Raw genomic sequence first — 57,671 nt, 5'->3', positions numbered from 1 at the left:
GACAGGTGGCTCGGAATGCCGCTGGCCACCGAAGGCCGGGCCTCCCGCATCCTCTTCCCCCGCATCCGTACGGGCGAGAACCCGGCCGTCCTTGACGACGGCCGGGCTCTGGACGCCGCCGACTTCTTCACCGCAGGAACAGAAGACCGCTACCCGGACATCTTCGGGCTCGTCCCCGCCGGCACCGAAAGCAGCCGGGCACAGCGCGACGACCTCGTCCGGCGACTGTCCAAGCTCCCCCACCACGGGATCGCCCTCGGACACAACGTGGAAGCCAACACCGCGTTCCTCATCGGCCTCACCAGCCAGGAGTACCCCAGCCCGCTGCCCATCTGATGACACTCCGCGCTCATCGATTCGACCTGGGTGAGGGATGTGCATGAACTGTTCGGGATCAGGACGTGGACGAGGGCCAATGCCCGATGGGCGGGATGCAGGAACCGGCCCCCGGCGACGAACTCCCGGCCGGCCCGGGTCAGCGGCTGTCGCCGCCGTGCCACGACTCCCAGAGCGCCGCGTACGCGCCGCCCGCCGCCACCAGTTCGTCGTGGGTGCCCAGCTCCGTCACCCGGCCGTCCTCCATGACCGCGACCCGGTCCGCGTCGTGGGCGGTCTGGAGGCGGTGGGCGACGGCGATGACGGTACGGCCCGTGAGCAGGGCGGCCAGGGCGCGTTCGGTGTGGCGGGCGGTGCGGGGGTCGAGGAGGGCGGTGGCCTCGTCCAGGACGAGGGTGTGGGGGTCGGCGAGGACGACGCGGGCGAGGGCGAGCTGCTGGGAGCGGGCGCCGTCGAGGGTGTGGCCGCCGGGGCCGAGTTCGGTGTCGAGTCCGGCGGGGAGGCCGGCGATCCAGTCGGCGCCCACGGCCGCGAGGGCGGCGGTCAGCTCGGTGTCGCCGGCGTCGGGCGCGGCGATCCGCAGATTGTCGCGGACGGTGCCGAGGAAGATGTGGTGTTCCTGGGTGACGAGGGCGATATGGCGCCGGAGCCGGGCCGGGTCGAGGGCGGCGACCGGGACCCCGCCGACCGTGACCGATCCGGCGCGGGGGGTGTCGAGGCCCGCGAGCAGCCGTCCCAGGGTGGTCTTCCCGGCCCCGGACGGGCCGACGACGGCGAGTTGTTCACCGGGTCGTACGGTCAGGTCGACGCCGCGCACCACGTCGTCGCCGCCGTCGTACGCGAAGTGCGCGCCCCGGATCTCGATCCGGTCCCCGTCGGGTTCGGGCGCGGGCGGTCCCTGGTCCGTGCGCGGCAGGAGCCCGAGCCCTTCGACGCGCGCGAAGGCGGCACCGGCGCTCTGGAGTTGTTCGAGGCGCATGAGGACGGCGTCCAGCGGCTGGGCGAGCTGGCGCAGATAGAGGGCGGCGGCGACGACGGCGCCGAGGGTGACGGTGCCGCGGTCCACGAGGACGGTGCCCAGCAGGACGACGGCGGCCACCGGCAGCAGATACGAGATGTCGACGCCGGGGAAGAGGACGGAGCGCAGGTAGAGGGTGCGCAGCCGGGTGCGGACGCAGCCGCGTACGGCGGTCTCGGCGGCGTCGATCCGCACCTGCTGGAGGCCGAGGGCCTCCACGGTCCGGGAGCCGCCGGCGGTCGCGGCGAGCTCTTCGGCGAGGACCGAGTTGGCGGTGCCCTCGTCGTGGTAGGCGCTCTTGGCCCGGCGCAGATACCAGTGGGTGACCAGCCAGACGCCGATCAGGCTCAGCAGGCCGACGGCGCCCAGCAGGGGGCCGAGCGCGAAGACGGCGCCGATGAGGAAGAGCGCCTGGACGCCGTTGACGAGGACGTCGGGGAGGGCGTCGCGCAGTCCGATGCCGACGGTGGCCACATCGGTGGTGCCGCGGGTGGTGAGATCGCCGGTCCCGGCGCGTTCGACGACGGACGCGGGGGCGGCGAGGGCGCGTTCGGCGTACTCCTCGCGGACCCGGGCGACGGCCCGTTCGCCGAAGCGGTGGCCGATGAGGCGGGCCCATCGGACGAGGAGGAGCTGGGCGGCGGCGAAGCCCACGATGGCGAGGGCGAGCCGGTCGACGGTGCCGGTTCCGGCGCCGTCGCGGACCTCGTCCACGATCCGGCCGACGAGCCAGGGGGCGGCGAGTCCCGCGGCGGCGGCGAGCACGTTGATCATCAGGGTCGCGGTGAAGGCGCGCCGTTCGGCGCGGATCAGCCGGAGGGCGGCCCGCCGGACGGCGCCACCGGACGCGACGGGCAGGGCGGAGGTGGTGCCGGTGCTCATCGGGCTCCTTCCGCCGTGCCGGTGGTACGGGCGGCGGCCGGCTCGTGCGGCTCGGCCGGCTCGGCTGGCTCTTCGTCGGGGTCTTCGCGCGCCACGAGCCGCCGGTAGCCGGGGTGTCCGGCCAGCAGCTCCCGGTGGGTTCCGCGCGCGGCGACCCGTCCTTCGACCAGGTAGTACACGGTGTCGGCGTGGTCCAGTACGAGCGGCGACGTGGTGGTGACGACGGTGGTACGGCCCCGTCTGGCGCCGGCGAGCCGCCGGGCGACGGTGGCCTCGGTGTGGGCGTCGAGCGCGGACGTCGGTTCGACGGCGACGAGGACTTCGGGGTGGGCCAGGAGGGCGCGGGCGAGCCGGATCCGCTGGCGCTGTCCGCCGGAGAGGTTGCGGCCCCCGGCGCGGATCGGGGAGTCGAGCCCGTCGGGGAGGCCGCGGACGACGTCCTGGGCGAGGGCGGTCCGCAGGGCGTCGGCGACGGCCTCTTCGGTGGGCAGGCCCCGTCCGGCGAGGACGTCCCGCAGGGGTCCGCCGAAGAGTTCGGCGTCGTTGTCGGCGACGAGGATCCGCTCGCGTACGGCCGAGGGGTCGACGGCGCCGAGCGGGACGCCGCCCCAGGTGGTGCCGGAGGGGATGAAGCGGCCGATCCGGTCGGCGACGACGGCGGTCTCGGCGGTGCGGTCGGAGACCAGGGCCGTGAGCAGGCCGGGGGTCACGGTGACTCCGGAGCCGGGGTCGTGCAGCGGCGCGGGGGCATCGGGCGGTTCGGCGCGGGCGCCGCGGGTGTGGACGGGGTCGGGTTCGAGGTCGAGGAAGCGGAGGACCCGCCGGGCGGCGACGAGCCCCCGGCTGACGTCGTCCCCGGCTTCGATGCAGTAGGTGACGGGGATGACGAGGACGGCGGTGTAGCCGTAGACGGCGATGAGTTCGCCGATGGTGATCTGCCCCTGGGCGGCCATCCGGGCGGCGAGCCAGGTCACGGCGCCGAGGAAGAGGGTGGGCAGGCCGAAGGAGAGGGCTTCGATCCAGCTGGTGACGGCGCCGACGCGGTAGCCCTCGGTACGCAGTTCGTGTGAGCCGCGCCGGTAGCGGGCCGCGTACTCCTGCTTGCCGCCGACGGCGTTGAGGACGTTCAGGCCGCCCGCGATGTCGCCGAAGCGGGCGGCGAGCGCGCCCTGCCGGGTGCGGTACGCGGTCTCGGCGCCCTGGAGGCGGCCGAGGAGGGGGCCGACGCAGAGGGCGACGAGGGGTACTCCGGCGAGGACGACGGCGGCGAGCACCGGGGAGACGGCGAGCAGCAGCGCGGCGATGACGCCGATCCCGATGAGGGAGCCGATACCGGGGCCGAGGAAGGTGAGGGCGTTGGCCATGGTGGCGGCGTCGCCGAGGCCGACGGTGACGATCTCCCCGGCGGTGACGCGCCGTTGCAGGACGGCGCCGAGCCGGGTGGAGTGCCGGACGACGACGCGTACGGTACGGAACGCGGCGTCGAGCCGGACGCGGGTCATGGTCCGGTGGCGCAGGGTGCCGAGGGCGGCGGTGACCGCGCCGGTGGCGAGGAGCGCGCCGACCCAGGCGGTGGTGGCGCCGCGGTCGCCGTTCTCCAGGCCGTCGTCGACGGCGCGGGCGAGGAGGTAGGGGACGAAGGTCAGTCCGGCGAGCCAGAGGGTGCCGTAACAGCCCCCCGCGACGATCCGGGGCCACTGCCGGCGGGCCGTCCAGACGAGGTATCGGGCGGGTCCCCGGCGGTCGGGAATCCCCGGGTCCATGCCGCCGCCGAGGGTCTCCACCAGGTCGGATCGCCGTATCCCCATGGTCGCCACCCTAAGTGGCGGGCGGGCTCCGACTCGAAGGGTTTAGGGCCGGTCCGGCGGATGGACGGCGCCACGCCCGCCGCCGGGTGCCCGTGCGGGCACCCGGCGGCGGGTGGGAGGCAGGCGGGCACCGGGGTGCCCGCCTCCCGGCCCGGGGCGGGGGACCACGCCCCGGGTCGCGCCTCGTTCGGCGGCTCGACGAACCGGGCCTCAGCCGCTCAGCGGCTCGGCGAACCGGGCTTCGGCGGCTCAGCGGCTCAGCGATTCCCGCAGAGCCACGTTGAGTTCGAGGACGTTGACCCGCGGTTCGCCGATGAAGCCGAGGATCCGGTCGTCGGTGTGGTCCTTCACCAGCTTCTCGACGGACTCCACACCGAGGCCGTTGCGTTCGGCGACCCGGCGGATCTGGAGTTCGGCGTAGGCGGGCGAGATATGCGGGTCGAGTCCGGAGCCGGAGGAGGTGACGGCGTCCGGCGGTACGTCCCCGGGCGCGGGCTTCCACCCCTTGGCGGTGTTGTCGGCGATCACCGCCGCCTTGGCCTCCTTCACCCACTGGATCAGCTCGGTGTTGTTTCCGGCCCGGTTGGTGGCGCCGGAGAGGATGAGGGAGTACTGGGTGTTCACCAGGTTGGTGCCGAGGCCGTTGGAGGGCCGGGGCTGGAACCACCGCAGATCGGGCCGGGCGGCCTCATCGGGGTCGTCGGGATTCTCCTTCGGCAGCAGATAGGACTGGCCGATGAGGGACGAGCCGACGACCTTTCCGTCGGATGTGATCTCCGAGCCGTCGGCCTTGTCGTTGAAGAGGGCCTGGGCGACGCCGGTGACGGCGAGCGGATAGATCACCCCGAGGACGAGGGTCAGGACGAGCAGGGCTCGCAGCCCGGCCGCGATGAGTCGGCCCGTAGTGCGTACAGAGGTGTTCATGGTCGTCACCCGATGCCAGGGATCGCTGAGATGAGCAGGTCGATGATCTTGATGCCGATGAAGGGGGCGATCAGTCCGCCGAGTCCGTAGACCGCGAGATTGCGGCGGAGCATCCGGTCGGCGCTCATGGGCCGGTAGCGCACTCCCCGCAGGGCGAGCGGTACCAGCGCCACAATGATCAGCGCGTTGAAGATCACCGCGGAGAGGATCGCGGACTCCGGCGAGTCCAGCCGCATCACATTGAGCGTGTCGAGGCCGGGATAGGCGGCGGTGAAGATCGCCGGGATGATCGCGAAGTACTTGGCGACGTCGTTGGCGATGGAGAAGGTGGTCAGCGCGCCCCGGGTGATCAGCAGTTGCTTGCCGATCTCGACGATCTCGATGAGCTTCGTCGGGTTGGAGTCGAGATCCACCATGTTCCCGGCCTCCTTGGCGGCCGAGGTACCGGTGTTCATCGCCACGCCGACATCGGCCTGGGCGAGCGCCGGGGCGTCGTTGGTGCCGTCGCCGGTCATGGCGACCAGCTTGCCGCCCGCCTGCTCCCGCTTGATGAGGGCCATCTTGTCCTCGGGGGTGGCCTCGGCGAGGAAGTCGTCGACGCCGGCCTCCTCGGCGATGGCCTTGGCCGTCAGCGGGTTGTCACCCGTGATCATGACGGTCTTGATGCCCATCCGGCGCAGCTCGGCGAACCGGTCGCGCATGCCCTCCTTGACGACGTCCTTGAGGTGGATGACGCCCAGGACCCGGGCGCCTTCGCGGTCCTCGACGGCGACGAGCAGCGGGGTGCCGCCCGCGTTGGAGATCTCGTCGGTGAGCCGGTCGGCGTCGTCGGCGACGGTGCCGCCCTGTTCGCGTACCCACTTCACCACCGAACCCGTGGCGCCCTTGCGGATCTTGCGGCCGTCGACGTCGACGCCGGACATCCGCGTCTGGGCGGTGAAGGCGATCCACTCGGCCCCGGCCAGTTCGCCGCGGTGGCGTTCGCGCAGCCCGTACTTCTCCTTGGCGAGGACGGTGATCGAACGGCCCTCGGGGGTCTCGTCGGCGAGCGACGACAGCTGGGCGGCGTCGGCGAGTTCGGCGGCGGTGCAGCCGCTCACGGGAACGAATTCGGCGGCCTGCCGGTTGCCGAGGGTGATGGTGCCCGTCTTGTCGAGCAGCAGGGTGGAGACGTCGCCCGCGGCCTCGACGGCCCGGCCGGACATGGCGAGCACGTTCCGCTGCACCAGCCGGTCCATGCCCGCGATGCCGATGGCGGAGAGCAGGGCGCCGATGGTGGTGGGGATGAGGCAGACCAGCAGCGCGCCGAGTACCACCATCGAGGTCTGGTCGTCGGCGCCCGCGTAGACCGCGAAGGGCTTGAGGGTGACGACGGCCAGCAGGAAGACGATGGTCAGCGATGCCAGCAGGATGTTGAGGGCGATCTCGTTGGGCGTCTTCTGCCGGGCCGCGCCCTCCACGAGGGCGATCATCCGGTCGATGAACGTCTCGCCCGGCTTGGCGGTGATCTCGACGACGATCCGGTCGGAGAGCACCTTCGTACCGCCGGTGACGGCACTGCGGTCGCCGCCGGACTCCCGGATGACGGGCGCGGACTCGCCGGTGATGGCGGACTCGTCGACGGAGGCGACGCCTTCGACGACGTCGCCGTCGCCGGGGATGATGTCTCCGGCCTCGCAGACGACGCGGTCGCCGACCCGCAGATCGGTCCCGGGCACCCGCTCCTCGGTCGTTCCGGTGAGCCGCCGGGCGACGGTGTCGGTCTTGGCCTTGCGCAGGGTGTCGGCCTGGGCCTTGCCGCGGCCCTCGGCGACGGCCTCCGCCAGATTGGCGAAGACGACGGTCAGCCAGAGCCAGCCGGTGATCGCCCAGCCGAACCAGTCGCCGGGGTCGGTGAAGGCCAGTCCGGTGGTCAGGACCGAGCCGATCAGCACCACGAACATGACGGGTGCCTTGACCATCACCCGCGGGTCGAGCTTGCGCAGGGCGTCGGGGAGGGACTTGAGGAGCAGCCGGGGGTCGAAGAGGCCCCCGCCGACTCGTCCGTCGGGCGGCTTGTGGCCGGAGGGCACATCCGCGTGGGGCGCCCTGGTGGGAGTTATCGTGCTCATGACGCAAGCCCTTCGGCGAGCGGGCCCAGCGCGAGCGCCGGGAAGTAGGTCAGTCCGGTGATGATGAGGATCGTGCCGACCAGCAACCCGGTGAACAGGGGCTTCTCGGTACGGAGGGTTCCGGCGGTGGCCGGTACCGGCTTCTGCTCGGCCAGCGACCCGGCGAGCGCCAGGACGAAGACCATCGGCAGGAAGCGGCCGAGGAGCATCGCGAGCCCGATCGTGGTGTTGTACCACTGGGTGTCGGCGTTCAGCCCGGCGAACGCGGAGCCGTTGTTGTTGGCGCCGGAGGTGTAGGCGTACAGGATCTCGGAGAAACCGTGCGCGCCCGAGCCAGCGACCGCGTTGGCGGCGGTGTTGGTCATCGAGTCCGGCGGGGTGGGCAGGGCGACGGCCAGGGCCGTGAAGGTGAGGACCAGTGCCGGGGTGACGAGGATGTAGCACGCGGCGAGCTTGATCTCCCGGGTGCCGATCTTCTTGCCCAGGTATTCGGGGGTGCGGCCGACCATCAGTCCGGCGATGAACACCGCGATGATCGCCATGATCAGCATGCCGTAGAGGCCGGAGCCGACACCGCCGGGGGCGATCTCGCCGAGCTGCATGCCCAGCATCGCGATCCCGCCGCCGTAGCCGGTGAACGACGACAGGAAGCTGTTGACGGCACCGGTGGAGGTGAGGGTGGTGGCCACCGCGAAGATCGACGAGCCGCCGATGCCGAACCGGACCTCCTTGCCCTCGAAGGCGCCGCCCGCTTCCTGGAAGGCCGGGCCCTGGTGGGCGAACTCGGTCCACATCATCAGCGCCGTGAAGCCGATCCAGATCAGCGCCATCGTGCCGAGGATCGCGTACCCCTGCCGGACGTTGCCGACCATCCGGCCGAAAGTGCGGGTGATCGAGAGCGGGATCAGCAGGATGAGGAAGATCTCCAGCAGGTTGGAGAGGGGGTTGGGGTTCTCGAAGGGGTGGGCGGAGTTGGCGTTGAAGTAGCCGCCGCCGTTGGTGCCCAGCTCCTTGATGACCTCCTGGGACGCGACCGCGCCGCCGTTCCACTGCTGGCTGCCGCCGGTGAACTGGCCGACGTCGTGGATGCCCGCGAAGTTCTGGATGGCTCCCATGGAGACCAGGAGGATCGCGCCGACCACCGAGATCGGCAGCAGGATCCGGACCACCCCGCGCACCAGGTCGGCCCAGAAGTTCCCCAGCTCACCGGTGCGGCCGCGGGCGAAGCCGCGGACCAGCGCGACAGCGACCGATATTCCGACGGCGGCGGAGACGAAGTTCTGTACCGCGAGACCACCGGTCTGGACGACATGGCCCATGGCCTGCTCGCCGTAGTACGACTGCCAGTTGGTGTTGGAGACGAAGGACGCGGCGGTGTTGAACGCCTGGTCCGGGTCGATCGACCGGAAGCCGAGGGACCCCGGCAGCACGCCCTGCAGCCGCTGGAGCAGATAGAGGAACAGGACCGATACGGCGGAGAAGGCCAGCACCCCGCGGAGGTAGGACGGCCAGCGCATCTCCGTGTTCGGATTCGCGCCGATGGCCTTGTAGATCCACTTCTCGACCCGCAGATGCCGGTCGGAGGAGTAGACCCGGGCCATGTAGTCGCCGAGGGGACGGTGCACCAGGGCGAGCGCCACGATCAGCGCCAGGAGCTGGAGCACTCCGGCAAGTACGGAACTCATGTCGGGGCTAGAACCTCTCCGGGTACAGAAGGGCGAGGACGAGATAGCCCAGCAGGGCGACGGCGATGATCAGGCCGACGATGTTCTCGATGGTCATAGCTTCGCCACCCCCTTGGCGATGACGGCCACCAGCGCGAAGACGGCGACCGTGGTGACGACGAAGGCCAGGTCGGCCATCGTGAGCTCCTGTTTGTGATCGGAACTGCTCGGTTTCGGACTGTTCGAGGAAACCCCGTTTCGTCCGGTTCGCGGCCGCCGTTGACACGTCCCATACGGCCCGGTCGGTCCTCTTGACGCTTCCTGTACGGAGCCCGTACGTGCTGCCGGGAACACCGGCAGGGGCGACGATGGCGGAACGGCCCGGAACGAAAGGATCCGGCCGCGGATACCACCGGTCCCGGGAGGACGGATGAGCAGCGGGCAACCGCCGGGCGGTACGGCCGCCGACCGCTGCCGCGCCTGGCTGCTGGAGGGCCTGAGCGAGCAGACGGCCCGCCATCCCGGTCCGCACGGCACAGCGCCGGCCGAGGGCGGGGGCCACCGCTGGTACCGGGTGATGTGTCTGACCGGCGTCGACTACTTCTCCAGCCTCGGCTACGCCCCCGGGATCGCGGTCCTCGCCGCCGGTCTGGTCGCCCCGCTGGCGACCCTGGTCCTGATCGCCCTCACCCTCTTCGGCGCCCTCCCCGTCTACCGCCAGGTGGCCCGCCGCTCCCCGCACGGCGAGGGCTCCATCGCCATGCTGGAGCGGATGCTGCCCTGGTGGACGGGGAAGCTGCTGGTCCTGGTGCTGCTGGGGTTCGCGGCCACCGACTTCATCATCACCATCACCCTTTCGGCCGCCGACGCCTCCGCCCATATCGTGGAGAACCCGTACGCCCCGGCGGCGCTGCACGGCGAGAACCTCTGGATCACCCTCTTCCTGATCGGGCTGCTCGGCGCGGTCTTCCTCAAGGGCTTCCGCGAGGCCATCGGCGTCGCCGTACCGCTCGTCGCGGTCTTCCTGCTGGTCAACCTGGTGGTGCTCGCCGCGTCCGCCTGGCGGGTCCTGCACGAGCCCGTCGTCCTCGGGGACTGGTGGGACGCGATGCTCGGCGAGCACTCCTCGTCCCTCGCCGTGGTCGGCGTGGCCCTGATCGTCTTCCCGAAGCTCGCCCTCGGCATGTCCGGCTTCGAGACCGGGGTCGCGGTGATGCCGCAGATCAAGGGCGGTGCCTCCGATACGTACGAGAATCCGGCGGGCCGGATCCGCGACACCCGCAAGCTGCTCACCACGGCGGCGCTGATCATGAGCTGCTTTCTGCTGCTCTCCAGCCTGGCCACGGTGACGCTGATCCCCCAGGGCGACTTCGCCTCCGGCGGCCCGGCGAACGGCCGCGCCCTCGCCTATCTCGCCCATCAGGAGCTGGGCGAGGTCTTCGGCACGGTGTACGACGTCTCGACGATCTGCATCCTGTGGTTCGCGGGCGCCTCGGCCCTCGCCGGGCTGCTGAACCTGGTCCCCCGCTTCCTCCCCCGCTACGGCATGGCACCCGAATGGACCAGGGCGGTCCGTCCGCTCGTCCTGGTCTTCATGGCGATCGCGGTGGGCATCACCGTCTATTTCGACGCCAATGTCGACAAGCAGAGCGGTGCGTACGCCACCGGGGTCCTGGTCCTGATGCTCTCGGCCGCCCTCGCCGTCACCGTCTTCTCCCACCAGGCGGGACACCGCCCGGCGACGATCGGCTTCGGCGCGATCACGGCCGTTTTCCTCTACACCACGGTCACCAACGTCATCGAACGCCCCGACGGCATCAAGATCGCGGCGCTGTTCATCCTGGCGATCCTGGTGACGTCCTTCGCGTCCCGGATCCACCGGGCGTTCGAGCTGCGGGCGGCGGACGTCGTCTTCGACAGCACGGCCGAGCGGTTCGTCCGGGAGGCGGCGGCTAAGGGGCCGGTCCTGATCATCGCCAGCGACCCGACGGAGCAGACCAAGGCGGAGTACCGGGCCAAGGCGGACCGCAAGCGCGAGGAGACCCATATCCCGGGCAAGCGCCCGGTCCTCTTCCTGGAGGTCACGGTCCGGGACTCGTCGGACTTCACCGAGGACCTCGTCGTCCACGGCTCGGAGCGGCACGGGGTACGACGCCTGCGGGTGGCCGGCCCGACGGTCCCCAACACCATCGCGGCGGTCCTGATGCGCATCCGCGACGACACGGGCGAGGTCCCCCACGCGTACTTCACCTGGACCGAGGGCCACCCGGTCGGCCACCTCCTGCAGTTCCTGGTCTTCGGCGAGGGCGAGACGGCCCCGGTCACCCGCGAGGTCCTCCGCCGCGCCGAACCCGACCCGCCGAGACGCCCCCACATCCACGTCGGCTGACCCCCCGAAGCCGCCCGGGGGAGCGAGATCCACCCGCCCGGCGGCCGAACGCGAAACCGGCGACCCGGCCCCTCCCGGAACTGCGCAGACATGTCACGCGTCCGTTCACGAGAACCCCACCCCGTGACAGGAGAGGCGCATGAGCCGCGACGCCACGCCACAGCAAGCCGCGCCGCGCACCTGGCTGGGAGCGCACCAGTGGCGGCGGGAGCGTGTCCTGCTCACCCTCACCGCCTTCGTCACCCTCCTCTCCCTCCTCCCCCACCTCGTGCCCAACGCCGGCCCCCGCCTCGGCAGCCTGCTGGAGACCTTCCAGCCCTGGCTCCCCCTCGCGGCCGTCCCGCTCGCCGCCGTCGCCGTATGGCGGCGCTCGGCCCTCGCGCTGGGCGCGTGCGCGCTGCCGGGCATGGCCTGGCTGGTCGTCCACAGCGGCACGATGACCGCCGACGGGAGCGGCCGGTACGACCTCACGGCGCTCCAGCACAATGTGAGCGACGTCAACCCGGATCCCGTGGGCACGGCCCGCGACCTCCGCGCGGCGGGGGCCGATCTGATCGCCCTGGAGGAGGTCACCCCGGCGAACCTCCCCGTCTACCGGGAGGAGCTGGCCGCCGAGTATCCGCACCACGCGGCCGACGGCACGGTCGCCCTGTTCTCCCGGCACCGTCTGAGCGATGTCCGCCCGGTCGACATACGGCCGAAGGACGTCCCGCCCGACTGGCGCCGCGGCCTGCGCGCGACGGCCCACACCCCGGTGGGCGAGATCGCCGTGTACGTGGCGCATCTCCCGTCCGTCCGCCTCTCCCCCACCGGCTTCGGCACCGCGCGCCGGGACGAGAGCGCCCGCTATCTGGGCGCGGCGATCGAGGCGGAGGAGAAGGACCGGGTGCTCCTCATGGGCGACCTGAACTCGGTGACCGGGGACCGCGGTCTGTCGCCGCTCACCTCCCAGCTCGACGCCCCCGAGGGCTCCTTCGCCTTCTCGTGGCCCGCGTCCCGTCCGCTGGCGCGGATCGACCAGGTCCTGGCCAGGAAGGCGAAGGTCACCCATGTCAGAGCCCTGGCCAGGACCGGGAGCGACCACCTCCCGATCCTGGCCCGGATCCGGTTCTGAGCCGGGCGCACACACGCACGGCCTCCGGCCAGACCGGCGCGACCCGGCCTCCGGCCCCGGGCCCATACCCGAGACCCGGCCCGCACCCCCGGCCCCGACGTCTCAGAGGCCGTGGTCCGGGTCGGGCCGCCAGACCCGCAGCGCCCGGTGGAGCACGGGTTCCACCCGCATCCTCCCGCCGTCCAGGTCGAAGACCTGGAGCGTCTCCAGACACATCAGGACCCACCGCGCGTCCTCGGCCCCGGCGACGGCGAGTTCGACCGCCGCCTCGGCGTCGGCCTTACGGTTCCAGCCGGTCCCGAGCTGACCGACGATCATGCGGTACCCCTCGTACACCGCCTCGTCCTCCAGGATCCCGGTGGCCTCGGCGAGTTCCCGCGCACCGCCCTCCCGGGCCGTGGCCTCGGCCAGTTCACCGAGGACGGTGTCCTGGTCGTGCCCGCTCTTGCGCAGTTCCAGGGCCCGGTCCAGCAGCAGCGGCCAGCCACCGGTCAGCTCGCCCAGCCGGGCGAGCCGGCCGTCGGCCTCGCAGAAGCTCTGCCGCCGGCTCCAGTCCTTGAGCGCCCTGGCGTCGTAACGGCGCAGCACGACCACCGTCCCGTCGTCCCCGGCGCCCGCCACCGGGTCGCGCTCCCCGCCGACCAGGAGGTCCCGCCAGAAGCCGAGCTGGAGCGTCCCCGACACGAGCACCACCGACCGGGTGACACCGGGCCCGACCGGTGTCGAGTCGCGGGCCTGGGCCAGCGACTCCCGGCACGGCTTCGCCCGCTTCCCGGTCAGATCGCTCACGACCAGCCGCCGCTCGCCCCGGGCGCCTTCCACCAGCGCTCCGCGGTACGCCTTGGCGCTGCCGATCGCGGGCACCGTCCACCCCGCGACCCGGCCCGTGGCCACCCTCAGCGTACGGACGGCGTCGTCGACGCCGGTGGCCCGGCTGCCGAGGACGACACGTACCTGGTTCCCGCCGTCGCCCAGCAGATAGTCGATCTGATCGACGGTCAGGGGGGCCGAGCGGCCGTCGGTGAGGTCGGGACGGCTCTCCTTGACGAGGGTCTCCTCCAGTCGGCAGTCGTCGTCGGCGCCTTCCAGCCTGGCCTCGATCTCCTGGGCGGTCCCGATCATCCGCAGGGCGTTGGGGCCGCGCAGATGCCAGCCCTTGCCGTCGTGGTTCGGGGCGAGGACGCCGAGTCCGACCATTTCGAGGAGGTAGGCGCGGAACCCTTCACTGTCGAGGCGTTCGAACCCCTCCCGCCACCACAGACCGCATTCGTCGCGCAGCTCGCGGTCGCTGAGCCGGGTCTCCAGGCCGCTCTCGCGGGCGTGCTGGGCGAGGACGTTGGCGACGACGAGATAGCGGTGGTCCAGTTCGAGGGTCTCCTTGAAAGCGGCCGTGATGTCGGAGCGCAGGGACGCGTCCTGCTCGACGGCGTCGACGTCGGCGGCGTCGATGGCGTACGGCGGACCCGCCGCGCGCCGGGCCCGCTTGCGCTGCATTCCCTCGACGAGCCGGCTGCCGAAGATCTGGAGCAGGAAGGGCTGGTACGAGCAGAAGCCGAGCACCCGGTTCACCAGATCGGCGTCGGCGAACTCGAATCCGAGGGCCCGCAGCGGATGCACGATGAGATCGGCCGCGAACTGCGGTGACAGCGGGCCGACGACCGTGGGGGTCTGCGCGAGGTGCCCGAAGGGGCCGTTGCGGGCGAGCCGGGTGAAGCGCTGGACGGAGTGGAGCCCGGCGAAGACGACTTTGGCCCGGCCCCGGGAGTCCTCGCCGAGGCCGCGCAGCCGCCGGGTCTCGATGCATTCGGGGACGTCGGCCTCGAAGAAGAGGTCGCATTCGTCGAGGAGGATCAGCAGCCGGCGTTCGGCGTCCCGGGCGAGCCAGCTCTGGACGCCTTCGGTGACCCGTTCCCACACCTCGCGCCGGGGGCCGCGCCGCCGGGGCTCTTCCAGCACCCCGATTCCGGTCAGTTCCTGGTCGAGGGTGGTCCAGATGGCGGCGGCGCCCAGCGCCGTCCCCTTCCCGATGCCGATCTTGTCGAGGTTGAGGTAGAGGGTGCGGTGGCGGTCCGGGAGCTGTCGCTCGAAGCGGTCACCGGCGTCGGCGAGCAGCGCGGACTTCCCCAGGCCGCGCCCGCCGTACAGGATCTGGGTGCCCGCCGGGTCGATGATGCTCTTGCGTTCGCGGTCGCGCCCGTAGAACATCTCCCGCCCGATCTGGCCGCGTTTCTCCTTGATGTAGGGGTTTACGGCGGAGAACGGCAGCAGGGTCTCGGTGGCGGCGTCGACCCGCCGGTTGCCGCGGGCGGCCAGGTAGGCGAGGGCCGCGTCGTCGACGACGATGACGGGTTTGGCGGTGTCCCGCGATCCGGCGGCCAGTTCGGCCCGGGTCCGCCGGTCGAGCGTCCCGAAGTGGACGACGAGCAGGCTGGCGTCGCTCGGGTCCTGGCGGACCCGGCTGAGCAGCAGGTCGGCGGCGGGCCTGCCCCAGATGAGCAGGGCCCGCAGTTTGTTCCCGCGGGCGGCGATCCCGGAGCCGAAGGCCGGTGCCCAGGCCCGTCCCGTGACCTGGACGTCGACGATCTCGAAGAACTTGTAGTCCTTGCCGCGCGGCAGGCCGTCGAGCGGCCGGATGCCTTTGGATTCGTAGCCGAGGAGGGAGAGCGCGGGGCTCAGGTCCTCGCGGGGGTTGATCCGGGCCCGGTCCCTGGTGGTGGAGAGCTTCTGCCAGAGGCCGAGCGCCGCCGCGGCCTGGCCGGCCTCCTCCGGGGAGAGCGGCGCGTAGTCCAGGGCGGCGACGGTACGGTGCCGGCCGCGGGAGCGGACGGTGGTCACGAGGTCCTTGGTGATGCCCCCGGGCAGCCCGTCGGGCACGGCCGGGTAGAACACCTCCAGATGGGATTCCTCGGAGCGGATCTCGGGTACCGGCTCGCCGAGTTCGAGGAAGTAGACGAGTTCGGCGGCGGTGGCGAGGTTGTCGGCGTCGAGGTAGCGCCGGATGTGGTCGCGGTCCTCGTCGCTCACGTCGACCAGGCCGTCGACCCGGGCGCGCAGCCGGTCCCCGGCCTCCTTGCGGTAGCGGGGCAGCAGATCCGTCACACGGTCCAGATTGCGCCGGATCGCCGCCAGTTCGCGGGCTTCCCCGGTGGGGGTCGCGGGACCCGCGTCGGCGAGCAGTTCCTGGAGGCTGACGTCCTGTTCGAGGGTGAGGGCGCCGTCGGCCTGGGCCCGGCGCAGCGCGGCGGCCTGTTCGGCCACCAGCCGGGCGAGCGCGGCGCGGCGCTCGTTCTCCCGGTGCTCGATCCGGACGCGGTCGGCCGTCGTCAGACCGAGCCCGTGGGGCGCGGGCAGGACTCCGGCGTCGGCGAGCCGCAGGACGGTGTGGACGGCGGTGAAGCCGTCCCGGGCGAGTTGCCGCTCCACCGCCTCGTCCCAGGTGGTGTCCACGGCCTGGAGCAGTTCGGCGACGGTACGGGGAGCACCCCGGCCGGCCTCGGGACCGGCCCCGGCCCCGGTCCCGGCCGGGTCCGGGTCGGGTCGCGGCGGGATCTTCAGGAGTTCGGCGTGGAGCGCGGCCTCGGCGACGGCGTCCTTCTCGACCGTCGCGGCCGGCTTGCGCCCGGGTTCGGCGAGTTCGTCGAGTACGCGGGTGAAGACCGCGGCGGCGCGATCCGCGGCGGCCCGGGTGAGGGGCGGCGTACGCCGCCCGTATACGGCGATGTCGTCGGTGATCCGCTCGCGGAGGGCGAGCATCCGCCGCCGTAGCGCCGCGACCGCCTCGAAGGCCCACGCGTTCCCGGCGGACCTGCGGTTGGCGATATCGCGTTCCGCGGCCCGCCAGCGCCGTACGACGTCCCGGACCCGTTCGAGGAACTGGCGGACGTCGGTACGGCCCGCGCCCTGGATGGTCCGGCCGCCCGCCCCGCGCAGTTCGCCGTCCATCTCGTCGATGGCCGCCTCGATCCGGGCGGGCCGCCCGAACTGTTCGAGCAGCGCGTCGGCGAGATGGACGGCGTCGGGGTCGCCGTCCACGACGGCGCCGAGCACCCGGCCGAACTCACCGGTGGGGGCGAGCCAGCGCCGGGCCATCTGGGTGGCGCGCTGGAAGCGCATCCGGGGGATCGCCCGGGCGGTACGGCACGCCTCCACGGCGTCCCTGAGCCGGTGATCCATCTCGGACACATCGGCGCCGACGGCGTCGAGCGGCGCGACGAGCAGGGCGCCGGTGAGCGCCGACTCCGCGAGGTCGGCGGCGAGTTCGGCGGGGGCGCCGGACAGGCGCTGGGCGAGCGTCTTGAGCTGGGCGCCGACGACGGGTTCCCCGGTCACGACGGCGGCGGTGACCAGTGCGGGGAGGATCAGCAGCGGGGGCACGTCCGGCTCGGCCTCGGTACCGGGTTCCGGCTCCGGTTCCGCTTCCGCGTCCGGTTCCGCATCCGGTTCCGGTTCCGACAGGACGTCGCCGTCGCGCAGCAGTTCGGCGATGGCGGCGGCGGCCGAGTCGGACCGGTTCCGCAGGACGGAGCCGAGCCCGGCCAGCCGCAGCGCGGCGGCTTCGGACGGCTGCCGCCCGGCGGCCGTGGACAGATGGGCCGCCAGGCCGTATCGCTCCTCGACGACGAGTCGCGCCAGGACCAGTCCGATGTCCGGTCCTTCGGCGGAGGTGTCGGCGGCGGTGTCGGCGGCGGGGGATTCGACCGGCCCGCCGCCGGTGACCGGAGCGTGGCCGGGACCCCCGGAACCGGCGGGGCCGGACGCGCCCGTGTCCCGCGGACAACCGGCCGTCCTGACAGCGGTTCCCGGCCGGGCCGGGCCGATGGGCCGGGGCGGTGCGGATACGGTCCCGGCCCCGGTCTCCTGGGACCGCGGTCCGGTGTCGTCCCCGGGCGGGGAGTCGGGGACTTCGGGCACCGTGACCTTCACGGTGCCCGTGGTACACCCGCCCGTAGGCGCGGGGGCGGGGGCGGCGGTGCCGTCCGGGTCGACCCCTTCGGCCGCCGTGGGCGGCACTTCCCCGGGCCCGGGCCGGGCCGGGTCCGTCTCGCCCGGGCGCCCCGCGACCTCATCGGCGACCGCGGGTACGGTGCTCCGCCCGGCGGATCGCCTGTCGCCGGACGGAGTCGTACGGACTCGTGGCGCGTCGGGCACCGACTGCCCGGCGTCCCCCTCGGGAACGGACGGCTCGGGAACGGACTCGTCGGGGACGGGCGGCCCCGGAACGGACGGCTCGCCCACCGGCACGATCTGATCGTGGAGGACGGCCACCACCGCGTACGGGGGGTGGGCCCGGGTCAGCCGCTGCTGCAGCTCCCGGATCTCGGCCGGTGTCGCGTCGTCGGCGCCCGCGCGCACCAGAGCCACGATGAGCGCGAGTGCCGTCGCGGCCGTGTCGTCGGCCTCGGTCCACTCGTCCCGGGCGAGCAGGGTCGCGGCCCGGGTCCTGGCCGTTTCGAGGACGTCGGCGACCGGGCCGCCCTGGGGGCAGGTGAAGGTGAGGACCGTGGCCAGTGCGGCGCGGCCCGCCAGCTCGCGCAGTACGGCCGAGCGCCGTTCCTCGGCCGCCCGCGCGATGTCGTCGAGGCGCGCGGGGACATCGGTCGCGCCGAGTGCGGCGAGCGACTCCCCCACCCGGTCGAACGCGGCTGCCGCGTCGGTGAGCAGGGCGAGGTCCGTCCCCGCGGGTGGTCGTCCGTCGGCGATGGCCGTACCGATCCGCCCGTTCGCGGCCGGCGCCGCAGCCATCGTCCCGTTCAGCAGATCCATCCGGGCCGACAGGTCGGCCAGCTCCCGTTCCCGCCCCGATGGCCGTGCCGGAACCGGGCCGCAGAGGGGTTCGGGCGGTGCGATCCCTCCGGGGTCCGGTACGGAGCCGTTCGGCGCGGCCCCCGTGTGCGGACAGGGACCGTCGAGCGGGTCGGGCGACGCGGCGACCCGTTCCGCCGCGGCACGTACGGCGTCCAGCGCCGCCGGCTCGGCCCGGGTGCCGAGCCAGTCGCGTTCCGCCGCCCACAGCACGGCCCGCGCGGTGTGGTGCGAACCGTCGGCCCAGGCGAAGAGCGCGAGCCGGGTGAGCCGTTCCCCCCAGCGCGCGACCGGATCCGCGGGCGGATGTCCCGGGAGGCCCGGGTGGCTCGGATGTCCCGGGGTTACGCCGGTCGCCGCGTCCCCGATCTCGTGCTTGATCCGGTGCGTGAGCCATCGGGCGGCCTCGGCCCGGTCCCCGGCCGGTTCGAGCCGCTGCACCCGCTTGAGCACCTGCTCGCTCAGGGCCCGGCCGAACCGGCGTGGCTCCACCTTCCGGAATCTCAAATTCCGCATGATGATCTGCCGCTCCCGGTGGGCGAGCAGATTGAGGGCGAGTTCCGTCTCCTCGACCGTGATCTCGCGCAGCGTCCCCGGGACCATGTCGCCGAGGTCCCCCAACGCGGCGCACAACTCGGCACGTGGTGGCGCCTCCGCGGGCTCTCCGGACGGTCCCGTCGCCCCGGTCGCCTGCGGTGTCGTACCACCCGGGACGACCCGGGCCCCGTCCCGTCTTGTCGTCCTGCCGGTCGTCCCGTCAGTCGTCCCATCGGTCATCCCGCCGGTCGCCGCGTCGTCCCGGGTCGAGGAGTCGGCCGTCATCCGTCGTCCATCCCTTCCGTCTCTTTTTTCCTGCGTCCCGTCAACGGCCGCGGTAGTGGGGCCCGACGAAGGTCCGGCCCGGCGGCAGTTCGGTCCCGTCGGCCTTCCCGAGGTCGCGGCAGTACGCGCGGTACGCCTCCCGCTGCCGCCGGGAGGGCGCGCTGCCGAGGGGCAGCCGGCGGACGAAACCGTGTACGAGGTGGGGTGTCGCGTCGCCCCGTCCGGCCGCCTCGTCCGTCCCACCGGGCGGCACGGTCGCGGGACGGGGATCGGGGTCGTAGCCGATGAGGGGGATCGGCGGGTCCGAGGGCCGGGCGGGATAGCGGGGCTCGCCGTCCGGGTCCCGGCTGCCGGTGGCCGCGTACAGGACTCCGTCCCGGATCAGCTCGTCCGCCGCCGGGCCGAGTCGGGCCGGCGTGATCCAGAGGCGGTGGCGCTCGCCCCCGGTGACGCGTCGACCGTGTTCCGGTGCGGGGGACGCGTCGTCGAGTTCGAGGACGCGGACCGCGCGCGGCAGGGCCGCCCGGTCGAGCAGCGCGTGTCCGTCCTCCGTCAGCAGCCCGCACAGGCGTACCGCGCGCAGGACGAGTTCGGGTACGGCGCCGGGCCCGTACCACGTGCCGGGGCCGCGTACGCCGTCGCGGGTGACCACCCTCGGGTCGTACCGGTGGCGGATCGTGCGGCCGTCCACGACGACGGGTGCGTCGAGCGGTTCGGTGCGCAGGGTGATCCGGGATCCGCCCCTGACCCACTCGGCGTCGATCAGCAGCCCCGGGGGGACGTCGTCGGACCATGTCACCGGTGTGAGGCCCCACGCACCGTCCCGGCCGGGTGCGAACCACACCTGCCGGACCCGTACGGAAGCCGGCCCCGGGGCTCCTTCGTGACGCAGTTCCAGCCGTACGGATCGCGGTCCGGCGCCGGCGGCCCGCAGCCCGTCGACGACAGAGGTGGGCAACGGAACCCGGGCTCCGTGCCGGGCGGCCGGACGCAGGGCGAAGCTCCAGCGGACCGACCGGGAGTCGTCGCCGGTCACGCGCGGCGCGCCGAGGTCGGGATCCGGGTCCGGCAGCCGGGATGCCGGGCCGGCGGCGGCCGTTCCCCGGTCCCCGGGCGACTGGCCCGCGCCCGGATGGTGGGACCGCCAGACGCCGCCGCTCTCGAACGCGTCGTCCAGGGCCACCTTCACGCCCGTCTCGGGGAAGTGACCGTGGTCGGAGGCGCGGACCACGTCTCCCATCGCCAGATTGGCACGGCAGACGGCGACGGCGTATCCGACACCCGTGAGCTGGTCGCCGGCGCCCGCGACGGTGCGCAGCCAGGGCCCGACGGCCGTGCGGAGGGTCTTCGGGCCGGTCCGGCCGTGGCGCCGGCGGCCGTCCGGGACGGGCCCGCGGACCAGGGTGTTGGCGAGGGTTCCGAGGTCGGCCCGGCCCAGGGGGCCGTCCCTGAGGAGCCCTTCGCCGACCCGCGCCCGGCTGAGGGCGTAGCCCTGCCAGACGCGCAGGGAGTCGCTGGTGGCGAGGGCGTACGCGACGGTGTCGAGGAGGCCGTCCAGCGCCGCGCGCAGCTGCCGCGGGTCGGCTCCGCCCGCCAGCCGGGTCAGCGGTACGGGTACGGACGGGTCGAGGAGGTCGCCGCGCCGGGAGGCCAGGAGATAGGCGGCGAAGTGCGCCGTCTCGTCCGGTCCCGAACGGCGCGCGCCGGGAGTGGGCCGCGTATGGACCAGTACATGCCCGTCCTCGGTGAGCCATTTGGCGTGGGCCCGCAGCCGGTCGGCCTTCCTGGCCTCCACTTCGAGTCCGGTTCCGAACGCGGTGAAGTCCGGTACCAGCAGTTCCCGTCGTACGTCCGGCGCTTCGTCGGCGACCGAGGGCCGGGGCCGGGACTCCCCCGACGGGCCGTCCGGGGGCACGGTGGCCCCGGTGGGCGTCGCGCCGTCGGGGCGGGCCGCGCCCTCCCGGTAGACGATCTCCGCGTACAGGGGTTCGGAGCCGGTCTGGACCCGGACGAAGGCCCCGACCGGCAGGGCGGCGCCCGTGCCGCCGCAGGTGACGGACGGGAAGTCGTCGATGTCGAGGGCGCAGCCGCCGTAGCCTTCGCCCGTCGTGTCGTAGCCGAGGTAGGCGGCGGTGAAGGCGACGTTCGTGTGGACGGGGCCGGGCCGGGAGGCGACGACGCGTTCCAGATACGTCCGCAGCACGGTGATCTCCGCCGGGTCCACCGCGCCGGGGCCGTACGCCATGGCGGGGGTGAGGACGGGCCGTTCGGAAGTGGGTGCGGTCGGCACCGCCGACGCAACCGAGGCGGACGACCCGGTCGGCGTCGTCGACCCGATCGACCCGGCAGACCCGGCCGACCCGGTCGGTGTCATCGGCGTGTTCGGTCGCTCGGTGACGGATCTCGCGGCACCGTAAGGATCCGCGTCGAAGGAGATGGGACAGGTCGAACTGGGGGCATGAGCCGTCGTCATATGCCGTCTCCCCTCACAGGATTTCGCCGGGCAACGAGCCCGGAACGTCGATCGCGTTCGGGTGGGGGCGGACGACGCTACGCGTTTTGGATCGCTCGCGGGCGGCTTCGACGTGATCCGGCCGTACCATCCGCCACCGCTTGTCACGATCAGGCTGATAACCCGTCACCACCGCACATCCGTACGCTTCCGAGCCCCGCCGACCCCACTGCCGGACACCCGAACGTCCGACCATCCCTCCATGGAGTTTCTTGGAACTCTTTGGAAGAGATTGGACTTTGGTCTACACTCGCCGCCATGGCCGCATCTCTCGACGAGTTGGAAGAGCGCCTGTCCGAGCTGCGTACGCGACTGCGCGCGGCGACCCGCACCCGCGACGCCGAGGCGAAGCAGCGGATTCGCGCGGCGTTGCGGGAGACGGAGGAGGCATGGGAAGCAGTACTGGCGGAGGAGGACGAGGGGTCCCGTGCGGACGGAGCGCCCCCCGGCTCTGCCGCGCCCACGGAGCCGGGACCGACTGGTCCCGCCGGACCGGGGCGGACAGCGGTACCGGCCGGGAAGGACCCGCACGCCGGGCCCCCGGCGCGGGCGGAGGGGAACGGCGGACGCGTGAACACCCCGGCGGGGGCGCGAGCGCGTACCGCCACCATCCCCGTCCGCGAACAGGTCCACCAGGCCCTCACCCTGCTCGGCGCCCCCGCGTCCCCCAAGCTGATCTCCTCCGTCTACGAGGCGTTCTTCAGTGAGCCGCTGATCGCGACGAAGCTGGCGTCGCTGCGCCGCGACGAGGAACGGTCCTTCACCGCGCAGGGATACGCCAGGCCGTACTACATCTGCGCCGCCCTCACCCATGACCGGCTGACGCCCGCCCGCGGTCTGCTCGCCGTCTCCACCTGGCCGCTGCCGCGCCGGATCGTCGGACCGCTGAGCCCCCGTACGGACTTCCTCACCCATGCCGTCGGCACCGCCGAGCAGATCCTGCGTCTGGACTCCGCCGGGCATCCGCCGGGCGAGCTGGCGTGGCGGCTGCTGCGCCGGTTCGCGCTGACGATCCCCGGCGCGTACGAGGGCGACCACGGCCGCCCCGATCCGGCGCGGGTCATGGCCGCCGCGCGGGCCGAGGCCGCCGTCCACACCGACGCCGACCGTCGCGAGCGCGAGTCCGCCGCGGCACGGGCCCGCGGCCGACTGCCCGACGCCCAGCAGCTCTTCGGCGCGCCCCCGCTCCGTCAGGTGCGTGCCGAGCCCGGCGACTGACCGGGAGCCGCCGCCGACCGCACGGCCCGACGCGCCGCTCGGTCGCACGACCCGACCGCACCGCCCGACCGCACCGCCCACCCGAAGCGCCCATCCGAGAAGACACGATGCCCTCGCAATCCTCTTCGCACGACCGGCTCGCCCGACTGCGCGGGTCGGCCGACCCGCAGCCGTACACCACCACCAAGATCACCGCCCTGACCGCCAACCCGGCCTGCGGCCGGCGCTCCGTGCTGGACGCGGCCGGGGTCGACAAGGCCGCGCTCGCCCAGCGGGTGGGCCACCAGGCGCGGTTCGGCCGGTCCCCTTTCGCCATAGCCCGCGGTACGGCCTTCGAGGCGCTGGTGAAGTGGGGCGGCCACGCCGAACTGATCCGGCTGCTCCGGGAGGAGTTGGGCGTCCCCGTCGCGGAGGCGGCCGTCGAGGACCTCTCCGAGGTCGGCGGGAACCCGTCACCGATCCTGCGCGAACGGGAGACCCGCCGGGTCCTGGCCCGGCTCGCCCGCGACGGCGACGAGCGGCTGATCCTCGACCGTCCGGTGCTGACGCTGGAAGTCGCGGGCCGGACCGCCTATCTGGAGCCGGACACCGTCACCCACCGGGCGGGCGGCCTGTTCCACCTCGTCTGCGTCAAGTCGTTCGCCGCGATCGACGGACAGGCGAGCCCGTCGCAGGTGGCGGCGGCCGCCAAGCAGGCGGCGGTGTACGTACTCGCCCTGCGCGGCGCCTTCGAACGGGCCGGGATCGATCCGGCGCAGATCGCCGACCGGTTCCTGCTGGTCTGCCCCAAGGACTTCTCCAACCGTCCGTACGGCAGGCTGGTCGATCTGCGCCAGGAGCTGGACGCCCTCCGCTTCCAGCTCGACCGGCTGCCCCGGGCCGCCGAGATCGCCCGCGACCTCCCCGCCGACGCCACCTTCGACACCACCGCCGACCCCGACGTCCTCCACCGGTCCCTCGACGCCCTGGACGCCGCCTACGCCCCGGAGTGCCTCTCCTTCTGCGAGCTGGCGCGCTTCTGCCGGCGCGAGGCGGAGGAGTGCGGCGCCCCGGCCCGGCTCGGCGGCAGTCTGCGGGGCGCCCTGCCGGGCATCGACTCCCTGCACACCGCCGTCGCCCATCTCGACGGCACGGCGCTGACCGACGACAGCACGGCGCGTACGGTCGCGCTGCTCCGCGCGGCGGAGCGCCTGCGCCGACTGCGCGGCCCGCGCCGGACCGTGACCGCGACCGACGAGACCGACGAGACCGGCCTCGGAATCGCGTGAGCCCTCTTCGACAGCTCCGACCACAGCACCACCACCGACACCACCATCAGGAGCGGCACTCCTTATGAGCACCATCGCAACGGTCGCCACCCTCATCGCGACCCGTACCGGCCGCGCCGAGCCGATCGCGACCGTACGCCATCACCATCTGGCCGACCGGCCTCTCGTGCTGGTGCCCCTGACCCTCGCGGGCGAGGCGTGCGCCCCGCTCGCCGCCGTCGTCGGCACCGACCCGGACACCCCGATACTCCTCACGGTCCGTCAGCCCAGGGACCGGGCCGAGCGGTTCGCCTTCGCCGAAGGTCTCGCCGCCCGACTGCTGCCGCTGATCGACACCAGCCTGGACGACACCGAGACCTACCGCGTCGGCCGGGGCAAGGACGCCGACGAGCGCACCCGCGCCCTCGCCCCGCCCCAGCTCCTGGTCCCCAACGGCGAGGGCATCGCCTACATCCGGAGGCTCGGCAGGCTGACCCGGCTGCGGGCCGTCGACGGCCCCTTCGCCGTCGATCCGGCCGTCCCCGCGCTCGGCAAGTGGCTGACGTTCTTCGCCGACCGCGCCGAGTTCCCCGGCAGTTCGTCACTGCTCGCCATGACCCGGCTGCTGACCGCCCACTGGACCACCGGACAGAGTTCGTCCGAGGACTCCCATCTGGCGTCCCTGGTCGCCTGGATCGATCCGCCGGACGGCACGACCGGCGCCGACGCGGCCCGCGCGGCGGAGGACCCCGGCCGGTGGCCCCCGGCCGGTCCCGCCACCGATCCCGGCTTCGACGAGACCCTCCACGAGCTGATGTCCCGCCGTGACGAGGCCGCCGACGACCGGGTGCGCGAGGCCCTGGGCCGCCGGATCGACGCCGAGCTGCGGACCCAGCTCATGCCCACCTGGCGGCTGATGTGGCAGGGGATCCGGCTGCTGCGGGAGCTGCCCGAGGGTGCCAGGGTCGCGGAACGCTGGGCGTACGACCGCCGGATCCTCAGCGACTACGCCGCCTATCTCGCCGAGGACGGCCGCCCCCAGGCCCGCCGCGACCAGGCCGTCGGCGCGGCCCGCAAGCTCGCCCGCATGGAGGACGCCCTCACCCGCTACGAGGCGGAACGCGCGTACGACGACCCTTTGGTGATGGCCGATCACGAGCTGACGGGCCGGGCCTTCACCGGCCGGATCGTCGCCCGCGACCTCGACCGGACGATCCCGGGCGCCCGCAAGGGCCTCCGGCGCCCCACGGTCGTCCTGCGCACCGACGAACGCCCGCGGCTGCCCGTCGGCACGGCCGTCAAGTCACCGGTCCGGGCCGGGCAGAAGGCCGAGATCCTCGATGTCGCCGAGCGGGACGGCGGGTACGAGACCGTGATCCAGCTCAACGGCGGTTTCGGCGCGGGGCAGGGTCCGCCGCCGCCCGGCACCGTCCCCGACGAGGGCGAGGAGCTGACGTACACGAGTCTCGATCCCAGCACCCTGGTCTCCCGGCTGCCCGCCGAGGAGGACACCCCCTGGACCCACGGCGGTCCGCCCCAGCCGTACGAACCCACCCCCGAGGACGCGGAGGAGATCTGGGAATGACCACCCGCCGACCGCCGACAATGCCGACCACGCCGTCACCGGTGGCAGCCGCCCCCGCGCCCCGTCCCCCGGCCGACCCGCCGGGGGCGCGGGCGGACCGCGCCGTCGCCGCGATCCTCGCCGATCTCGACTCCACGACCGGCCGGGGCGTCGTCGTGGACTCCCCGCCGGGCGCCGGGAAGTCGACGCTGGTGGTACGCGCCACCGGCCATCTGACCGCCGCGGGCCGCCAGGTGATGATCGTCGCCCAGACCAATGAACAGGTCGACGACCTCGTCGCCAATCTCGCCCGCGCCCATCCGGGGCTCCCGGTGGGCCGGCTGCACGCCAAGGACTTCGTCCTCCCCGAGCGCGTCACCGGCCACGCCCAGGTCACCGGCTCCAGCGACATCACGGCCCTGCGGGATCTGCCCGTGGTCGTCTCCACGGCGAAGAAGTGGGCGTATGTCGATGTGGCGAAGACCGGCCCCTGGGAGTGGGCGATCATCGACGAGGCGTACCAGATGCGCTCGGACAACCTGCTCGCGACCGCGCCCCTGTTCTCGGCCCCCGGCTCCCGGGTCCTCTTCGTCGGCGACCCCGGCCAGCTCGACCCCTTCGCCACCGTCGACACCGACCGCTGGCACGGTCTGACCTGGGATCCGCTGCGGAACGCCGTCGATGTCACCCTGGCCCACAACCCGGATCTGGTACGCCGCCAGCTCCCGGTCTCCTGGCGGCTCCCCGCCTCCGCGGCGCCCCTGGTCGAGCGGGCGTTCTACCCCTTCTACCCCTTCACGTCGGGCACCACGGCCGCCGACCGCGTGCTGTCGTACGCGACGGAATCGCACGCCGACACCCCCGTCGACGCGCTGCTGTCCCGCGCCGCCGACACCGGCTGGGGCTGTCTCGAACTCTCCGCCCGCCACACCGCCGACGACGACCCGGAGATCGCGGCGGCCCTCGCCCATACCGCGATGCGCTTCCTCCAGCGGGGCGCCCTGGCGAGCGGGGTGCCGGTGACGGAGGACCGGATCTGTGTCGGCACGGCCCGTACGGTCCAGGCGGCGGCGGTACGCGCCGAGCTGGCCGAGGCCGGACTCCACGGGATCACCGTCGACACCGCCAACCGCCTTCAGGGCCGCGAGTTCGACATCACCCTGGTCTGGCATCCGCTGTCGGGACGGCTCGACGCCTCCGCGTTCCATCTGGAGACCGGGCGGCTCTGTGTGCTGATGTCCCGGCACCGCTACGCGTGTGTGGTCGTCACCCGCGCGGGCGTCCGCGATCTGCTCGACCGCCACCCCCGCAACCAGCCCGTCTATCTCGACGTCCCACCGAAGTTCCCCGACGGCTGGCGGGCCCACCAGGAGGTCATGGCCCATCTGGAACGGCCCGAGCACCGGGTGAAGTACTGAGACGGGGCCGGTGGGGGCCGAGCCGGGGCCGCCCGCAAGGGGGTCACGGCACGAGGTCGATCTCGGCCCAGACCGTCTTGCCGCTCGGCGCGTACGGCTCCCACCCCCACCGGTCCGCGAGCACGGCCACCATCAGCAGCCCGCGCCCCGACTCGCCCTGCCCGTCACCGACGTCGCCCAGATGCGGCCTCGGCGCCCGCTCCCCGCGTGGATCGGTGACCTCCACGCGGACGATTCCGGCCAGCCGGTCCAGGCTCAGCCCGAGCTTGAAGCCCCGCCCGGCCACCCGTGCGTGCCCTACCGCGTTCGCCGCGAACTCGGCCACGACCTGCTCCGCCCGATAGGCGGCGGCATGCGCGACCTCCCACCGCCGGAGATGCTCACGCGTCAGTACCCGGGCCCGGTGCGCCCCGCGCGGCGAGGAGATCAACCGCTGGGTGAACACACGTACGGTAACCGGGAGATCAGGTGCTGAAGTGCTCATAGGAGCTACGGTGACGCGCATATGCCTGCGGCGACCAGCACTTACCCACGTACGCGGAATCCCCGTACGGAGCTGATCTATAGACGGTACGGTCATCTCGCGATCACGCTGGGTGAGTTCGGCGCGGCACACTCCGCGCAGTCGCACGCACCACGGAGGTGGCCGCGAGATGACCGACATCCAAGGCGAGGCCGAAGGGACATCGGCACACGACGACTGGGAACGGGAACCCGACCCGTCCGACAGTCTGCGCACTTTCGGCGCCGTGGTCCAGGCCCTGCGGGAACACGCGGGCTACACCCGTGTGGAGTTCGGAGAGCTGGTCCGGTTCTCGAAGCACACGGTGGAATCGGTGGAGCTGGGCCGGAGGATGCCGGATGTGGCGTTCGTGGAACGGGCGGAGGAGTTGCTCGGGAACACGGGGGCGCTGAGGCGGGCTGCGATGTACCTGTCGCGGGGGGAACCGGGCTTGGCTGCGTGGTTTCGTCAGTGGGCCAGACTGGAGAGGCGGGCAACGATCCTGTGCACGTATGAGTGCCGTTTAGTACCTGGGTTGCTCCAGTCACGCTCTTATGCCAAGACCGTGTTCGCCAATCTGCTCCCGCCCCCTTCGGACGAGCAGGTAGACGCCTGGCTCACCGCTCGCATGGACCGGCGCAAACTCATCCACGAGCGCCCCAACACGGAGTTCAGCTTCATCATCGAGGAGCACGTACTCCGCCGCCGCCTCGGGGGTGACGACGTCACCCACGGGCAGCTGGAACTCCTGCTTGAGCTGGCGGAACTCCGCAATGTGCACATTCAGATCATGCCGACGAACATCGAGATCCACGCGGCGCTGGACGGTCCCATCGCAATAATGGAACTCCCCGACGGCAAACGCTTGGCCTACTCCGAGGGCCAGAACAACGGCCGGTTGATCTCCGACCCGAAAGAGGCCGCCACGCTCCATCAACGGTATGCGACACTCCGCTCACAGGCCCTCAACACACTGGACTCGGTGGGCCTGATGAACCGCATCCGAGGAGCGCAATGAGCAACGGCACCGAACTGGCCTGGTTCAAGTCCAGCTACAGCGGCACTCAAGGCGACAACTGCGTCGAGATCGCCTGGTGCAAGTCCAGCTACAGCAGCGCCCAGGGCGACAGTTGCGTCGAGGTCGGCTGGACGAAGTCCAGCCACAGCGGCTCTGAAGGCGACAACTGCGTGGAGGTCTGCGCCTCCACCTCCGCCGTCCACGTGCGCGACTCCAAAGACACCACCCGCCCGCACTTCACCGTGGGGCCCGGCGCGTGGACCAGCTTCATCGGCTACGCGGCACACGGCTGACGCGGCACGTTCGTCCGAACGCCCCCGGTCTCGGCTACGGCCCGGGGGCGTTCGGGATGGTGAACCGTACCCCCGTGAGCCGCTCCGACAGCTCCCACAACCGGCGGCCGCTCTCCGGGTCGGTCGCGGCCCTCGCCAGGCGGACCTTCCGTGCCGCGCCCCGCATTTCGAAGGGGCCGTCCGGGCCGTAGAACTCCCCGCCGGCGGCGTCCCGGGCGGTCGCCGCGCGGAGTTGGGGCAGGGCGCCGCGCACCGGGGGCTGGCCCAGGCGGACCAGCTCCCCCAACCGCCCCAGTACGCGCATCGGCCCTATTTGGTCGTTCGTGAGAAGAGCCGTCGCGGCATAGCCGGGGTGGGCGATCAGGCTGCGGACGGGGCTCGCGGCGGCGGCCAGGCGGCGGTGGAGTTCCGTACCGAAGATCGCGTTGGCCAGCTTCGACTGGTAGTAGAAGCGGGTCGGTGAGTACGAGCGCGCGCCGTCGAGGTCGTCCCAGTGGATCCGGCCCAGCCGGTGGGTGATGGAGCTGACGGTGACGACCCGGGGATCGTCACCGGTGAGCAGATCGAACAGCAGGCCGGTCAGGGCGAAGTGGCCCAGGTGGTTGGTGGCGAACTGGATCTCGTGCCCCCGGGAGTTGAGGGTCCGGGGCGGAGCCATCAGGCCCGCGTTGTTGACGAGGAGGTCGAGCCGGTCGCACTCCGCGCGCAGGGAGTCCGCGAAGGCGCGGACAGAGGCGAGATCGGCGAGATCGACGACGCGTACGCGCAGCCGTCCCGCGGGGCCTCCGGCCGGTAGGCCGACGGCTATCTCCGCACGGGCGCGCTCGCCGCGTTCCTTGTTCCGTACGGCGAGTACGACGTCCGCGCCCTTGCTCGCGAGGGCCTTCGCCGTCGCGAGGCCGAGACCGCTGCCGGCCCCGGTGACAACGGCGACCCGCCCGGCCTGATCGGGTATCAGATCCGCTGTCCACGACTCCTTCGGCATGCTGTCAAAAGTGCCCGAAGCGCGCCCGGCGCACAACGGCCCGTGCGGAGGGGGCTCTTGGAACCGACACTGGTACATTGATCGGGCACTAGAACATTGTTCTAGTGCCCGATCAATGTACGCATCCGGAGGAGGAGCGCGTGAAACTGATCATCTTCGGCGCCAACGGGCCGACCGGCCGGCTGGCGACCCGGCAGGCCCTGGCGGAGGGGCACACGGTCACGGCCGTCACCCGCCGCCCGGACGGCTTCCCGATATCCGCGCCGGGGCTGCGGGTGGCGGGGGCGGACATCCAGGACGCGGCGGCGGTCCATGAGCTGGTGGCCGGGCACGACGCGGTGATCTCGACGGTGGGGATCGCGTATACGAAAGCACCGGTGACGGTCTATTCGCGGGGCACGGCGAATGTGATGGCGGCGATGGAGGGGCACGGCGTCCGACGGCTGGTCTGTGTCAGTTCGATCGGGGCGAACTATGTGGAGGCGCCGGGCGAGACCCTGATGTTCCGCAAGGTGATCGTGCCGATGCTGCTGCGGATGGGGCGGACCCTCTACGACGACACGAGCCGGATGGAGGACCTGGTGGGGGCGAGCGATCTCGACTGGACGGTGGTCCGTCCGGCGGGGCTCTTCGACGCGACGGCGACGACGAAGTACTCCGTCCACACCGATCGCCGGCCGGGGTGGTTCACCTCACGGGCGGATCTGGCGGACGTCCTCGTACGGGAGGCGGTGGAGGGGCGGCACCTCCGGTCCCGTATCGAGGTACTCACCACGGAGGGCGCCCCGCGCTACATCACGGTGTTCATGAAGGAGGCGCTGCACATCGGCAACGGCAGATGACGTCGGGTGCCGGGGCGCCGGGGTGCCGCTCAGGGGCGGTCGGCGGCGAGCCGGGCCTGGAGGCCGTCGAGGACGTAGCCGAGGCCGAGCCGGAAGTTCTCCTCCCAGCCGTCGTCGAGGACGTAGTCACCCGCGACAAGGGTGGGGTATCGCCCCTCGTCCGCGCGCAGCCGCTCGCGGGCGGCCAGGCGTTCGTCCTCGGGCCAGTGGAGGCTCGACTGGCTGGCGGTGGAGCACTGCACATGGTTGTAGAGCACCCAGCAGGCGGCCTGGACGGCCTGGCCCCGGAACCCGGCACGGACCAGTGTCGACTGAAGGTATTCGAGCCAGCCGAGGAAGTTCGGGCCCATGGAAGGGCCCCGGCGCAGCGGGAGGGCGCCGGACCAGGGGTGGCGGAGCAGCATCTCGCGGCAGCCGGTCAGGAGGGCGACGACGTCGTGGCGCCAGCCGTCGTCACCGGGGTGGTGCCCGGGGAGCGGGGCCTCGCCGAAGATCGCGTCGAAGGCGAGGTCGAGGACGTCGTCCTTGGTCTCGACGTGCCAGTAGAGGGTGGTCGCCCCGGCGCCGAGGCGCTCCGCCAGCCGTCGCATGGTCAGCCGGTCCATGCCCTCGTCGTCGAGGAGGGCGACGGCGGCGGTCACGATGCGGTCGCGGCTGAGGGGCGGCTCGGCGCGCGCCGGGCGCGGGGGGCGCAGCCAGACGCTTCCGGACTCCGATGCGCCGCCTTTCGTACCGCCGCCGCCGCTACCGCTTCCGACTCCGCCGCCACTGCCCGCCGTGCCCACGATGACCGGCCCCCTTCCGCTTCGCGGCCATGCTAGTACGGGGCGGGCACCCGTTCGCCGTATGGCTCTCCGCAGCTCAGGGCCGTTGTCGGCGGTCGCGGGTACGGTGTTTTCAGATGGTGTATCCCGGCCACGATCCCCGAGGGGGAGTTCATGGGCAAACACGATGACGGCAATGCCAGCAATGCCGGCGATGGCGGCAATGAGGTCGGACTCTCCGCCGACGAGCGGGCGGCGCTGAAGGAGCATCTCCAGGAGAAGAAGAAGGCCGCGCGCCGGATGTCGAAGGCGGAGAAGGAGGCGGAGGCGGCGCGCGATGTGGTCGCGAAGATCGCCGATATGCCGGACGGGGACCGGGCGATCGCGGAGCGGGTCCACGCCGTGGTCACGGCCGCCGCCCCGGCGCTGGCCCCGAAGCTCTGGTACGGAATGCCGGCGTATGCGCTGGACGGCAAGATCGTCTGCTTCTTCCAGGCGTCGTCCAAGTTCTCGGTGCGCTATTCGACCCTGGGGTTCAACGACCCGGCGAAGCTGGACGACGGCTCGATGTGGGCCACGGCCTTCGCCCTCACCGAGGTCACGCCCGCTATCGAGTCGCGGATCGCGGCCCTGGTCAAGACGGCGGTGGGCTGACCCCCCTCGCCGTCACCGCCGTCACCGCCGTCAGTGCCTTCTGCCGTCTGCCGTCTGCCGTCAGGCGGGGACGCGCTCCTGGTCCGAGCCGTCGAAGGGCGGATAGTCCACGTCGCCCATCCGCTCGGCCGCCGCGATGTAGTCCGCGAGGGCGGCCCGGGACCGGGCGATGCCCGCCAGCTGCTCGTCCAGCCGCCGCATCCGTGACCGCATGGCGGCCAGGAAGTCGGGGCAGCCGGGCAGCTCGGGGGCTTCGCCGACGGCGCAGGGCAGCAGATAGGCGATGTCGTCGGAGGACAGGCCCGCGTCGAGCAGATGCCGGATCTGCCGCACCTTCAGTACGGCGCTCTCGTCGTAGGCGCGATAGCCGTTGCCGCCGCGCTCCGGCGCCAGCAGTCCCTGGGCCTCGTAGTAGCGCAGCTGGTGGGCGTGGACGCCCGTCCGTCGGCTCAATTCCCCGATCAGCATCGAATCCCCGAATCCCGCTTGACCTTCATACCGGTATCAACGTTGACGATGCTGCCATGAACGACAACACCGAAGCATCTGTCACACCTGTCACCCCTGTCACCGTCGTCGGGCTCGGTCTGATGGGCCGGGCGCTGGCCCGGGCGTTCCTCGACGCCGGACACCCCACAACGGTCTGGAACCGTACGGCGGCCAAGGCGGACGACCTGGTGGCGGCCGGAGCGCGGCGGGCGTCCACGATCACCGAGGCGCTCGCGGCGAGCCCGCTGACCGTGGTCTGCCTCACCGACTACCCCGCCGTCCACGACCTGCTCGGCGCGGAGGGGGCCGCGTTGCGCGGCACGACCCTGGTGAACCTCACATCGGGCAGCTCCGACCAGGCCCGGGAAGCCGCCCGCCGGGCCGAGGCGCACGGCGCGCGCTATCTGGACGGCGCGATCATGGCGGTCCCGCCGGTGATCGGCACCCCCGAAGCGGTGATCCTGCTCAGCGGCCCGCAGCCGGACTTCGCGACCCATGAACCCGCCCTCGCCGCCCTCGGCACACTCGCCCACCTGGGCACGGACCCCGGCCTGGCGTCGCTGTACGACGCGGCGGGCCTGGCCATGATGTGGAGCGTCCTGAACGCCTGGCTCCTGGGCACCGCCCTGCTCGAAACGGCGGGCGTCCCGGCCGGCGCGTACGCGCCGTTCGCCCAGCGGATAGCCGCCGGGGTGGCGGACTGGCTCCCCGGCTACGCCGCCCAGATCGACGCCGACGACTTCCCCGCCGAGGTGGCGGCTCTGGAGACCGACGCCCGGTCGATGGACCACCTCATCGAGGAGGCCGAGTCGGCGGGCGTCAACGCCGAACTCCCCCACCTCTTCCGCACCCTGGCGGCCCGCGCCATCACCACCGGCCACGGCGGCGACCAGTACCCGGTCCTGATCAAGCAGTTCCGCACCCCCGCCGGGACATGACCTACCCGGGCAGGCCCCGACGCGCGGCGGCGATCAGCCGCTGCGCGTCGGCCCCGTACACGGCGGACGCCTCAAGGCGCCGCCACACCCGCCGATAGGTCCCCACGGTCGGCGCGTCGTCCAGCCACAGCTCGGCATGCCAGTCCTCGACGACGGCGAGCCGCTCGTCGACGACGAAGAACGAGTTGGCGGGCGGGATCCGCACAGGTGCGTCCAACGGGACGATCCCGAGGTTCACCGTGTCCATCCCAACCACCCCCGACAGCCGGTCGAGCTGCGCGGCGAGGACGTCCGGCGGGCAGATCCGGGTCCGGAGGACGGCCTCCCACATCAGCAGCCGGAACCGGTGCCCGGGCTGATAGATCCACTCCTGCCGTTGCAGCCGGGCCCGTACGGCATCTTCGGTGTCCCGCGGCGACTTCTGAAGGTCCGCGTAGGCCGTGAACACATGCCGGGCGTAGTCGGCGGTCTGCAAAAGCCCCGAAACGGTGCTGCTCTCCCACTCATGAATCTCCCGCGCCTGTGCCACCAGCGCGTTCCAGGTCTCCTGCACCGGCCGATGCCCGGATGCCAACTGCCTCCGCCAGGACCGCGTCCGCGCCTCGAAGCCCTTGAGCCGCCCGTGCAGCTCCTCGAACGCCTCGGGCTGCCCGGTCGCCTCCGCCCAAGCCCGCAAATCCTCCACACCGGCCGTCTGCCGCCCGTTCTCCAGCTTGGACACCTTGCTCTGCGTCCACCCGAGCCGCCCGGCCAGCACACTCCCGGTGAGCCGACCCCCCGGACTCGCCTCACGAAGCTCCCGCAGCCGAACCCCGAGAGCACTCCGCGCCTGCTGAAAGTCCGTACTCACCCGGCAACGCCCCACCCTTCACGATCCGGTCGCGGCCCGTCCCTCCGCTCCCTGCACGGTGTCGACTGCGTGCCTCCAGAATCTCCGCGGCCCACTGGAATGTCGAGGAATAGCCGAGTCGCTCACGAGAATAATCGAGAATTATTCTCCGTCTGCCGCACTCCGCGCTCCTAGAGTCCCGCTCAGGGAATCCCCCGTCGCGCTGGACGACCAGGAAGGCGTAGCAATGCTCAAGGAAATCGACCTCTACACACTCGACATCGAGCACGCGGTGTTCGCGAGTGCCTGCGGGGGCAACACACACCCGGACGGCGAATCCTGCGCCATGCTGGCCAGGATCGGCCCGAACGCCTGGGCCGTGGGCGACAGCAAGCGCCCCGACGCGGAGCCGCTGCGGTTCACCACGGCCGAGCTGGATGCTGCCGGGATCGACCCGTCACGCTTCGGCCTGTCCGTCTGACACCGACTCCCCACGCCCGGTCGGTCCCGGCACCGCCCTCGGCGGACGCGGCCGACCGGGCATTTCCCCAGCTTCATTTCCCCGCATCGGAACGGACCCACGGTTGCACCATCACGGCTATCTCTGGACCGGCCCCAAGCACAGGTTCGACGACGAGGCACTGAGACGTCCTCCGCACCCCATCCCGCCTTCGGCCGACAGCAGACCGGAACTGATCCAGCGGCACAAGGACGTGACGACGGAGTTCCCCGTCGTGGACCTCCCCCCGCTCGAAACCTCGTACTGGCTCATCAAGCCCGGCCCGCTGGTGCGCGGCACCTGGGCGGAACCGGCGGGCGCGGCGGAGTGGCTACGGGAACGGCTCTCCGAGTTCGCGCATCGCATCGCCTCTCACTCGGGCGGCGACAGCACGCGACCGCCGATACTGATCGACTCCGCCGCTGCCCGGCTGACGTGGGGCGGGGACGTCTCCCACGGCTACTACCTCGAGCGGCCCGCGTTCCTCTCCTTGGCGCTGGTGTGCTGCTCCCCGAATCGGACCCGACCGGAACTGGGGTGTCCGCTCAGGTAGTCCGTTCGGCGGGGCCGGAGGCCAGGACGGCGGCCGCGATCGTGGTGACCGTTCTCCCGTGAGCGCCCGCGATACCGCTGCTTTCGGCCAAGCCGGTCACCGCTCGACGGAGCGGAAGCACGCCTCCACTTGACGGGCGGCCCGGTGACCTGTTCCTGCGCCGGACCAGAGCCGACCGGGCGTAGATCCATGTCCAGACGGGCCCGCAGCGGTTTTCCGGACACCCTGCGCACAGAAGGATTCACGCCGTTCCCCGGGGGGACCGATGTCCCTAAGGTGGTGTCACGCACCATCCGGAGAAACCGTCAGCATCGCGGATAGAGGGGACAAATCCCCACGGCCTCCGGTGATGTGCTCGATTCCCACCGGATGCGCGGGAGCCGAGGGGGTGGCATGGCTACAGTCCCGACGAGTGGTTCCGCCCCGGGCGGCTCCTGAGTCCGGCCCGCTTCGCGGAAGAGTTCCTCAGAGCCTCATCACGACCCGGGGACGAGCACCGCCCGATCCGCCCTCCTCCCCGTGACGGTTCCCCATGCCCTCGTCCACCCGGCCGATGCCGCCGGCTCCGCCGTACCCGCCGCCGCCCGGCTTCGCCGATCACCCCACCAGGAGATTCCATGCCCCCGACCAACCCCCGCACAGCCGGACGGCGTCAGGCCCCCGGCGCGCTGCCCGTGATCGGACACGCGGTGAGCATGCTCCGGAATCCGCACGGCTTCTTCGCCGGACTCTCCGCACACGGCGACCTCGTCGATATCAGGATGGGGCCGTTCAAGGCCACCGTGGTCACCTCGCCGGAACTCGTCTACGAGGTCTTAATGGACGACAAGACCTTCGACAAGGGCGGTCTGGTCTACGAGCGCACCCGGGAAGTACTCGGCGACGGGGTCGTCACCTGCCCCCACAGTGAGCACCGGCGCCTGCGAAGAGTGGCGCAGCCCGCGTTCAGCGCCGGCCGTCAGGAGGCGTACACCCGGTTGATGCGCGAGCAGATCGACCAGGTGACCGAGGTCTGGTCCCACGGGCAGGAGATCGACATCCTGGCGGATATGACGACCGTCGCCGCCCGTACCGGGGTGGCGGCCTTCTTCGCGGGGCACCTGTCATCGCCCGATCTGGTCAAGACCCCGAAGGACCTGGCCACCGTCAGCCGTGGGGTCTTCCGGCGCATGGTCCTCCCCTCGCCGCTCGACCGGATCCCCACCCCGGGCAAGCGGCGCTACGACCGCAGCAGGGCCCGGCTGCGCGCCACCATAGACGCCGTCATAGCCGACTACCGGCGGACCGGCGAGGACCATGCGGACCTGGTGTCGATGCTGCTCGCCAACACCGGCGACGGACTCACCGACACGGAACTCAACGACGCCGCGATCACCTTCTATTTCGGGGCCACCGACACCATCGCCATCACCATCTCCTGGGCGCTGCACCTCATCTCGACGCACCCGCGGGTCGAGGAAGCCCTCCAGACCGAGGTCGACACGGTGCTGGCGGGCCGGAGCGCGGTCTACGAGGACCTGGAAAAGCTCGTCCTCACCAAGCAGGTCATCACCGAGACCCTGCGCCTCTACCCACCCATATGGATCTTCACCCGCAAGGTCTCCGCCGACACCGTGCTGGCCGGGCACCGGGTCGCGGCGGGCACCGATGTGGTGATCAGCCCGTATGTGATCCACCAGTCCGCCGATCTGTACCCGGACCCCCGGCGCTTCGACCCGTCCCGTTGGGAGGGCCGGGGGCTCGGCCCGGTCCGCAAGAACGTCCGGCACGAGATGTTCCCGTTCGGCGCGGGCCCCCGTAAGTGCATGGGCGACACCTTCGCGACCAACGAGATCATCATGGCCCTGGCGAGCATCGTGGCCCGCTGGCGGATGCAGGCCGTCGACTCCGCCGCCGTACGCCCGACTTCCGGCGCGATCCTGGGCCCTGCGGGGCTGCGCCTGCGAGCCCTGTCCCGTACCGCCGAGACCGTCTGACTGTCCGGCCCTTCCGGGAGCGGCGGTGAGGCCCCGGTACGGAGACCCGTACCGGGGTGGCGGACCGGGGGCGGCGCCCAGGGGCGTAGGGGTGAACCGAGCGCCGTTCAGCGCCCATTGGCGCCGCCCGGGACGGCTCACCACATCTGCACCCGGGCGGTGCGGCGGCCGTAGCCTGGGGCACCGGCTCCCGCCCGGAGAAGCCTCCGGCCCGGCACAGGGGAGCCCGGCCACCCCGTTCGCCTCTCCCAGGGAGCCGCATGTTCTCCTTACGTGTTTCCGCCGCCACCACGGCCGCGATCGCCCTGTTGCTCGGTGTCGCCGGTTCCGGCGCGTCGGCAGCGCCGCCTCCCGTCAGCCGCTTCCACGACGGCAGCTTCGAATACCCCACGGCCCCCGCCGGGCTCTTCACCCCGTACTTTCCCGGCCAGGACATCGGCCCCTGGTCCGTGACCCTCGGCGCGGTCGACCTCATCGGCGCCGGTACCTGGCAGGCCGCCGAGGGCGACCAGTCCGTCGACCTCAACGGCACCGGCGCCGTGAGCCAGACCTTCACCACGACCCCCGGCGGAACGTACACGGTCACCTACGCCCTCGCCGGAAACCCCACCGGCGCCGACCCCGCCGTGAAGACGGGCAGGGTCCTCGTCGACGGCCAGAACGTCCAGGACTTCTCCTTCGACGTCACCGGCAAGACCTACGCCGCCATGGGTTATGTGAACCGCCGGTTCACCTTCGTGGCCGGCGCCGCCACCACGACCATCGCCTTCGTCAGCACCACGGGCCCCACCGCGCCCAACGGCCCGGTCGTCGACAACGTCTGTATCGAGAGCGGGCCCTCCTCCTGCCCGTCCTGCGCCACCGGGTGACGGACGGGGTCAGGCCAGCCGCAGATCGATCCAGGGGACGGTTTCGCCGGGGAGCAGATACCACTCGGTCTCCACGAACCCGTGCTTCCGCGCGAACCGCAGGCCGTCCCCGTTGGAGGACAGCACAACGGTCTCGATGACCACGGCACCCAGCCGGCGCGCGCGGTCGACCCCTCGGGCGTAGAGCGCCTCGCCGAATCCCCGGCCGCGGTGGGCGACGAGGACACGGGCGATCACCGTGGCCGTCCGTGTCCCGTCGGCCGGGGGTCGCACCGTGCTGGAGCCTACGAGCACGTCGCCGAGGTACGCGACCTCCAGATGATGGCGCCGGGCGCGTTCCCGTACCTCGTCCGGGGAGAGCGGGTGGGTGGGGACGACCGTGTTGTGAACGTGCCGCCAGTCCGCCAGGGCGGCGTCGCCGTCCGGCTGCTGGATACGAAGGTGGGACATCGCAGCAGGACATCCGAAGGCGCTCCGGACGTCAACCCCCGCGAGCCGCCGCTTCGGGATCGGGTGACGAGTGGGCGGCCCGTGGGCGCCGGACTCTCATGGCCGGGGCGGCGAAGGGCGCGGGCGGCCGGAAGCGGTGTCCGTATGCCGCCATTGGTGCCGGATCCGGGGTGGTGGTGACGCCGCTTCGGCGGGTTCGTACCGGGGTGGGACACGATGGCCCGGCAGGCGATCACGAGGAGGCCCTGTGGAGAAGACCATGCGCGCCGTCGTCCTGGACGAACCGGGGCCGGTGGACCATCTGAAGCTGAAGGCGCTCCCGATTCCCGAGCCGGAGCCGGGGTGGGTGCGGATCAAAGTGGAGGCGTTCGGGCTGAACCGGTCCGAGCTGCACACCCGCCTCGGTCTCGCCGACGGGGTGACCTTTCCCCGGGTTCCGGGTATCGAGGCGACCGGGACGGTCGACGCCGATCCGGACGGGGTGCTGGCACCGGGTCAGCAGGTGGTGACCATGATGGGCGGCATGGGCCGCACCTTCGACGGCGGCTATGCCGAGTACACCGTCGTACCCCGCTCCCAGGTCATTCCCTTCACATCGGAGCTGCCCTGGGAGACGCTGGGCGCATTGCCCGAAACCCTCCAGACCGCGTACGGCTCGCTCACCATCGGCCTCGCCCTGGACGCGGGCCGGTCGCTGCTGATCCGCGGCGGGACCTCCGCTCTCGGGCTGGCGACGGCCGCGCTCGCACGTGATATCGGGGCGACCGTGGCCGCCACGACCCGCAATCCGGACCGGGTACGGGTACTGGCCGACCATGGTGTGGACCATCCGCTGGTCGACAACGGTACGGTCGCGCCGCTGGTCCGCGAGATCTACCCGGAGGGCGTGGACGCCGGGCTCGAACTGGTCGGCACCCCCACCCTCCCCGACACCCTGGCCGCCACCCGTGACCAGGGCACCGTCTGTTTCACCGGCATGCTCTCCAACCAGTGGACGGTCCGCGACTTCTACCCGATCGCGTATCTGCCCCGCGGGGTGCGGCTGTCCGCGTACGGCGGGGAGTCGGCCGGGCTGCCGCCCGAAGTGCTCCAGCGCTATCTGGACCGTATCGCCGCCGGCGAGTTCTCCACCGGACCCGTCCATGTCTACCCACTGGACCGGATCAGGGACGCCCACCGCGACATGGAGGAAGGCACGCATACCGGAAAGCTCGTCGTACGGCTCTGAGCCGCTTCCGGCACGGCCGGATGCGCCGACTGACGTGATGTGAGGTCCCGTGGTGTAGCCGGCTCCCGGAGGAAGAGGGGAGCTGGCACCGTGGGAAGCGGATCCGGGAATTCCTAGCGTGAGGGCCATGCAGAAGCTCACGTCTGGAACCGCCCTGGCCCTTGCGCTCGCCACGGTGATGACGACCGCGGGGCACACCGCGGTCGCCTCCCCCGCCACCGGCGGGGACGGTCTCGAACGCTTCCGGAAACAGTCCGTCACATGGACCGGGTGCGACGATCCGAAACTCGCCGGTACGGGAACCGAGTGCGCCCGTATCACCGTTCCGCTCGACTACGGCAAGCCGGAGGGCCGCACCCTCACCATCGCGATATCGCGTATCGCGGCGACGGACCCGGAGAAGCGGCGCGGCATCCTCCAGAGCAATCCCGGCGGCCCCGGGGGGCGGGGGCTCTCCTTCCCCGCCGAGATCAAAGCGACGATGACGCCGCGGGTAGCGGCGGCGTACGACGTGATCGGCATGGACACCAGGGGGCTCGGCGAGAGCACCCCGGTGGACTGCGGGCTGACCCGCGGCATGTGGCTGCACGCGCCGGGCCCGGACCGGGCCGGATTCGACGAGTCCGTACGGCTCTCCCGCGAGGACGCCCGCAAGTGCTGGAGCAAGCACTCCGACGTACTGCCGCATCTCTCGACCCGCAATATCGCCCGGGACGTGGATATCGTCCGCAGCGCGCTCGGCGAGCGGAAGACCTCGTGGTTCGGCCAGTCCTACGGCACGGTCCTGGGCGCGGTCTACGCCCAGATGTTCCCCCACCGTGTCGACCGGCTGGTCCTCGACAGCGCCGCGGGACCCGACGACTACCACAGCTTCGAGATGGTGCGGAAGATGGGACCCGCCAACGAGAAGGCCCTCGACGACTTCGCAGGATGGGCCGCGCCGCGCCACCGGGAGTACGGTCTCGGGACCAGCGCCCCGGAAGTGCGCGCCACCGTCGAGGGGCTGATCCGGCACGCCGGGACCGAGCCGGTCCGGATCGGCGGACACCGCGTCACCCAGCACGATCTGCCCCTGGTCCTCTTCGGCCTCATCACCGACGACATCGGGAACGCCGATGTCGCGACCGCGCTGCGCGCCCTGCTGGACGCCGCCGCCGGGAAGCCGGTCACGGCACCCCGGCCCCTGAAGGAGTTCCTCGACGCGATATTCGACCCCCGGGGATCGGGACGGGCCGCCGACTACGCCGCCCAGCTCGGAGTGCTCTGCGCCGACGCCGTCATGCCGCGCGACCCCGAGTACTACTGGCGGGCGGTCGAACGGTCCCGGAAGTCGCAGCCCGTCTTCGGCCCCGTGACGAACGCGCCGCTCCCCTGCGCCTTCTGGAAGGAAAGGTCCCGCGAGAAGCCCACGAAGATCGACAACAAGGTGCCGGCGCTGCAGATCCAGGCGACGGGGGACACCCGTACCACCTATGAGTCGGGGCTCCGGATGCACCGGGCGATGCGCGGCTCGAAGCTGGTGACGGTCCCCGCCCGGAGCCACACCGTCTATCTCTCCTACCCCAACGACTGTGTCCGGCGGACCGTCGACCACTACCTGCTGAACGGCACCCTGCCCGCGCGGAACACCGTCTGCGCCTCCTGACCTCCCCCCTCGCCGGAGACCAACCGAACCCAAGAGGAGTTCACCGGTATGACCAGGCAGCACCATCGGAACATCGGCCGCAGGGCACTGCTCGGCACGGCGGCGATTGCGGCAGGAGCGGCCGTCGCCCCCGGGGTGGCCCAAGCGGCCCCGGTCACGGCCGGGACGGCGGGGACCACCAGCCGGGACCGGGACCCCGTCGTCCGCGCGCTGGACCGGATCGCCCACCCGCTGCGCTCCACCGCACCCGGCGGGACGAGCACCGATCTCCGGGCCCTTGGCGCGATGATCGGCGGTGCCGAGGTCGTCGGCCTGGGCGAGGCCACCCATGGCTCCCACGAGTTCTTCACCATGAAGGAGCGGCTCTTCCGCCACCTCGTCCGGGAGAAGGGATTCCGTGCCTTCTCGCTGGAGTTCAGCTGGCCCGCCGGACTGCGGATCGACGACTACCTCAGGACCGGTGAGGGCGACGCCCGGCAGATCGCCGAGGAGACCCTCACTGGTACCCCCTGGGACCGTGAGGAGTTCGTGCACCTCATCGAGTGGATGCGCGACCACAACCGCCGCCACCCCACCCGTACCGTCCACTTCGTCGGCAACGACCTCGGCGGCCCCGCCATCGACGACGCCTTCTTCGGCCGGATCACCGGCTACGTCCACCGGCACCACCCGGCGCTGGCATCGCGTATCGACGAGCTGTACACCGGGCTGCGCCCCATCGACGACGTCTTCGCCTATCTCGGCAGGCCGCTCGACGAGCGCCGGCGCCTCGCGGGACGGGCCCGCGGCGCCCTCGATCTGATCAGCGCGGCGGGCGGCCGGGACCGGGACGCCCACGACTGGGCCGTACAGAACGCCCGCTCGGTCGCGGAGACCACCGAGTTCCTGACCCTGGATCTGAACGACCCCGCCGGCATACCCGACTTCCAGCGCATTCGTGACCGGGCCATGGCCCGGAACATCCTGTGGTGGCAGCGGCGCACCGGCCACAAGGTGCTGGTGTCCGCGCACAACGACCACCTCGGCCTGATCGCCGGAACCGCCTCGATGTACCCCAAGACCCAGGGGTCCTTCCTCCGTGACGCGCTGGGCCGGCGCTATCTCCCCATCGGGATGACCTTCGACCGGGGCTCCTTCCTCTCCAAGGACACCGCCATCGGCGGGGACTGGAAGAAGTTCACCGTCGGCGCCGCCGCCCCCGGCACCAATGAGCACACCCTGGACCGGGTCCGCCACCGCGACTTCTACGCCGATCTGCGGGCCGCCGCGCCCACCGCCCGCCGCTGGCTGGACACCGCCCGACCGACCCGCTCCATCGGTACGGGGTTCGACGACGGCTACCCCCTGTTCGACCTGGCGCTCGGCCGCGCCTTCGACGTCCTGATCCACCTCCACGCCGTACGGGAGGCCGACCCGCGTACACCGTGACGCCCGTGTCCTCGGCGTCCACGGCGCCCTCGGTACCGGCGTACGGGCCCCGGCCCTCCGACACCACGCGTCGGTGCCGTGAGGCGGACAGCTGTTCTCCCACTGGCTTCAACGGAGCCGGCAGTTGCCGATCGAGGCGAATTCATAATACTGCCGGTTCCGTTATGCTGGGAAAGCTTCATCGGCCTGAACCGGCATTCCGTGCGCCTTAGTTCGTATTTATTTTCGAATCGTCACTTCCCAGGGGGAAGCTTGCTGTCCGATCCACTCCCCCGGTCCGGCGATGGTGACGCCCGTCTGCCCCTGGCGTCGGGCCAGCGTGAAATCTGGTTCAGCCAGGCCAGATCCGGGCACGAATCCGCTTTCCGTATCGCCGAGTATCTGGAGATCGGCGGTCCGGTGCGGATCGAGCTGCTCGAGGCCGCGCTCCGGAGGGCCGTGGCGGAGGCCGAACCGCTCAATGTGCGTTTCGGATCGCGGGCCGGGGTGCCGTGGCAGACGCTCGATACGGCACGGGACTGGGAATTCCCCGTGTTCGACGTCAGTGGTGAGCCGGACCCTCGGGGGGCCGCGGAAAGCTGGATGCGTGACGATCTGCGGCGGCCGATAGACCTTGAGCGGGAGCCGCTGTTCTCCTATGCACTGTTCACCCTGGCACCGAATCGATCGGCGCTGTATCAGGGCTTTCACCATATCGTCATCGACGCGGCGGGCGGCGCGCTGGTGATGCGGCGAATTGCCGAACTGTACACGGCGCTCGTCGAAGGGATCACTCCGCCGGAGTCCCCCTTCGGATCGCTGCGGCGGCTGATCGAACGCGATACGGCTTACCATTCCTCGCCGGAACACACCGCCGACCGCGCCCACTGGGCCGAGCGCTTCGCGCACTGCCCCGAACCGGCGCGACTCGCCGCCGACACCCGGGCCGCCTTCCCGCCCGCCTCCCTGCGGGAGACCGTGCACCTCGACGACGAGGAGGCGGAACGGCTGCGTACAGCGGCGAGGACCGCCGGGGTGCACTGGTCGGTCATGCTGCTGGCGGCGACAGCGGCGTACACCCACCGGCATACCGGCGCGCCCGATGTCGTCATCGGCCTGCCGGTCACCGCCCGCACCGACGCCGAACTGCGCGCGGTTCCCGGCATGCTCGCCAACATCGTGCCCCTGCGCCTGCGCGTGTCGGCGGATACCCGCGTGCGCGATCTGCTGCGGCAGGTCTCCCGCGAGGCCCGGCAGGCTCTGCGCCACCAGCGCTACCGCTGTGTCGACGTCGCCCGGGACCTGCGGCTGCCGGACGCGGGACGCGACTTCATGAGCGCGCAGGTCAATGTCATGTCCTTCGGATACGACTTCACGTTCGCCGGGCACCCGGTCACCGCCCGCAACCTGTCCAACGGCATCATCGACGAACTGAACGTCGTGGCGTACGACAGGACGGACGGCACGGGCCTCCGGATCGATTTCAACGCCCCCGCCGGGCCCTACACCCAGTCCGGTCTCGCCGGGCACCGCGCACGCTTCATGCGGCTGCTGGACGCCTTCTGCGACCTCTCGTCCCCCGAACGCACCGTGGGCGGCGCCGACATGCTGTCCGCGCCGGAACGCCGTCGCGTGCTCGTCGAATGGAACGACACGGCCCGCGCGGTGCCCGACCTCACCCTCGCGGACCTTCTCGCCGCCCAGGCCGGGCGCAGCCCCGACCGTGTCGCCGTGATCGCGGACGAGGGCGGGCAGCGGATGACCTACGCGGAGTTGCGCGCCGCAGCGGACCGGCTGGCCGGCCTGCTCCGGGATCGCGGGGCCCGGCCGGGAGCGTGCGTCGCCGTCGCGCTGCCGCGCTGTCCGGACCTGGTGGTCGCCCTGCTGGCCGTGCTCGCCACCGGGGCCGCCTATCTGCCACTGGATCCCGAGCAGCCGGCCGAACGGCTGGGACGGATGCTGACCGACGCGGCACCGGTGCTGCTCGTCACCCGGCCGGATGTCGGGGCGGCCCCGGCCCTCACCGGGTCGGACCGGGTGCCCCGGCTGCTGATCGACGGCCGCGCGGCCACCGGTTCTCCCCGCGACGGCGGTCCGGCGGCGGACGCGCCCGCGCCGCCGGGCGCGGGCTCCGGGCCGACGGCCGCGGATCCGGGCGAGGCCGCGATGGTCGCGGCGGCGGACGCCGCCGCGCGGCCGGAGGATCCGGCGTACCTCATCTACACCTCGGGCTCCACCGGCCGCCCCAAGGGCGTCCTGGTCCCGCACCGTGCGATCGTCAACCGTCTGCTGTGGATGCAGGACACTTATCGCCTCACCGACCGGGACCGGGTCCTGCACAAGACCTCCATCGGCTTCGATGTGTCCGTGTGGGAGCTGTTCTGGCCGCTGATCAGCGGTGCCGTCCTCGTCCTTGCCCGGCCCGCGGGCCACCGGGACCCGGGCTACCTGGCCCGTGTCATCCGTGAACAGGGCATCACGACGGCGCACTTCGTGCCGTCGGTGCTCGACGCGTTCCTCGCCGAACCCGACGCCGCCGGCTGCGAGGGCCTGCGGCAGCTCTTCAGCAGCGGGGAGGCGCTGGCCCGCGGGACAGCCGAACGGTTCCACGCGCTGCTGCCGCAGGCGGCGCTGCACAATCTGTACGGGCCCACCGAAGCCGCCGTCGACGTCACCCACCACCGGTGCGTGCCGGGTGCCACCGGTCCGGTGCCCATCGGCAGGCCCGTATGGAACACACGGCTGTACGTCCTCGACTCCGCGTTGCAGCCCTGCGCGCCGGGAGTGCCCGGCGAGCTGTATCTCGCGGGCGCTCAGCTGGCCACCGGCTACCACGCCCGCCCGGAGCTGACCGCCGACCGGTTCCCCGCCGACCCGTTCGCCCATCTCTTCGGCGCGTCGGGCTGCCGGATGTACCGCACGGGCGACCTGGCCCGATGGCTGCCGGACGGCAGCGTCGAGTATCTCGGCCGCACCGACGACCAGGTCAAACTGCGCGGTGTCAGGATCGAACTGGGCGAGGTCGAGACCGCGCTGCGGGCCCTGCCCGGGATCGCGCAGGCCGCCGCCAAGGTGATCGGCGAACGGCTCGTCGGCTACGTCACCGAACGCCCGGCGGGCGGCGCACCGCACCCCGGCATCCACGTCGCCGACGCACGCCGGCGGCTGGCGCTCACCCTGCCGGAACCCATGGTGCCCGCCGATCTCGTCGTCCTCGACACGCTGCCGCTGCACGCCAGCGGCAAGTTGAACCGCAACGCCCTTCCCGCCCCCGGGCCCCGGTCCACCTCCGCGGGACCACGACCGGGGCAGGACACGCGCGAGGCACGACTGGCCGCGCTGTTCGGCGAGGTCCTCGGTATCGACGGCGTCCCCGCCGACGCCGACTTCTTCCAGCTCGGCGGACACTCCCTGCTCGCCGCCCGGCTCCTGGCCCGCGTCCGCGAGGTCTTCGGGACCGAACTGCCCATCCGCACACTGTTCGAGGCACCCACCGTGGCCCGGCTCGCCAAGCAGCTCGACCATGCCGTACCGGCGCAGGGACGGGGCCGGGGCCGGCGGGAGGATCCGGCGAGCCGGGAGACCTCCGAAGCCCCCACCGCGCGGGACCGCCTCGATCCGCTGCTGCCGCTCCGCGTCGACGGCCACGCACCCCCACTGTTCTGCGTCCACCCCGGCAGCGGCCTCGGCGGTGCCTACGCCGGCCTGCTCCGCCATCTCGGCCCGGCCCGGCCCGTCTACGCCCTGCAGGCCGACGGGCTCACCGCACCCACCGGGGCGCTGCCCGCCGGCGTGGAGGAGATGGCCGCCGACTACGTCCGGCGCATCCGGGCCGTCCGGCCCTCCGGCCCGTACCACCTACTGGGCTGGTCCTTCGGCGGCCTGGTCGCCCACGCCATGGCGACGCGGCTACAGGCCCGGGGGGACCGGGTCGGCGTACTCGCCGTGCTCGACGCCTACCCCGACAACCGCCGCATCCTCACCCACCTGGCAGAACTGAGCGAGCAGGAGTGGCTGCGACTGCTCCTGGACGACACCGGCGGCGGTCCGGGGGCCGGATCCGCACCGGCCACCGCCACCGAGGAAACACCCCACACCGCCGCGGGCACCGACACGCTGATCGCCGCACTGCGCCGCACCGGCCTGCCCGAACAGCTCCTGGAGGACCCGCAGGCCTCCCCGCTGCTGAGCGTCGTCCGCAACAACCTCGATCTGAGCAGCCGGTTCACCCCTCGTGTCTTCGACGGCGATCTGCTGCTGTTCACCGCGGAACACGGCATCCCCGGACACCCCACCGACCCCGCCCACACACCCCGGCAATGGCAGCGCCATGTGAACGGAACCGTGCACGCCCACGGTGTCCCCGCACAGCACTTCCACCTCCTGCACCCCGGCCCCCTGGCCCGTATCGGCCCGCTGCTCGCCACCGCCCTCACCGAGGCGGACTGAGCCCGCCCACCACCACGGAGGATCCCGAACGCAAAAAGAACTCCCAGCACGGACGGAGCCGTACTGGGAGTTCCGAGAAAAACCTCAAGTGTCCGAGGGGGGACTTGAACCCCCACGCCCGTTAAAGGGCACTAGCACCTCAAGCTAGCGCGTCTGCCATTCCGCCACCCGGACCCAGGTGACCGCCTCGGGGTGACCCCCTCGGCGACATGGACAACAATACCAGGGGTTTGACGTGCGTATCGACCACGTTTCCCGTGGTCAGTGGGGTGCGGGGCGGTTTCGCGGGCCCGGCGGGAGGGGTGCGGACGGAGGCGGTACGGGGCGTTACGCCCCGTGATCGCGGCGGGGTCCCGGCAGGCGGTCGGGAGCCCTGCCGCGGGTGGGTCAGTCGGCTACCCGGCCACTGCTGGGTGCCGAGAACTGAAGGTAGTAGTGGGTGCCGTCGGGGACGCCGTAGGCGACCTCGGTCCAGCTGTTCGCGGGGATCCATGTCCAGCCGTTGCATGTGCCCGCATTGATCCAGCAGGTCCGGACGCTGACTCCCTGAGTGGGACGCACATTGATATCGGCGCAGTTCGGGCCCGTCGTGGCGTAGTTGGCCGGCCACTCCTGGTAGCCGGAGTCCGGGCTGTGGGAGCTGGCGTACGACACGGAGCCGCCGTAACACGTCTGGGCCGGTCCGGCGCTCGCCGGAGCCGCCGCCGCGGCGGTCAGGCCGCCGGTCGCGAGGATGATGGGCAGGAGTGACCTGAGTGTCACCGAGAACGCACGCATGTGCTTCCCCCGTCTCGGAAAGTTGCTGTTGCCACGGAACGTAGTGGCGGTCCCGTCAACGGGTACAGGCGCGATCCGGCCGGTCGTGGGTGGCCTCCCGACTGGGGCAGCAGGTGTCCGGGAGGCCACCCGGGGTCACCGGGGCGTAACGCGGGAGGCATCAGCGGCGGCGGAGGGCCGCGAGGTTTCGGTAGCCGGTGTGGGCGTACTCCATGGACTGGCCGGGAACCGACCCGTTCGGGGCGTTGTCCTGTTCGACCATCGGGTTGTGGAAGTTCCGCTCCCCCACCCGGGAGAAGAACCGGCGGTAGTCGATGTCCCCGGTGCCGAAGGGGACCATGTCGTAGCCCATGCCGCTGGCGGTGTTCACCACACCGTCCTTGGCGTGGAACAGGGGGTAGCGCTTGTTCTGGCGGGCGACCAGCGCCGCCGGGTCGAAGACGCGGCGGACGGGGGTGCCGTCGTGGGCGGTGAAGGTGTGGAACTTGTACTGGGCCACATGCGCCCAGAAGACGTCCATCTCCAGATAGACGTTCTTCGGGTCGGTCCGCTTGAGGAAGTACTCCAGCTTGCGGATGCCCGAGCTGCGGGTGGGGCGGCCCTGGGCGTCGAGGGGGCCGCCGTCCAGGAGGAAGTCGTACGCCGTGTCGTGGTTGTGGGTGTAGAGCTTGACGCCCGCGCGGCGGGCGATCGCGCCGAGCGCGTTCCACTTGTCGGCGGCCTGGTCCCACTCGGCCTTGGTGGAGCCCCAGGTGGGGTCGCCGCCGGTGCCCATGTGGTCCATGCCGAGGATGTTCGCGACCTCCAGGGCCTGCTTGAAGCGGTCGAGGTCGGGGGTGGTCAGCGGCCAGGAGCCGGGGATGAAGCCATGGCTGCCCTGGGCCCGCAGATCGTAGTCGTCGAGCCAGGAGCGGAGCAGGCGGGCGCCGGCGACGGAGTCGAGGTTCGCGCCGCCGGGGGCGTTGGCGTGCTGGCCGTAGCCCGCGAACTCGACCTGGCGGTAGCCGTACCTCGCCAGCTGGCGGAAGACCTCGCGGAAGCCGGACGGCAGATCGGTGGTGCCGGGGTCTCGGCCGATGGCGTCACGCACGGTGTAGAGGATCAGGCCCCGCTTGTCGGCCGGGACGAGCGCCTTGCGGTCATGGCCGTGGCCGTGCCCGTGGCCGTGGTCGTCGTCCCGGTCGCGGCCGTGGGCCAGGGCGGGCGACGCGCCGAAGACGGGTGCGGCCACGGCAGCGGCGCCCACCGCCGTACACGTGGTCAGGAAGCGGCGGCGCTGGACACCCAGGGCGCGGCGCAGCGACTCGTCCTGGGACGGGGACGGCGAGGATCTGAAGAGGGACATGGCTACTCGCTTTCTCGGGGGGCCGCGTCGCCGAGTCCGGCGAGGCGCAGCAGGAGGGACTTCACGTCGGTGGCCGCCACGGGGCCGTCGACGGCGCGGGGGGTGGAGCACAGGAGGAGCGGACCTTCGTCGTCGCTCGCGGGGAGGCGGCCGTGGCTGCCGCGGATCGGGGACGGGTCGAGCGGGACGACCGCGAGCCGGTAGCGCATACCGAGCTTCTTGCGGGCGATCGCGCCCGCCGCCTTGAGGCGTACGTACGGGTCGTGCGGGTCCATGAACAGCTCGACCGGGTCGTAGCCGGGTTTGCGGTGGATCTCGACGAGCTGCGCGAAGTCGGGGGCGCGGGCGTCGTCCAGCCAGTAGTAGTACGTGAACCAGGCGTCGGGTTCGGCGACGGCGACCAGCTCGCCGGAGCGGGGGTGGTCCAGCCCGTACTCCTTCTTGCCCTCGTCGTCGAGCAGCTCGTCGACTCCCCGCAGGCCCTCCAGTACCTCCCGTACCGCCGGAAGGTCCTCGGGGCGCTTCACGTACACATGGGCGATCTGGTGGTCGGCGACGGCGAAGGCGCGGGAGGCCATCGGGTCGAGGTACTCCATGCCGTCCTGGGTGTGGACCTCCAGGAACCCGGCGCGGCGCAGGGCGCGGTTGATGTCGACGGGCCGGGACACCGGGGTGATGCCGTACTCGGACAGGACGACCACGGTCCGGCCCTCGCGGCGGGCGTCGGCGAGGAGCGGGGCGATCACGGTGTCGAGTTCGGCGGCGGCCCGGTGGGAGCGGGGGTCTTCGGGGCCGTACCGCTGGAGGTCGTAGTCGAGGTGCGGGAGATAGCAGAGGGCCAGGTCGGGGCGGCGGGTTCGGAGGATGTGCCGGGTGGCGTCGACGATCCACCGGCTGGAGACCAGATCGGCGCCGGGGCCCCAGAAGTGGAAGAGGGGGAAGGTGCCGAACTTCGAGGTCAGCTCATCGTGGAGGGCGGGGGGCCGGGTGTAGCAGTCGGGTTCCTTGCGGCCGTCGGCGTAGTAGACGGGGCGCGGGGTGACCGTGATGTCGGTGTCGGCGCCCATCGCGTACCACCAGCAGATGTTGGCGACGGTGTAGCCGGGGTGGGCGCGGCGGGCCGCGTCCCAGAGCTTGTCGCCGGAGACCAGGCCGTTGTGCTGCCGCCACAGCAGGACGTCGCCGAGTTCGCGGAAGTACCAGCCGTTGCCGACGATGCCGTGTTCGGCGGGGAGCGTTCCGGTGAGGAAGGTGGACTGCGCGGCGCAGGTCACGGCGGGCAGCACGGTCGACAGCGGGGCCCGGGACCCGGTCTCGCCGAGGGCCCGCAGCCGGGGCATGTGGTCGAGGAGGCGGGGGGTGAGCCCGACGACGTCCACGACCAGGAGGGGGGTGGGTAGCGTCATGGGTGTCCCGGGAGTCGCGGGCGTCGGAGGCGTCACGGGCGTCACGGGAGTTCCTTCAGGCCGAGGTCGGTGAGGAGGTCGCGGGCGAGGGTGAGTTCGGCGGCGATGCCGTCGGCGAGCTGGGCGCGGGTCCGGGGGCGCGACTCGGCGGGGAGCGCCTGCCAGGTGTAGGTCTCCACCTCCAGGTGGTGGGTGAGCGGGGGTGTGCCCACCAGGTGGGTGAGGGTGTCGCGGAGGACGGGGAGGGTGGAGGTGAGCGGGGGTGCGGGTGGGGCGTGCAGGGGTACGTGGAAGTGCGAGCGCCAGGGCCGGTCGTCGGGGAGTGGGCCGCCGGGGCGTACGGCCTCGCCGAGGTCGTCGGTGCCGAGGAGGCCGTCGGGGGTGCGGGTACGGGTCTGGTGGAGGAACCGGGGCTCGGCGAAGGCGGCGAGGGCGTCCCGTACGGCCGGCAGACGGGGTTCGTCGGCGTGGAGGGCGGCGGAGAGCTGGGCCTTGGGGACGGTGATCCCGGCGGCGGTGACGGCCGTGAGGGCGGTGGCCGGGTCCTCGAAGGAGGTCGCGAGATGGCAGGTGTCCACGCAGAGACCGATCCGGGGGGAGCCGACGGCGGCGAGCGGGGCGATGGCGTCGGCGGTGGTCTCCACGACGCAGCCGGGCTCGGGTTCGAGGGCGATCCTGATCGATTTGCCGGTGAGTTCGGCGAGGGCGTCGAGGCGTTCGGCGAGGGTGGTCAGGGCCTGGTGGGCGGTGGCGGCGGCGGTGGCGTCGAAGCCGGTGCGCCAGGCGAGGGGCAGGGTGGAGATGGTGCCCTCGGTGACGTCGTCGGGGAGGAGGGCGGCGAGGAGGCGGGCGAGGTCGGTGGTGTGGGCGAGGCGGTCGGGTTCGGTCCAGTCGGGCCGGTAGACCTTGTACTTGACCTCGTCGGCGCCGAAGCCCTCGTAGGGGAAGCCGTTGAGGGTGACGACCTCCAGGCCCCGGCGGTCGAGTTCGGCACGCAGGGCGCGGAGGGCGGCGGGGTCGGTGATCAGGGCGCGGGCGGCGGCCCTGGCGAGCCAGAGCCCGATGCCGAGGCGGTCGCGGCCGAGGCGCCGGCGGACGGGTTCGCAGTCGTTGCGGAGCTGGGCGACGACGCCTTCGAGGGTTTCGGCGGGATGGACGTTGGTGCAGTAGGAGAGGTGGACGGTGGAGCCGTCGGGGTGGCGGAAGCGCATCGTCGTCGTCCTCCCCGGCTCATTCCCCGCCGCGCAGGACGGAGTTCCCCTCGTGGAGGGCGTGGGCGGAGTCGGGGGCGGGCACGTCGAGCTGGAGTCTGCCGCTGAGGCCGTAGAAGGCGACGGGGTTGTGCCAGAGCACCTGGTCGACGTCGGCCGCGGAGAATCCGGCGGCGAGCATGGCCTCGCCGACGCGGCGGGTCTTCAGCGGATCGCTCCTGCCCCAGTCGGCGGCGGAGTTGACCAGTACGCGGTCGGTTCCGTACGTGGTGAGGATGGCCACCATGCGGTCCTCGTCCATCTTGGTGTCGGGGTAGACGGAGAACCCGAGCCAGCAGCCGCTGTCGAGCGCCGGTTCCACGGTGGTCTCGTTGAGGTGGTCGAGAAGGACCCGGTCGGGCGGCAGATCCGACTCGCGGACGACGTCGACGGTGCGGCGCAGTCCGGTGAGCTTGTCGCGGTGCGGGGTGTGGACGAGGGCGGGCAGCCCGTGCTCGGCGGCGAGCCGGAGCTGGGCGGCGAGGGCCTCGTCCTCGGCGGGGGTCATCGAGTCGTAGCCGATCTCGCCGACGGCGACGACGCCGTCCTTGGCGAGGTAGCGGGGCAGTTCGTCGAGGACGGGGAGGCAGCGGGGGTCGTTGGCCTCCTTGGGGTTGAGGGCGATGGCGCAGTGGTGGGCGATGCCGTACTGGGCGGCGCGGTACGGCTCCCAGCCGAGCAGCGCGTCGAAGTAGTCGTAGAACGTGGCGGGCGAGGTACGGGGCTGGCCCAGCCAGAACGCGGGCTCGACCAGGGCGCGGACCCCGGCGTCGTACATCGCCTCGTAGTCGTCGGTGGTGCGGGAGGTCATATGGATGTGGGGGTCGAAGATGCGCATGGGGTCAGACCTCCTGGTGCGGCGCGCCGGTGAGGGTGAGGGCGTGCGTCAGGTCGGGGGGTACGGGGCGGCCCGCGGCGGTGCGCTCGGCGGCGTAGTCGGTGAGCATCCGGGCGAGTTCGGCGTCGCCGCGGGCGCGGTCGGCGAGCCCGTGGACGGCGGTCAGCGGTACGCCGGTGAAGAGGCACTTCAGGACGGCGTGCCGCCAGGTGTGCGGGTCGAGACGGGCGGCGGCGTACGGCCCGACGGCGGCGGCGACGAGCCGGGTGTCATTGGTCCGCAGGGCGTCCTCGACGAGGGGCAGGACGTCGGCGGGCCCGTCCGCGAGCCGGTCGAGATGGGGCAGCGCGAGCAGCACGGCGCGGCGTTCGGCCGCGGTGCCCCGGTGGTACAGCCGGGTGAGGGTGCCGGGGTCGGCGCCGGCTTCGACGAGGAGGTGTACGCGACCGGAGTCGGCGTGGGCCGCGCCGAGCCGCCGCCCGGCGGAGCAGAAGGCCGACTCCCAGGGGGCCGTTCCTCCGGCGGGGGCCGTTCCTCCGGCGGGGGAGGCGGGGGACGCGGAGGCGCGGGCGGCCTGGGCGACGGCCGTGGTGAACCAGTCGCGGGCTTCGGTGTCGAGGGCCGCTTCGAGGTCCCGGCGGGAGGTCAGCACGTGGTGGCTCCGTTCGCCGGCGGGCGGAGGAACTCGATGGCGGCGCGGGCCATGTCGGGGCCCGCGTGGGAGTGGCGGGGCAGTTCGACGACGGTCAGGCCGTCGTAGCCGGTGTCGGCGAGCGCGGCCAGGACCGGCGGGAAGTCGATCTCCCCGGCGCCGAAGGGCAGATGCTCGTGGACGCCCCGGCGCATGTCCTCGATCTGTACATGGCGGAGCCAGGGCGCGGCCGCCCGTACGCAGTCGGCGGGGCTCGCCTCCTCCAGGCACTGGCAGTGCCCGATGTCGAGGGTCAGCCCCAGCGGTTCCGGGTCGCCGAGGAGTCCGCGCAGCCGGTGGAAGTCGGCGAGGGTGGCGAGGAGATGGCCGGGCTCGGGTTCCACGGCGAGGGCGATCCCGGCGGCGTCGGCGGCTTCGAGCACGGGCGCGAGGGCGTCGGCGAACCGGCGCCAGGCGGTGTCGGGGTCGGTACCGGCCGGGGTGACGCCGCTGAAGCAGTGCACGGCCCGCGCGCCGAGGTCGGCGGCGACCCGGACGGCGGTGACCAGCAGGGCCGACCTGGCGGCCCGTCCCCCGGGGTCGGGGTCGAGGAGGGACGGGCCGTGCTTGCGGCGCGGGTCGAGGACGTAACGCGCCCCGGTCTCCACGGCGACTTCGAGCCCGTACCGGTCGAGCAGGGCGGCGGTCTCCTTGGTCCGTACGGCGAGATCGGGGGCGAGCGGGTCGAGATGCATATGGTCGAGCGTCAGTCCGACGCCGTCGTAGCCGAGGTCGGCGAGGAGCGCGAGGGCGTCGGAGAGTCTGAGGTCGGTCAGTCCGTTGGTGCCGTATCCGAGGTTCAGCCGGTTCATCGGGGCGCACCTTCCATGCGGAGCCGGTTCCGGGCGGGGTGGGGGCGGTCGGCCCGGGGGCCGTGGGGCGGGGGCGTCATGGCCGGGGGCCGGACGGGAAAATGTCGCTCCCCGAGCCGATGGGAGCCGCGTGTTGCCCGTGCCGTACCGCCGGACCCGGGCGGGGTCGGGGCGCCGTCCCGGACCGGGGCGGACCCCGAGGGGCGGCGGCGCGTGTCCGTCATGTCGGGCTCACCCGCCGGGCGAGGGCGCGGGCCATCGGGATCAGGCCCGTCAGCGCGAGGCCCGTCACCGTGCCGGCCGGGTGGCCCGCGCGGGCGGCGAGCAGGGCCTGGAGGGGGATCACGGCCCGGATGCCGCCGCCGACGGCCCGTTCGGTCAGCGGGGGCGACGGGTTGAGTGCGGCATGCGCGTACGGCACCACGGCGGTACGGGCGTACGCCGCGGCGAGCGCGGTCGGCACCGGCCGCCCCTCCCGTACGGCGGCTGCCGCGATGACCGCGACGGCGGCGAGCGCGCCGAGCGGGGCGCGTACCGAACCGCCGTGCACCTCGTGCCGCGACACGGCGGTGACGGCGTACGTATGCGCCCCGAGCACGGCGGCGGCGCGCAGGACGGGGAGGGCGCCGGAGGCTTCGAAGGCCACGGGTACACGGGCGGATGCCGGCCGGGAGTGCCGCCCGGCCGGCGGGCGCGTACCGGCGGGGGCGGAGGGGCCGGGCACGGCCCGGTCGCCGGTACCCGGGCGGCGCGGCGCGGTGGCGGTCGCGCCCAGGAGGAGGTCCAGCGCGCGGGCCGCGGCCATGGCCGCGGGGCCGAATCGGGTGTGTTTCCAGTGGAGGTCGTACGACCAGACCGTCGCGGCCAGCACCGTGGCCACCGCTCCGGCGGGACGGCCCGCGCGGGCCGCCAGGGCCAGGCCGGTCGCGGTGAGGGCGGTGGCGGCGCCGAGCGCGGCGGCGGGGCTGATGCGGCCGGACGGGATCGGGCGGTGGGGGCGTTCGGCGGCGTCCTCGTCGCGGTCCGCCCAGTCGTTGAGCGCCATGCCCGCCTCGTACAGGCAGACCGATGCCCCGATGGCGAGCAGCGTCCCGCGTGCGGGGCGCAGGCCCCGGGCCGCCGCGCCCGCGAGCGCGTCACCGGGGACGGAGAGGGCGGCGGAGATCCGGAGCAACTCGGCCCAGGCGCGCGCCCGGTCGCCGACGGGGGCCCGCGCGCCCCGGGAGTGCGCCGACCGCACCCCCGGGACCGGGCCACCCGCCGCACGGTCGGGGGCGTGGCACCGCCGACCGTGGGCGGGAGCATAGAGCCCCCCGGGCCCGCGGTCGACGGTGGCGACACCGTCGGCGGACCGGGGTGGCCGATTGCCGGGCGGGCCGTCGGCGGCGGGGGGCGCGGGAGGCGTCGACCCGGTCGGGTCGGCGGACCGCTCGGCTCCGGAACGGCCGGCCGGGCCGGGAGTGTTCCGGGCGGCGGCGGAGGGCCCGGGGACCGAGGCGTCCCGCGACGGCCGACGACCATCGGGCCCGCCCGGCGGGAACGGTCCGTCGCCGCGCCGGGCGTCCGGCGGGAGCGGGGTGGCGCCCCGGCGCTGCCCGGGGATCGCCGGGGCGGTGGACCGGTGCCCAGGACCGGGCTCGTCCGGCCGTGGCGTACGCGTCTCCTGGCCGGCCGGTTCGCGGCCCGCCCCGGACTCCGGGGCGGGGACCACTCGGCGCGGCCCGGGCCCGTCCGGGACGTCCGTGTCCCCACCGGTCGCCGGGCGTACGACCGCCGGGTATTCGGCGGACCCCTGATCGGCCGTCGATACGGGGCCGGGCCCCGCTTCGGCGGTCGGCGCGGGCCCCGGGAGTCCCGGGAGCCCGAGGGACCGTGCCAGGCGGCGGACGAACCCGGTTACGGAGACGGCCGCCCCGGCGCCCCGGTCACGCGGGGACGCGACGGCCCGGCCGCCGAGCCTGCCGAGGAACCCCGGCGATTCGAAGCGTGTCACCCGGCCCAGGAGCGTCGTGGGGCTCATCGGGGGTCCCGCAGCCGGTCCGCGAACGACAGCAGCTCCGTGAACTGGTCGGAGAGCGACGACGAGCCGCCGTCCGGGTCCTTGAAGTAGAAGCCGAGTTCGGGCAGCGGGCCCCCGATGCCCCGCTCATGGGCACGTGCCACCAGACGCGCGAGGTCGAGGACGAGAGGCGCGGCGAGCGCCGAGTCGCAGCCCTGCCAGATGGTCTGGAGGATCATCCGGGAGCCCAGGAAGCCCTCGAAGGCGATGTGGTCCCACGCCGTCTTCCAGTCGCCGAGCGCCGGGACGTCGTCGATGTGCACCGTGCCTTCGGGGGCGGTGCCCAGGACATCGGCGAGTACGCGTTCCTTGCCCGCGTTCTTCGCCGCGGCGGCGGCCGGGTCGGCGAGCGCCGCGCCGTCCCCGCCGCCCAGGAGGTTCGTGCCCGACCAGGCCCGGACGGTCAGGGCGCGCTGGACGAACATGGGCGCCAGCACGGAGCGGAGCAGGGTCTGGCCGGTTTTGCCGTCGCGGCCCGCGTGAGGAAGGACACGGGCCGCGGCGGCTGCCTGGAGACCGGGCGTACGGATCCCGGTGGAGGGGGTGAAGTTCACGAAGGGGCAGTCGGCGCGGATCGCGGCTGCGGCGTAGAGGGACGAGGGGGCGAGCCGGGTGGCGCCCGGCTCGGGCAGGGGCTCGGTACTGGAGACGTTGACCACGACGACGCGGGCGAGCCCGTGCCGTTCCCGGAAGCCGGCGATGTCGGCGGCGAAGGCCGTGATCAGTTCCTCGTCGGTACGGGTGTCCCCGGCCTGGGGCCCGCCGGGCCTGATGTCGGCGTCCGCGGCGGCCAGGTCGGCGTGGACCGCGCGGGCCAGACCGGGCGGCAGAACGCCCGCGGCGGTGAGTTCCTCGGCCCGTTTGGGCAGCGGGGCGCAGGCGGTGTCGTGGCCGCCGAAGACGAGGGACCGGAGGTCGGGCAGTCCGGCCGCGGCGAACGGCTCGGTCTCGGTGACCATGCCGGTCGGCGGGCGCAGTCCGGCGGCGACCGCGGCACAGCCCGCGACGGCCGTCGTCGCCACCGAACCGCGCGCTCCGACCAGCCAGACTCCGGTACGTCCCCCGGGGCCGGGGTCGGCGTCCGAAGCGGCGTCCGAAGCGGTCGCGCGCATGGGGTCGGGTTCGCCGGGGGCGGTTTCCTGCGGCACGGCTTTCTCCTCGCGTCGTTCCTGTTCCCGAAGGCGGGGGCTTTCCGTCGGCGGATGGAAGGTGAGGCGGATGGAAGGGGTGGGGGGGTGGGGGTCCGGGTCCCGGGGTCCCCCGGGGGATGGGGT

43 protein-coding genes and 1 tRNA gene (1 of these 44 running past the window's edge) are annotated in these 57,671 nt (G+C 72.6%); 20 read left to right on the top strand and 24 right to left on the bottom strand.

Annotation, left to right across the window (positions count from 1 at the left end; genetic code table 11):
- On the top strand, positions 1–336 hold the 3' portion of the coding sequence (locus ACFXG1_RS04910; RefSeq protein WP_384741045.1) for a hypothetical protein. Its footprint begins 804 nt before the window's first position; 336 of the gene's 1,140 nt are visible here — the last part of the coding sequence; the start codon falls outside the window, past its left edge; the stop codon is at positions 334–336.
- Between the two features lie 139 nt (positions 337–475).
- On the opposite strand, the gene ACFXG1_RS04905 is transcribed toward ACFXG1_RS04910, so the two are convergent.
- The 6 genes from ACFXG1_RS04905 to kdpF all read right to left on the bottom strand — a co-directional run bounded on the left by ACFXG1_RS04905 (position 476) and on the right by kdpF (position 8,861).
- On the bottom strand, positions 476–2,236 hold the full coding sequence (locus tag ACFXG1_RS04905; RefSeq protein ID WP_384741042.1) for an ABC transporter ATP-binding protein: 1,761 nt from the start codon (positions 2,234–2,236) through the stop codon (positions 476–478).
- Positions 2,233–4,044 carry an ABC transporter ATP-binding protein gene (locus tag ACFXG1_RS04900; protein ID WP_384741039.1) on the bottom strand — a complete coding sequence of 604 codons (1,812 nt, stop codon included), beginning with the start codon at positions 4,042–4,044 and terminating at the stop codon, positions 2,233–2,235. The genes ACFXG1_RS04905 and ACFXG1_RS04900 overlap by 4 nt, the downstream gene beginning before the upstream one ends.
- 249 nt (positions 4,045–4,293) lie before the next feature.
- Positions 4,294–4,968 carry a potassium-transporting ATPase subunit C gene (locus ACFXG1_RS04895; protein ID WP_384711528.1) on the bottom strand — a complete coding sequence of 225 codons (675 nt, stop codon included), beginning with the start codon at positions 4,966–4,968 and terminating at the stop codon, positions 4,294–4,296.
- Between the two features lie 5 nt (positions 4,969–4,973).
- Positions 4,974–7,079: a potassium-transporting ATPase subunit KdpB gene (gene kdpB / locus ACFXG1_RS04890; protein ID WP_384711525.1), complete on the bottom strand. Its 2,106-nt coding sequence runs from the start codon at positions 7,077–7,079 to the stop codon at positions 4,974–4,976.
- A complete protein-coding gene (gene kdpA / locus ACFXG1_RS04885; protein WP_384741034.1) occupies positions 7,076–8,764 on the bottom strand; it encodes a potassium-transporting ATPase subunit KdpA in 1,689 nt (562 codons plus the stop codon). The genes kdpB and kdpA overlap by 4 nt, the downstream gene beginning before the upstream one ends.
- Before the next feature lie 7 nt (positions 8,765–8,771).
- The gene (kdpF, locus tag ACFXG1_RS04880) at positions 8,772–8,861 is read right to left on the bottom strand and encodes a K(+)-transporting ATPase subunit F (RefSeq protein WP_384711519.1); all 90 of its coding nucleotides are present in this window, start codon (positions 8,859–8,861) and stop codon (positions 8,772–8,774) included.
- Between the two features lie 312 nt (positions 8,862–9,173).
- Between kdpF and ACFXG1_RS04875 the strand changes: the two genes are divergently transcribed.
- Together ACFXG1_RS04875 and ACFXG1_RS04870 are read left to right on the top strand one after the other, a co-directional pair.
- Positions 9,174–11,132 carry an amino acid transporter gene (locus ACFXG1_RS04875; RefSeq protein ID WP_384711516.1) on the top strand — a complete coding sequence of 653 codons (1,959 nt, stop codon included), beginning with the start codon at positions 9,174–9,176 and terminating at the stop codon, positions 11,130–11,132.
- A gap of 139 nt (positions 11,133–11,271) precedes the next feature.
- Entirely contained in the window at positions 11,272–12,246 is a 975-nt protein-coding gene (locus tag ACFXG1_RS04870; protein WP_384711513.1) for an endonuclease/exonuclease/phosphatase family protein, read from the top strand.
- Positions 12,247–12,348: 102 nt separating this feature from the next.
- On the opposite strand, the gene ACFXG1_RS04865 is transcribed toward ACFXG1_RS04870, so the two are convergent.
- Together ACFXG1_RS04865 and ACFXG1_RS04860 are read right to left on the bottom strand one after the other, a co-directional pair.
- A complete protein-coding gene (locus ACFXG1_RS04865) occupies positions 12,349–18,870 on the bottom strand; it encodes a hypothetical protein (RefSeq protein ID WP_384741029.1) in 6,522 nt (2,173 codons plus the stop codon).
- A 40-nt stretch (positions 18,871–18,910) separates the two neighbouring features.
- Positions 18,911–21,160: a hypothetical protein gene (locus tag ACFXG1_RS04860; protein WP_384741026.1), complete on the bottom strand. Its 2,250-nt coding sequence runs from the start codon at positions 21,158–21,160 to the stop codon at positions 18,911–18,913.
- A gap of 480 nt (positions 21,161–21,640) precedes the next feature.
- Here ACFXG1_RS04860 and ACFXG1_RS04855 point away from each other — a divergent pair, with 480 nt between their 5' ends.
- The 4 genes from ACFXG1_RS04855 to ACFXG1_RS04840 all read left to right on the top strand — a co-directional run bounded on the left by ACFXG1_RS04855 (position 21,641) and on the right by ACFXG1_RS04840 (position 26,829).
- On the top strand, positions 21,641–22,600 hold the full coding sequence (locus ACFXG1_RS04855; protein ID WP_384723897.1) for a hypothetical protein: 960 nt from the start codon (positions 21,641–21,643) through the stop codon (positions 22,598–22,600).
- Positions 22,601–22,707: 107 nt separating this feature from the next.
- Entirely contained in the window at positions 22,708–23,868 is a 1,161-nt protein-coding gene (locus ACFXG1_RS04850; RefSeq protein WP_384741023.1) for a hypothetical protein, read from the top strand.
- 64 nt (positions 23,869–23,932) lie between these two features.
- Positions 23,933–25,432, top strand: a complete 1,500-nt coding sequence (locus tag ACFXG1_RS04845; protein ID WP_384741020.1) for a hypothetical protein — start codon at positions 23,933–23,935, stop codon at positions 25,430–25,432.
- 20 nt (positions 25,433–25,452) lie between these two features.
- The gene (locus ACFXG1_RS04840) at positions 25,453–26,829 is read left to right on the top strand and encodes an AAA family ATPase (protein WP_384714980.1); all 1,377 of its coding nucleotides are present in this window, start codon (positions 25,453–25,455) and stop codon (positions 26,827–26,829) included.
- Between the two features lie 43 nt (positions 26,830–26,872).
- On the opposite strand, the gene ACFXG1_RS04835 is transcribed toward ACFXG1_RS04840, so the two are convergent.
- Entirely contained in the window at positions 26,873–27,313 is a 441-nt protein-coding gene (locus ACFXG1_RS04835; RefSeq protein ID WP_384714977.1) for an ATP-binding protein, read from the bottom strand.
- 169 nt (positions 27,314–27,482) lie between these two features.
- Here ACFXG1_RS04835 and ACFXG1_RS04830 point away from each other — a divergent pair, with 169 nt between their 5' ends.
- Both ACFXG1_RS04830 and ACFXG1_RS04825 read left to right on the top strand, forming a co-directional pair.
- Positions 27,483–28,349, top strand: coding sequence for a helix-turn-helix domain-containing protein (locus ACFXG1_RS04830; protein ID WP_384714974.1), 867 nt, complete (start codon positions 27,483–27,485; stop codon positions 28,347–28,349).
- Positions 28,346–28,642: a DUF397 domain-containing protein gene (locus ACFXG1_RS04825; RefSeq protein WP_384714971.1), complete on the top strand. Its 297-nt coding sequence runs from the start codon at positions 28,346–28,348 to the stop codon at positions 28,640–28,642. Before ACFXG1_RS04830 ends, ACFXG1_RS04825 begins: the two co-directional genes overlap by 4 nt.
- Positions 28,643–28,676: 34 nt before the next feature.
- Here the strand turns inward: ACFXG1_RS04825 and ACFXG1_RS04820 are convergent, their stop codons facing one another.
- Positions 28,677–29,627 (bottom strand): oxidoreductase, encoded by a 951-nt coding sequence (locus ACFXG1_RS04820; RefSeq protein WP_384714968.1) that lies wholly within the window; start codon positions 29,625–29,627, stop codon positions 28,677–28,679.
- A gap of 140 nt (positions 29,628–29,767) precedes the next feature.
- On the opposite strand from ACFXG1_RS04820, the gene ACFXG1_RS04815 reads away from it, so the two are divergent.
- Positions 29,768–30,469, top strand: coding sequence for an NAD(P)-dependent oxidoreductase (locus ACFXG1_RS04815; RefSeq protein ID WP_384714965.1), 702 nt, complete (start codon positions 29,768–29,770; stop codon positions 30,467–30,469).
- 29 nt (positions 30,470–30,498) lie between these two features.
- On the opposite strand, the gene ACFXG1_RS04810 is transcribed toward ACFXG1_RS04815, so the two are convergent.
- Positions 30,499–31,254: a TetR/AcrR family transcriptional regulator gene (locus tag ACFXG1_RS04810; RefSeq protein ID WP_384714962.1), complete on the bottom strand. Its 756-nt coding sequence runs from the start codon at positions 31,252–31,254 to the stop codon at positions 30,499–30,501.
- Positions 31,255–31,407: 153 nt separating this feature from the next.
- Here ACFXG1_RS04810 and ACFXG1_RS04805 point away from each other — a divergent pair, with 153 nt between their 5' ends.
- Positions 31,408–31,887 carry an iron chaperone gene (locus ACFXG1_RS04805; RefSeq protein WP_384741013.1) on the top strand — a complete coding sequence of 160 codons (480 nt, stop codon included), beginning with the start codon at positions 31,408–31,410 and terminating at the stop codon, positions 31,885–31,887.
- 60 nt (positions 31,888–31,947) lie between these two features.
- On the opposite strand, the gene ACFXG1_RS04800 is transcribed toward ACFXG1_RS04805, so the two are convergent.
- On the bottom strand, positions 31,948–32,355 hold the full coding sequence (locus ACFXG1_RS04800) for a MerR family transcriptional regulator (protein ID WP_384714957.1): 408 nt from the start codon (positions 32,353–32,355) through the stop codon (positions 31,948–31,950).
- Positions 32,356–32,411: 56 nt separating this feature from the next.
- Between ACFXG1_RS04800 and ACFXG1_RS04795 the strand changes: the two genes are divergently transcribed.
- On the top strand, positions 32,412–33,314 hold the full coding sequence (locus ACFXG1_RS04795) for an NAD(P)-dependent oxidoreductase (protein ID WP_384714954.1): 903 nt from the start codon (positions 32,412–32,414) through the stop codon (positions 33,312–33,314).
- A gap of 1 nt (position 33,315) precedes the next feature.
- Here the strand turns inward: ACFXG1_RS04795 and ACFXG1_RS04790 are convergent, their stop codons facing one another.
- Positions 33,316–34,164 (bottom strand): helix-turn-helix domain-containing protein, encoded by an 849-nt coding sequence (locus ACFXG1_RS04790; RefSeq protein WP_384741009.1) that lies wholly within the window; start codon positions 34,162–34,164, stop codon positions 33,316–33,318.
- Positions 34,165–34,390: 226 nt separating this feature from the next.
- Between ACFXG1_RS04790 and ACFXG1_RS04785 the strand changes: the two genes are divergently transcribed.
- From ACFXG1_RS04785 to ACFXG1_RS04770, 4 genes are all read left to right on the top strand, one after another.
- Positions 34,391–34,624 carry a DUF397 domain-containing protein gene (locus ACFXG1_RS04785; protein WP_384721528.1) on the top strand — a complete coding sequence of 78 codons (234 nt, stop codon included), beginning with the start codon at positions 34,391–34,393 and terminating at the stop codon, positions 34,622–34,624.
- Between the two features lie 103 nt (positions 34,625–34,727).
- Positions 34,728–35,195, top strand: a complete 468-nt coding sequence (locus ACFXG1_RS04780) for a hypothetical protein (RefSeq protein WP_384721531.1) — start codon at positions 34,728–34,730, stop codon at positions 35,193–35,195.
- A gap of 617 nt (positions 35,196–35,812) precedes the next feature.
- Positions 35,813–37,171: a cytochrome P450 gene (locus ACFXG1_RS04775; RefSeq protein ID WP_384741006.1), complete on the top strand. Its 1,359-nt coding sequence runs from the start codon at positions 35,813–35,815 to the stop codon at positions 37,169–37,171.
- A gap of 260 nt (positions 37,172–37,431) precedes the next feature.
- Positions 37,432–38,040: a choice-of-anchor C family protein gene (locus ACFXG1_RS04770; protein ID WP_384741003.1), complete on the top strand. Its 609-nt coding sequence runs from the start codon at positions 37,432–37,434 to the stop codon at positions 38,038–38,040.
- A 9-nt stretch (positions 38,041–38,049) separates the two neighbouring features.
- Here the strand turns inward: ACFXG1_RS04770 and ACFXG1_RS04765 are convergent, their stop codons facing one another.
- The gene (locus ACFXG1_RS04765; RefSeq protein WP_384741000.1) at positions 38,050–38,490 is read right to left on the bottom strand and encodes a GNAT family N-acetyltransferase; all 441 of its coding nucleotides are present in this window, start codon (positions 38,488–38,490) and stop codon (positions 38,050–38,052) included.
- Positions 38,491–38,749: 259 nt separating this feature from the next.
- On the opposite strand from ACFXG1_RS04765, the gene ACFXG1_RS04760 reads away from it, so the two are divergent.
- The 4 genes from ACFXG1_RS04760 (at position 38,750) to ACFXG1_RS04745 (ending at position 47,219) form a co-directional block, all read left to right on the top strand.
- Positions 38,750–39,718, top strand: a complete 969-nt coding sequence (locus ACFXG1_RS04760) for a zinc-binding dehydrogenase (RefSeq protein ID WP_384717605.1) — start codon at positions 38,750–38,752, stop codon at positions 39,716–39,718.
- Between the two features lie 127 nt (positions 39,719–39,845).
- Positions 39,846–41,363 (top strand): alpha/beta hydrolase, encoded by a 1,518-nt coding sequence (locus ACFXG1_RS04755; protein WP_384717596.1) that lies wholly within the window; start codon positions 39,846–39,848, stop codon positions 41,361–41,363.
- 48 nt (positions 41,364–41,411) lie between these two features.
- Entirely contained in the window at positions 41,412–42,791 is a 1,380-nt protein-coding gene (locus ACFXG1_RS04750; protein ID WP_384740996.1) for an erythromycin esterase family protein, read from the top strand.
- A gap of 252 nt (positions 42,792–43,043) precedes the next feature.
- Complete coding sequence (locus ACFXG1_RS04745; protein ID WP_384740993.1) at positions 43,044–47,219, top strand: amino acid adenylation domain-containing protein; 4,176 nt, start codon at positions 43,044–43,046, stop codon at positions 47,217–47,219.
- An 89-nt stretch (positions 47,220–47,308) separates the two neighbouring features.
- Here ACFXG1_RS04745 and ACFXG1_RS04740 read toward each other — a convergent pair.
- The 10 genes from ACFXG1_RS04740 to ACFXG1_RS04695 form a co-directional block, all read right to left on the bottom strand.
- Positions 47,309–47,393 (bottom strand) — tRNA-Leu (locus ACFXG1_RS04740).
- 213 nt (positions 47,394–47,606) lie between these two features.
- Positions 47,607–47,996: a hypothetical protein gene (locus ACFXG1_RS04735; RefSeq protein WP_384718377.1), complete on the bottom strand. Its 390-nt coding sequence runs from the start codon at positions 47,994–47,996 to the stop codon at positions 47,607–47,609.
- 160 nt (positions 47,997–48,156) lie between these two features.
- Positions 48,157–49,341: a sugar phosphate isomerase/epimerase family protein gene (locus tag ACFXG1_RS04730; RefSeq protein ID WP_384740990.1), complete on the bottom strand. Its 1,185-nt coding sequence runs from the start codon at positions 49,339–49,341 to the stop codon at positions 48,157–48,159.
- A 2-nt stretch (positions 49,342–49,343) separates the two neighbouring features.
- Positions 49,344–50,747, bottom strand: coding sequence for an alkaline phosphatase family protein (locus ACFXG1_RS04725; protein ID WP_384718373.1), 1,404 nt, complete (start codon positions 50,745–50,747; stop codon positions 49,344–49,346).
- Positions 50,748–50,788: 41 nt separating this feature from the next.
- A complete protein-coding gene (gene eboE, locus ACFXG1_RS04720; RefSeq protein WP_384718371.1) occupies positions 50,789–51,958 on the bottom strand; it encodes a metabolite traffic protein EboE in 1,170 nt (389 codons plus the stop codon).
- Between the two features lie 19 nt (positions 51,959–51,977).
- Positions 51,978–52,835, bottom strand: coding sequence for a TatD family hydrolase (locus ACFXG1_RS04715; RefSeq protein WP_384740987.1), 858 nt, complete (start codon positions 52,833–52,835; stop codon positions 51,978–51,980).
- Between the two features lie 4 nt (positions 52,836–52,839).
- The gene (locus ACFXG1_RS04710; protein WP_384740984.1) at positions 52,840–53,487 is read right to left on the bottom strand and encodes an EboA domain-containing protein; all 648 of its coding nucleotides are present in this window, start codon (positions 53,485–53,487) and stop codon (positions 52,840–52,842) included.
- Positions 53,481–54,338, bottom strand: a complete 858-nt coding sequence (locus ACFXG1_RS04705) for a sugar phosphate isomerase/epimerase family protein (protein ID WP_384740981.1) — start codon at positions 54,336–54,338, stop codon at positions 53,481–53,483. The genes ACFXG1_RS04710 and ACFXG1_RS04705 overlap by 7 nt, the downstream gene beginning before the upstream one ends.
- A gap of 220 nt (positions 54,339–54,558) precedes the next feature.
- Positions 54,559–55,578, bottom strand: coding sequence for an SCO3242 family prenyltransferase (locus ACFXG1_RS04700; protein ID WP_384740978.1), 1,020 nt, complete (start codon positions 55,576–55,578; stop codon positions 54,559–54,561).
- A gap of 776 nt (positions 55,579–56,354) precedes the next feature.
- Positions 56,355–57,509: an inositol-3-phosphate synthase gene (locus ACFXG1_RS04695; protein ID WP_384741130.1), complete on the bottom strand. Its 1,155-nt coding sequence runs from the start codon at positions 57,507–57,509 to the stop codon at positions 56,355–56,357.
- Positions 57,510–57,671: the final 162 nt, after the last annotated feature.

This window comes from Streptomyces sp. NPDC059248 (genome assembly GCF_042753905.1).
Lineage (GTDB): Bacteria > Actinomycetota > Actinomycetes > Streptomycetales > Streptomycetaceae > Streptomyces.
Note: the sequence above shows the minus strand (reverse complement) of the source record. Positions and strands in the feature narration are given on the sequence as shown.

Bases quoted from the DNA above. Each gene is read 5' to 3' on its own strand.
- ACFXG1_RS04825 (WP_384714971.1), top strand. From the start codon at position 28,346: ATGAGCAACGGCACCGAACTGGCCTGGTTCAAGTCCAGCTACAGCGGC.
- ACFXG1_RS04835 (WP_384714977.1), bottom strand. From the start codon at position 27,313: ATGAGCACTTCAGCACCTGATCTCCCGGTTACCGTACGTGTGTTCACC.
- ACFXG1_RS04735 (WP_384718377.1), bottom strand. From the start codon at position 47,996: ATGCGTGCGTTCTCGGTGACACTCAGGTCACTCCTGCCCATCATCCTC.
- ACFXG1_RS04900 (WP_384741039.1), bottom strand. From the start codon at position 4,044: ATGGGGATACGGCGATCCGACCTGGTGGAGACCCTCGGCGGCGGCATG.
- ACFXG1_RS04755 (WP_384717596.1), top strand. From the start codon at position 39,846: ATGCAGAAGCTCACGTCTGGAACCGCCCTGGCCCTTGCGCTCGCCACG.
- ACFXG1_RS04760 (WP_384717605.1), top strand. From the start codon at position 38,750: ATGCGCGCCGTCGTCCTGGACGAACCGGGGCCGGTGGACCATCTGAAG.
- ACFXG1_RS04870 (WP_384711513.1), top strand. From the start codon at position 11,272: ATGAGCCGCGACGCCACGCCACAGCAAGCCGCGCCGCGCACCTGGCTG.
- ACFXG1_RS04875 (WP_384711516.1), top strand. From the start codon at position 9,174: ATGAGCAGCGGGCAACCGCCGGGCGGTACGGCCGCCGACCGCTGCCGC.
- eboE (WP_384718371.1), bottom strand. From the start codon at position 51,958: ATGCGCTTCCGCCACCCCGACGGCTCCACCGTCCACCTCTCCTACTGC.
- ACFXG1_RS04820 (WP_384714968.1), bottom strand. From the start codon at position 29,627: ATGCCGAAGGAGTCGTGGACAGCGGATCTGATACCCGATCAGGCCGGG.
- ACFXG1_RS04730 (WP_384740990.1), bottom strand. From the start codon at position 49,341: ATGTCCCTCTTCAGATCCTCGCCGTCCCCGTCCCAGGACGAGTCGCTG.
- ACFXG1_RS04855 (WP_384723897.1), top strand. From the start codon at position 21,641: ATGGCCGCATCTCTCGACGAGTTGGAAGAGCGCCTGTCCGAGCTGCGT.
- ACFXG1_RS04715 (WP_384740987.1), bottom strand. From the start codon at position 52,835: ATGCGCATCTTCGACCCCCACATCCATATGACCTCCCGCACCACCGAC.
- ACFXG1_RS04840 (WP_384714980.1), top strand. From the start codon at position 25,453: ATGCCGACCACGCCGTCACCGGTGGCAGCCGCCCCCGCGCCCCGTCCC.
- ACFXG1_RS04695 (WP_384741130.1), bottom strand. From the start codon at position 57,509: ATGCGCGCGACCGCTTCGGACGCCGCTTCGGACGCCGACCCCGGCCCC.
- ACFXG1_RS04705 (WP_384740981.1), bottom strand. From the start codon at position 54,338: ATGAACCGGCTGAACCTCGGATACGGCACCAACGGACTGACCGACCTC.
- ACFXG1_RS04905 (WP_384741042.1), bottom strand. From the start codon at position 2,236: ATGAGCACCGGCACCACCTCCGCCCTGCCCGTCGCGTCCGGTGGCGCC.
- ACFXG1_RS04770 (WP_384741003.1), top strand. From the start codon at position 37,432: ATGTTCTCCTTACGTGTTTCCGCCGCCACCACGGCCGCGATCGCCCTG.
- ACFXG1_RS04750 (WP_384740996.1), top strand. From the start codon at position 41,412: ATGACCAGGCAGCACCATCGGAACATCGGCCGCAGGGCACTGCTCGGC.
- ACFXG1_RS04785 (WP_384721528.1), top strand. From the start codon at position 34,391: ATGCTCAAGGAAATCGACCTCTACACACTCGACATCGAGCACGCGGTG.
- kdpB (WP_384711525.1), bottom strand. From the start codon at position 7,079: ATGAGCACGATAACTCCCACCAGGGCGCCCCACGCGGATGTGCCCTCC.
- kdpF (WP_384711519.1), bottom strand. From the start codon at position 8,861: ATGACCATCGAGAACATCGTCGGCCTGATCATCGCCGTCGCCCTGCTG.
- ACFXG1_RS04795 (WP_384714954.1), top strand. From the start codon at position 32,412: ATGAACGACAACACCGAAGCATCTGTCACACCTGTCACCCCTGTCACC.
- ACFXG1_RS04895 (WP_384711528.1), bottom strand. From the start codon at position 4,968: ATGAACACCTCTGTACGCACTACGGGCCGACTCATCGCGGCCGGGCTG.
- ACFXG1_RS04850 (WP_384741023.1), top strand. From the start codon at position 22,708: ATGCCCTCGCAATCCTCTTCGCACGACCGGCTCGCCCGACTGCGCGGG.
- ACFXG1_RS04775 (WP_384741006.1), top strand. From the start codon at position 35,813: ATGCCCCCGACCAACCCCCGCACAGCCGGACGGCGTCAGGCCCCCGGC.
- ACFXG1_RS04725 (WP_384718373.1), bottom strand. From the start codon at position 50,747: ATGACGCTACCCACCCCCCTCCTGGTCGTGGACGTCGTCGGGCTCACC.
- ACFXG1_RS04765 (WP_384741000.1), bottom strand. From the start codon at position 38,490: ATGTCCCACCTTCGTATCCAGCAGCCGGACGGCGACGCCGCCCTGGCG.
- ACFXG1_RS04865 (WP_384741029.1), bottom strand. From the start codon at position 18,870: ATGACGGCCGACTCCTCGACCCGGGACGACGCGGCGACCGGCGGGATG.
- ACFXG1_RS04845 (WP_384741020.1), top strand. From the start codon at position 23,933: ATGAGCACCATCGCAACGGTCGCCACCCTCATCGCGACCCGTACCGGC.
- ACFXG1_RS04805 (WP_384741013.1), top strand. From the start codon at position 31,408: ATGGGCAAACACGATGACGGCAATGCCAGCAATGCCGGCGATGGCGGC.
- kdpA (WP_384741034.1), bottom strand. From the start codon at position 8,764: ATGAGTTCCGTACTTGCCGGAGTGCTCCAGCTCCTGGCGCTGATCGTG.
- ACFXG1_RS04830 (WP_384714974.1), top strand. From the start codon at position 27,483: ATGACCGACATCCAAGGCGAGGCCGAAGGGACATCGGCACACGACGAC.
- ACFXG1_RS04800 (WP_384714957.1), bottom strand. From the start codon at position 32,355: ATGCTGATCGGGGAATTGAGCCGACGGACGGGCGTCCACGCCCACCAG.